This is a genomic window from Crocosphaera chwakensis CCY0110 (assembly GCF_000169335.1).
GTDB lineage: Bacteria > Cyanobacteriota > Cyanobacteriia > Cyanobacteriales > Microcystaceae > Crocosphaera > Crocosphaera chwakensis.
This window is the reverse complement of record NZ_AAXW01000001.1, coordinates 113499-170222: the sequence shown is the minus strand read 5'-3', so window position 1 is coordinate 170222 and position 56724 is coordinate 113499. Positions and strand designations below refer to the sequence as shown.

At 37.1% G+C, this 56724-nt stretch carries 57 protein-coding genes, 2 tRNA genes and 2 pseudogenes (2 of these 61 running past the window's edge); 35 read left to right on the top strand and 26 right to left on the bottom strand.

The features are described from left to right. A protein-coding gene (locus tag CY0110_RS00885) for a hypothetical protein (protein WP_008272637.1) crosses the window boundary here: on the bottom strand, positions 1 to 1197 show its 5' portion. Its footprint begins 468 nt before the window's first position; the window shows 1197 of its 1665 coding nt (coding positions 1–1197); its start codon is at positions 1195 to 1197; its stop codon lies beyond the left edge, outside the window. Positions 1198 to 1312: 115 nt separating this feature from the next. Here CY0110_RS00885 and CY0110_RS00880 point away from each other — a divergent pair, with 115 nt between their 5' ends. Together CY0110_RS00880 and CY0110_RS00875 are read left to right on the top strand one after the other, a co-directional pair. After that, positions 1313 to 2020 (top strand): Crp/Fnr family transcriptional regulator, encoded by a 708-nt coding sequence (locus tag CY0110_RS00880; RefSeq protein ID WP_008272636.1) that lies wholly within the window; start codon positions 1313 to 1315, stop codon positions 2018 to 2020. 3 nt (positions 2021 to 2023) lie between these two features. Then, positions 2024 to 2746 carry a DUF2232 domain-containing protein gene (locus CY0110_RS00875; RefSeq protein WP_008272635.1) on the top strand — a complete coding sequence of 241 codons (723 nt, stop codon included), beginning with the start codon at positions 2024 to 2026 and terminating at the stop codon, positions 2744 to 2746. Between the two features lie 175 nt (positions 2747 to 2921). On the opposite strand, the gene CY0110_RS00870 is transcribed toward CY0110_RS00875, so the two are convergent. Further along, positions 2922 to 4247, bottom strand: a complete 1326-nt coding sequence (locus tag CY0110_RS00870) for a hypothetical protein (protein WP_008272634.1) — start codon at positions 4245 to 4247, stop codon at positions 2922 to 2924. 208 nt (positions 4248 to 4455) lie between these two features. Between CY0110_RS00870 and CY0110_RS00865 the strand changes: the two genes are divergently transcribed. From CY0110_RS00865 to CY0110_RS00830, 8 genes are all read left to right on the top strand, one after another. Beyond that, a complete protein-coding gene (locus tag CY0110_RS00865) occupies positions 4456 to 5001 on the top strand; it encodes an alpha/beta hydrolase (protein ID WP_035797995.1) in 546 nt (181 codons plus the stop codon). Positions 5002 to 5211: 210 nt separating this feature from the next. Then, positions 5212 to 6999 carry a fatty acyl-AMP ligase gene (locus tag CY0110_RS00860; protein ID WP_008272632.1) on the top strand — a complete coding sequence of 596 codons (1788 nt, stop codon included), beginning with the start codon at positions 5212 to 5214 and terminating at the stop codon, positions 6997 to 6999. Positions 7000 to 7050: 51 nt separating this feature from the next. Further along, positions 7051 to 7123, top strand: a tRNA-Ile gene (locus tag CY0110_RS00855). Between the two features lie 112 nt (positions 7124 to 7235). Further along, positions 7236 to 7775 carry a pentapeptide repeat-containing protein gene (locus CY0110_RS27820; RefSeq protein ID WP_008272631.1) on the top strand — a complete coding sequence of 180 codons (540 nt, stop codon included), beginning with the start codon at positions 7236 to 7238 and terminating at the stop codon, positions 7773 to 7775. Between the two features lie 105 nt (positions 7776 to 7880). Next, positions 7881 to 8114 carry a type II toxin-antitoxin system HicA family toxin gene (locus tag CY0110_RS00845; protein WP_050779931.1) on the top strand — a complete coding sequence of 78 codons (234 nt, stop codon included), beginning with the start codon at positions 7881 to 7883 and terminating at the stop codon, positions 8112 to 8114. Continuing rightward, complete coding sequence (locus CY0110_RS00840) at positions 8101 to 8565, top strand: type II toxin-antitoxin system HicB family antitoxin (RefSeq protein WP_008272628.1); 465 nt, start codon at positions 8101 to 8103, stop codon at positions 8563 to 8565. The genes CY0110_RS00845 and CY0110_RS00840 overlap by 14 nt, the downstream gene beginning before the upstream one ends. A gap of 190 nt (positions 8566 to 8755) precedes the next feature. Continuing rightward, positions 8756 to 9193, top strand: coding sequence for a hypothetical protein (locus CY0110_RS00835; protein WP_008272627.1), 438 nt, complete (start codon positions 8756 to 8758; stop codon positions 9191 to 9193). Positions 9194 to 9399: 206 nt separating this feature from the next. Beyond that, positions 9400 to 10299 carry a F0F1 ATP synthase subunit gamma gene (locus tag CY0110_RS00830; RefSeq protein WP_008272626.1) on the top strand — a complete coding sequence of 300 codons (900 nt, stop codon included), beginning with the start codon at positions 9400 to 9402 and terminating at the stop codon, positions 10297 to 10299. Between the two features lie 12 nt (positions 10300 to 10311). Here the strand turns inward: CY0110_RS00830 and CY0110_RS00825 are convergent, their stop codons facing one another. Further along, positions 10312 to 11316, bottom strand: a complete 1005-nt coding sequence (locus CY0110_RS00825) for a metal ABC transporter solute-binding protein, Zn/Mn family (protein ID WP_008272625.1) — start codon at positions 11314 to 11316, stop codon at positions 10312 to 10314. A gap of 48 nt (positions 11317 to 11364) precedes the next feature. Between CY0110_RS00825 and CY0110_RS00820 the strand changes: the two genes are divergently transcribed. Together CY0110_RS00820 and CY0110_RS00815 are read left to right on the top strand one after the other, a co-directional pair. After that, positions 11365 to 12114 (top strand): metal ABC transporter ATP-binding protein, encoded by a 750-nt coding sequence (locus CY0110_RS00820; protein WP_008272624.1) that lies wholly within the window; start codon positions 11365 to 11367, stop codon positions 12112 to 12114. Positions 12115 to 12146: 32 nt separating this feature from the next. Next, positions 12147 to 13028, top strand: coding sequence for a metal ABC transporter permease (locus CY0110_RS00815; RefSeq protein ID WP_008272623.1), 882 nt, complete (start codon positions 12147 to 12149; stop codon positions 13026 to 13028). A 1-nt stretch (position 13029) separates the two neighbouring features. On the opposite strand, the gene CY0110_RS00810 is transcribed toward CY0110_RS00815, so the two are convergent. Both CY0110_RS00810 and CY0110_RS00805 read right to left on the bottom strand, forming a co-directional pair. Beyond that, the gene (locus CY0110_RS00810; protein WP_008272622.1) at positions 13030 to 14097 is read right to left on the bottom strand and encodes a WD40 repeat domain-containing protein; all 1068 of its coding nucleotides are present in this window, start codon (positions 14095 to 14097) and stop codon (positions 13030 to 13032) included. Then, a pseudogene (locus CY0110_RS00805) lies at positions 14085 to 14504 on the bottom strand (GTP-binding protein); the annotation flags it as partial. The pseudogene CY0110_RS00805 and the gene CY0110_RS00810, both read right to left, overlap by 13 nt. 63 nt (positions 14505 to 14567) lie before the next feature. Between CY0110_RS00805 and CY0110_RS00800 the strand changes: the two are divergent. Continuing rightward, a pseudogene (locus CY0110_RS00800) lies at positions 14568 to 14970 on the top strand (helix-turn-helix domain-containing protein); the annotation flags it as partial. Positions 14971 to 14984: 14 nt separating this feature from the next. Here CY0110_RS00800 and CY0110_RS00795 read toward each other — a convergent pair. Next, the gene (locus CY0110_RS00795; RefSeq protein ID WP_008272619.1) at positions 14985 to 16436 is read right to left on the bottom strand and encodes an IS66-like element ISCysp3 family transposase; all 1452 of its coding nucleotides are present in this window, start codon (positions 16434 to 16436) and stop codon (positions 14985 to 14987) included. A 402-nt stretch (positions 16437 to 16838) separates the two neighbouring features. On the opposite strand from CY0110_RS00795, the gene CY0110_RS00790 reads away from it, so the two are divergent. Together CY0110_RS00790 and CY0110_RS00785 are read left to right on the top strand one after the other, a co-directional pair. Next, positions 16839 to 17825, top strand: a complete 987-nt coding sequence (locus tag CY0110_RS00790) for a SidA/IucD/PvdA family monooxygenase (protein ID WP_008272618.1) — start codon at positions 16839 to 16841, stop codon at positions 17823 to 17825. A 110-nt stretch (positions 17826 to 17935) separates the two neighbouring features. Next, complete coding sequence (locus CY0110_RS00785) at positions 17936 to 18301, top strand: NirD/YgiW/YdeI family stress tolerance protein (RefSeq protein WP_008272617.1); 366 nt, start codon at positions 17936 to 17938, stop codon at positions 18299 to 18301. A gap of 30 nt (positions 18302 to 18331) precedes the next feature. Here the strand turns inward: CY0110_RS00785 and CY0110_RS00780 are convergent, their stop codons facing one another. After that, positions 18332 to 19228: an alpha/beta fold hydrolase gene (locus tag CY0110_RS00780; RefSeq protein WP_008272616.1), complete on the bottom strand. Its 897-nt coding sequence runs from the start codon at positions 19226 to 19228 to the stop codon at positions 18332 to 18334. Between the two features lie 321 nt (positions 19229 to 19549). Between CY0110_RS00780 and CY0110_RS00775 the strand changes: the two genes are divergently transcribed. After that, positions 19550 to 20941: an MBL fold metallo-hydrolase gene (locus CY0110_RS00775; protein ID WP_008272615.1), complete on the top strand. Its 1392-nt coding sequence runs from the start codon at positions 19550 to 19552 to the stop codon at positions 20939 to 20941. 250 nt (positions 20942 to 21191) lie between these two features. Here the strand turns inward: CY0110_RS00775 and CY0110_RS00770 are convergent, their stop codons facing one another. Both CY0110_RS00770 and folE read right to left on the bottom strand, forming a co-directional pair. Further along, a complete protein-coding gene (locus CY0110_RS00770) occupies positions 21192 to 22211 on the bottom strand; it encodes a CobW family GTP-binding protein (RefSeq protein WP_008272614.1) in 1020 nt (339 codons plus the stop codon). Between the two features lie 68 nt (positions 22212 to 22279). Further along, positions 22280 to 22930 (bottom strand): GTP cyclohydrolase I FolE, encoded by a 651-nt coding sequence (folE, locus tag CY0110_RS00765; RefSeq protein WP_008272613.1) that lies wholly within the window; start codon positions 22928 to 22930, stop codon positions 22280 to 22282. An 825-nt stretch (positions 22931 to 23755) separates the two neighbouring features. Here folE and CY0110_RS00760 point away from each other — a divergent pair. The 4 genes from CY0110_RS00760 (at position 23756) to CY0110_RS00745 (ending at position 27650) form a co-directional block, all read left to right on the top strand. Then, on the top strand, positions 23756 to 24337 hold the full coding sequence (locus tag CY0110_RS00760; protein WP_008272611.1) for a hypothetical protein: 582 nt from the start codon (positions 23756 to 23758) through the stop codon (positions 24335 to 24337). A 93-nt stretch (positions 24338 to 24430) separates the two neighbouring features. Continuing rightward, positions 24431 to 25018: an NADPH-dependent FMN reductase gene (locus CY0110_RS00755; protein ID WP_008272610.1), complete on the top strand. Its 588-nt coding sequence runs from the start codon at positions 24431 to 24433 to the stop codon at positions 25016 to 25018. 492 nt (positions 25019 to 25510) lie between these two features. Further along, the gene (locus CY0110_RS00750) at positions 25511 to 26287 is read left to right on the top strand and encodes an MBL fold metallo-hydrolase (RefSeq protein ID WP_008272609.1); all 777 of its coding nucleotides are present in this window, start codon (positions 25511 to 25513) and stop codon (positions 26285 to 26287) included. 91 nt (positions 26288 to 26378) lie between these two features. Beyond that, complete coding sequence (locus CY0110_RS00745) at positions 26379 to 27650, top strand: MFS transporter (RefSeq protein ID WP_008272608.1); 1272 nt, start codon at positions 26379 to 26381, stop codon at positions 27648 to 27650. A gap of 182 nt (positions 27651 to 27832) precedes the next feature. Here CY0110_RS00745 and CY0110_RS00740 read toward each other — a convergent pair. After that, positions 27833 to 27904, bottom strand: a tRNA-Asn gene (locus CY0110_RS00740). A 151-nt stretch (positions 27905 to 28055) separates the two neighbouring features. Here CY0110_RS00740 and CY0110_RS00735 point away from each other — a divergent pair. Continuing rightward, a complete protein-coding gene (locus tag CY0110_RS00735) occupies positions 28056 to 28535 on the top strand; it encodes a hypothetical protein (RefSeq protein WP_008272607.1) in 480 nt (159 codons plus the stop codon). A gap of 50 nt (positions 28536 to 28585) precedes the next feature. Here the strand turns inward: CY0110_RS00735 and CY0110_RS00730 are convergent, their stop codons facing one another. Further along, the gene (locus tag CY0110_RS00730; protein WP_008272606.1) at positions 28586 to 28918 is read right to left on the bottom strand and encodes an antibiotic biosynthesis monooxygenase; all 333 of its coding nucleotides are present in this window, start codon (positions 28916 to 28918) and stop codon (positions 28586 to 28588) included. A gap of 275 nt (positions 28919 to 29193) precedes the next feature. Here CY0110_RS00730 and CY0110_RS00725 point away from each other — a divergent pair, with 275 nt between their 5' ends. The 3 genes from CY0110_RS00725 (at position 29194) to CY0110_RS00715 (ending at position 31390) form a co-directional block, all read left to right on the top strand. Next, positions 29194 to 30666: an aldehyde dehydrogenase family protein gene (locus CY0110_RS00725; protein WP_008272605.1), complete on the top strand. Its 1473-nt coding sequence runs from the start codon at positions 29194 to 29196 to the stop codon at positions 30664 to 30666. A 111-nt stretch (positions 30667 to 30777) separates the two neighbouring features. Next, the gene (locus CY0110_RS00720) at positions 30778 to 31101 is read left to right on the top strand and encodes a hypothetical protein (protein WP_008272604.1); all 324 of its coding nucleotides are present in this window, start codon (positions 30778 to 30780) and stop codon (positions 31099 to 31101) included. Further along, positions 31076 to 31390, top strand: coding sequence for a hypothetical protein (locus CY0110_RS00715; protein WP_008272603.1), 315 nt, complete (start codon positions 31076 to 31078; stop codon positions 31388 to 31390). The genes CY0110_RS00720 and CY0110_RS00715 overlap by 26 nt, the downstream gene beginning before the upstream one ends. Positions 31391 to 31416: 26 nt before the next feature. Here CY0110_RS00715 and rsmH read toward each other — a convergent pair whose 3' ends face one another. Further along, positions 31417 to 32331: a 16S rRNA (cytosine(1402)-N(4))-methyltransferase RsmH gene (rsmH, locus tag CY0110_RS00710; protein WP_008272602.1), complete on the bottom strand. Its 915-nt coding sequence runs from the start codon at positions 32329 to 32331 to the stop codon at positions 31417 to 31419. A gap of 311 nt (positions 32332 to 32642) precedes the next feature. On the opposite strand from rsmH, the gene CY0110_RS00705 reads away from it, so the two are divergent. The 3 genes from CY0110_RS00705 (at position 32643) to CY0110_RS00695 (ending at position 34944) form a co-directional block, all read left to right on the top strand. Continuing rightward, entirely contained in the window at positions 32643 to 33050 is a 408-nt protein-coding gene (locus CY0110_RS00705) for a DUF4168 domain-containing protein (RefSeq protein WP_232285661.1), read from the top strand. A 386-nt stretch (positions 33051 to 33436) separates the two neighbouring features. Further along, positions 33437 to 34006, top strand: a complete 570-nt coding sequence (locus tag CY0110_RS00700) for a general stress protein (protein ID WP_008272600.1) — start codon at positions 33437 to 33439, stop codon at positions 34004 to 34006. A 332-nt stretch (positions 34007 to 34338) separates the two neighbouring features. After that, positions 34339 to 34944 carry a hypothetical protein gene (locus CY0110_RS00695; protein WP_008272599.1) on the top strand — a complete coding sequence of 202 codons (606 nt, stop codon included), beginning with the start codon at positions 34339 to 34341 and terminating at the stop codon, positions 34942 to 34944. Between the two features lie 23 nt (positions 34945 to 34967). Here CY0110_RS00695 and CY0110_RS00690 read toward each other — a convergent pair whose 3' ends face one another. Next, positions 34968 to 35996: an aldo/keto reductase gene (locus CY0110_RS00690; RefSeq protein ID WP_008272598.1), complete on the bottom strand. Its 1029-nt coding sequence runs from the start codon at positions 35994 to 35996 to the stop codon at positions 34968 to 34970. A gap of 164 nt (positions 35997 to 36160) precedes the next feature. On the opposite strand from CY0110_RS00690, the gene CY0110_RS00685 reads away from it, so the two are divergent. Next, positions 36161 to 36565: a hypothetical protein gene (locus CY0110_RS00685; protein WP_008272597.1), complete on the top strand. Its 405-nt coding sequence runs from the start codon at positions 36161 to 36163 to the stop codon at positions 36563 to 36565. A gap of 73 nt (positions 36566 to 36638) precedes the next feature. Here CY0110_RS00685 and CY0110_RS00680 read toward each other — a convergent pair whose 3' ends face one another. After that, positions 36639 to 36962 carry a hypothetical protein gene (locus CY0110_RS00680; RefSeq protein WP_008272596.1) on the bottom strand — a complete coding sequence of 108 codons (324 nt, stop codon included), beginning with the start codon at positions 36960 to 36962 and terminating at the stop codon, positions 36639 to 36641. Between the two features lie 627 nt (positions 36963 to 37589). On the opposite strand from CY0110_RS00680, the gene CY0110_RS31300 reads away from it, so the two are divergent. Further along, positions 37590 to 39587: an NACHT domain-containing protein gene (locus CY0110_RS31300; RefSeq protein ID WP_008272595.1), complete on the top strand. Its 1998-nt coding sequence runs from the start codon at positions 37590 to 37592 to the stop codon at positions 39585 to 39587. Positions 39588 to 39746: 159 nt separating this feature from the next. Continuing rightward, complete coding sequence (locus tag CY0110_RS00670) at positions 39747 to 41153, top strand: carotenoid oxygenase family protein (RefSeq protein WP_008272594.1); 1407 nt, start codon at positions 39747 to 39749, stop codon at positions 41151 to 41153. Here the strand turns inward: CY0110_RS00670 and CY0110_RS00665 are convergent, their stop codons facing one another. From CY0110_RS00665 to CY0110_RS00655, 3 genes are all read right to left on the bottom strand, one after another. After that, positions 41154 to 41750, bottom strand: coding sequence for a YdcF family protein (locus tag CY0110_RS00665; protein ID WP_008272592.1), 597 nt, complete (start codon positions 41748 to 41750; stop codon positions 41154 to 41156). It lies immediately after the preceding gene. 226 nt (positions 41751 to 41976) lie between these two features. Beyond that, the gene (locus CY0110_RS00660; protein ID WP_008272591.1) at positions 41977 to 42753 is read right to left on the bottom strand and encodes a ChaB family protein; all 777 of its coding nucleotides are present in this window, start codon (positions 42751 to 42753) and stop codon (positions 41977 to 41979) included. Positions 42754 to 42842: 89 nt separating this feature from the next. Beyond that, positions 42843 to 43382: a Dps family protein gene (locus tag CY0110_RS00655; protein WP_008272590.1), complete on the bottom strand. Its 540-nt coding sequence runs from the start codon at positions 43380 to 43382 to the stop codon at positions 42843 to 42845. 288 nt (positions 43383 to 43670) lie between these two features. On the opposite strand from CY0110_RS00655, the gene CY0110_RS00650 reads away from it, so the two are divergent. Genes CY0110_RS00650 through CY0110_RS00640 form a run of 3 tightly spaced genes read left to right on the top strand, consistent with a single transcriptional unit; the run spans position 43671 to position 45717 of the window. Further along, complete coding sequence (locus CY0110_RS00650; protein WP_008272589.1) at positions 43671 to 44240, top strand: DUF3611 family protein; 570 nt, start codon at positions 43671 to 43673, stop codon at positions 44238 to 44240. A 28-nt stretch (positions 44241 to 44268) separates the two neighbouring features. Continuing rightward, on the top strand, positions 44269 to 44601 hold the full coding sequence (locus CY0110_RS00645; protein WP_008272588.1) for a DUF565 domain-containing protein: 333 nt from the start codon (positions 44269 to 44271) through the stop codon (positions 44599 to 44601). 48 nt (positions 44602 to 44649) lie between these two features. Next, complete coding sequence (locus tag CY0110_RS00640) at positions 44650 to 45717, top strand: hypothetical protein (RefSeq protein ID WP_008272587.1); 1068 nt, start codon at positions 44650 to 44652, stop codon at positions 45715 to 45717. 20 nt (positions 45718 to 45737) lie between these two features. On the opposite strand, the gene CY0110_RS00635 is transcribed toward CY0110_RS00640, so the two are convergent. The 5 genes from CY0110_RS00635 to CY0110_RS00615 form a co-directional block, all read right to left on the bottom strand. Beyond that, entirely contained in the window at positions 45738 to 46022 is a 285-nt protein-coding gene (locus tag CY0110_RS00635) for a DUF2470 domain-containing protein (protein ID WP_008272586.1), read from the bottom strand. Beyond that, positions 46015 to 46800: a cobalt-precorrin-6A reductase gene (locus CY0110_RS00630; protein WP_008272585.1), complete on the bottom strand. Its 786-nt coding sequence runs from the start codon at positions 46798 to 46800 to the stop codon at positions 46015 to 46017. The genes CY0110_RS00635 and CY0110_RS00630 overlap by 8 nt, the downstream gene beginning before the upstream one ends. A gap of 10 nt (positions 46801 to 46810) precedes the next feature. Beyond that, complete coding sequence (locus CY0110_RS00625; RefSeq protein WP_008272584.1) at positions 46811 to 47008, bottom strand: hypothetical protein; 198 nt, start codon at positions 47006 to 47008, stop codon at positions 46811 to 46813. 65 nt (positions 47009 to 47073) lie between these two features. Continuing rightward, entirely contained in the window at positions 47074 to 48573 is a 1500-nt protein-coding gene (locus tag CY0110_RS00620) for an Ig-like domain-containing protein (RefSeq protein ID WP_008272583.1), read from the bottom strand. Between the two features lie 11 nt (positions 48574 to 48584). After that, the gene (locus CY0110_RS00615; RefSeq protein WP_008272582.1) at positions 48585 to 51485 is read right to left on the bottom strand and encodes a glycerol-3-phosphate acyltransferase; all 2901 of its coding nucleotides are present in this window, start codon (positions 51483 to 51485) and stop codon (positions 48585 to 48587) included. Between the two features lie 258 nt (positions 51486 to 51743). Between CY0110_RS00615 and CY0110_RS00610 the strand changes: the two genes are divergently transcribed. After that, positions 51744 to 52256 carry a hypothetical protein gene (locus tag CY0110_RS00610; RefSeq protein ID WP_008272581.1) on the top strand — a complete coding sequence of 171 codons (513 nt, stop codon included), beginning with the start codon at positions 51744 to 51746 and terminating at the stop codon, positions 52254 to 52256. Between the two features lie 388 nt (positions 52257 to 52644). Continuing rightward, on the top strand, positions 52645 to 53424 hold the full coding sequence (locus tag CY0110_RS00605; RefSeq protein WP_008272580.1) for a photosystem II S4 domain protein: 780 nt from the start codon (positions 52645 to 52647) through the stop codon (positions 53422 to 53424). Positions 53425 to 53488: 64 nt separating this feature from the next. On the opposite strand, the gene CY0110_RS00600 is transcribed toward CY0110_RS00605, so the two are convergent. The 4 genes from CY0110_RS00600 to trpE form a co-directional block, all read right to left on the bottom strand. Further along, a complete protein-coding gene (locus CY0110_RS00600; protein ID WP_008272579.1) occupies positions 53489 to 53899 on the bottom strand; it encodes an ATP-binding protein in 411 nt (136 codons plus the stop codon). A gap of 274 nt (positions 53900 to 54173) precedes the next feature. Then, positions 54174 to 55541 carry a 23S rRNA (uracil(1939)-C(5))-methyltransferase RlmD gene (gene rlmD / locus CY0110_RS00595; protein WP_008272578.1) on the bottom strand — a complete coding sequence of 456 codons (1368 nt, stop codon included), beginning with the start codon at positions 55539 to 55541 and terminating at the stop codon, positions 54174 to 54176. A 29-nt stretch (positions 55542 to 55570) separates the two neighbouring features. Next, positions 55571 to 55876: a hypothetical protein gene (locus tag CY0110_RS00590; protein ID WP_008272577.1), complete on the bottom strand. Its 306-nt coding sequence runs from the start codon at positions 55874 to 55876 to the stop codon at positions 55571 to 55573. Positions 55877 to 55917: 41 nt separating this feature from the next. Next, positions 55918 to 56724, bottom strand: the 3' portion of a protein-coding gene (trpE, locus tag CY0110_RS00585) for an anthranilate synthase component I (RefSeq protein ID WP_008272576.1). Its footprint extends 717 nt past the window's final position; 807 of the gene's 1524 nt are visible here — the last part of the coding sequence; its start codon lies beyond the right edge, outside the window; the stop codon is at positions 55918 to 55920.

Here is a 56724-nt window from a genome sequence, read left to right as displayed (position 1 = left end):
TATTTTTTCGTACCATTGAGGATAAATCAAGTGACAAAGAATATCTTGATCTATTTCTTGGGTTCCGTAAAATAATTGTTGAGTTATAATGCCCGAAAGTCCTTGAGACAGATCAACAATAGATAATTCTGTCATTGTCTCTGTTAAATTGATAACACAAGTCAATAAGCCTTGATCGGATGAATTTCGAGAAAATGAACTTAAAGTTAAAGCCATCGGCCTAGGAATCCAAATAAATTCTTTTGATTCACTAATATTTAGGGTCTTTAAAACAATCTCTTCAATTATATTTCGGTCTCTTTCATTCCATTTAGAAGGACAAATAAAAACAATACTTTTAATTCTTTCTATAAGACTTTTAATCGCTATTTTTTGATCTATTTTTACTGATGAGTTATTGAAAACACGATCTAAAGCTGTCAAATTTTCTTTGATATTTTCTAAAATATTGTCATGTTCAAATAAATTAAATCTACATAAGTCCACCAGTTCAGATAAAGAGTAATATTTTATTTGTTCTAAAGAATCATCCCTTGTTTGATAGGTAAATAAATAACCTTCAATTTGATTATTGGTTATATCAAATCCTAAATACCAATTATCAGACAGCATAGTTTTCTTGTTAGTCTCTTCTTCTTGTTGTAAAAATAATTCTAATTTTTCTTGTAAACGGTTTAAATAAGCTAAAAATTTTGTTTCACCCTGTTGCCCTAAACGATACATTCTTTCTATCCCTTCTTGCAAAGAATCAGAGTAAATATTTAACTCTTCTAATAAAGGTTGAAAAAAGGTGTCTACTGAGTTAGTTAAATGGTTAATATCAACGTTGTTCTCTGAAGGCGCAGATAGTTTTTTATCAGTTGATAATTCTTGAAATAAGTTGGACAGGATAGCTTGTTTTTGTTGTTTTAGGGTTGCAATATCTTGTAATAAAACCTCTTTTTGATCCTGTAGTTGCCGTAACTCCTTTTGTAAAATGCGATCACTAATTTCATCATCGACTCGATTTAAAATTATCTCACTGAGTCTCTCAGCATAAATATCATAATTATTTTCTAAAGTAGATTGACTTTTGAGCAAATGGTGTCGTATTCGTTCGAGTAAGAGTGACACCTCTGGATGCTCCTTGAGCTTATCTTGCCATAAAATCTGCTCAAGCTGGCTAATTAAGGATTGAACATTATCTTGAACCGTCACAATAACCTTTAAAAGAAACAAAAAATAAGCAACTTTGAGAAACTTTAATCATTAAGCCGATGATTTTTGATAGGCTTAGCATAGCAGATCAATTTATAATCTGCTTATGAAGCTTATGGAAGATATTAAAAACTATCGTAATCAATCTACTAACCTCCGAGACAGTCTACAAAAAGCACCCTTCTTTAATGAATTACCAGAAGAAAGTTTAGAACTGGTAATGAGTCATGCGGTGATTCGGAGTCATCCTGCCAATCGTGTTATTCTCCTCGAAAATGACTGGGGAGGCTCGGTTTACTTTATCCTAGATGGATGGGTAAAAATTCGCACCCACAATGTTGATGGGAAAGAAGTGACCCTAAATATTGTAGGGAAAGGGGAAGTCATTGGCGAAATGGCTGCTTTAGAAGAAGTTCCACGATCAACCGATGCCATTACCTTAACCCCTACCACTATTAGTAGCATTCCTTCACAAGATTTTGTTACCCTACTTCATAGCGATCCAGTGGCCGGTATTCGACTTGCTCAGGTTATGGCTAAGCGTCTACGTCAACTTAACCGACGATTAAGGTTACGCGAAGCTGATAGTCTCTCAAGGGTAGCTGATACCTTGTTATTCTTGGCTGAAGGCCAGGGAAAACAAACCACCCAAGGGGTTGAAATTCCTAATTTACCTCATCGAGAGTTGAGTAGTATTAGTGGGTTAGCCAGAGAAACGGTAACGCGATCGCTGACTAAATTAGAAAAAAAAGGTTTAATTAAACGGGAAGATGATATCCTCTGTATCTTCTCTCTGGACTCTCTAGAACAAATTATTTCCTAACTTATGGATGATGCCAACTGGGTAGATGAGAGGGACGAGTTAAGCAATGAACCTCAACCTACCCCTCTCAAAATGCCAACCCCTCCGTTAAACCCCAAATCTGCTAAAATTCGTCAAACCCTGGCGATGGTGGAAACTGCTTTTTTGGCCAGCGCCGGTAGCTTAATTTGGTTGATTAACTATTATTTTCCTGTTGGCCCCCTGTTACGGATATTTTTCCCTATTCCCATTGCTTTACTTTATCTGCGTTGGGGAAACCGTTCAGCTTGGATGGGTGCTTTAGTATCGGGGTTATTATTAACGGTATTAATGGGGCCTACTCGTAGTATTGTCTTTTTGATTCCCTATGGAGTGATGGGGGTTCAGTTAGGAGCATTTTGGCGTAGAGGTCTCCCCTGGGAGTTTTCCATGATTACAGGAGCGTTATTGGGGACGTTTGGGTTCTTTTTTCGCTTTTGGTTATTCTCTATTCTCTTAGGGGAAGATTTATGGCAATACATCATTAATCAGATGACTGGATTAGCTGAATGGATTTTTTTAAAATTAGGAATATTAACTCAACCTAGTGCTATTTTCATTCAACTACTAGCAGTTGTTCTAGTTTTTGTCAATAGTCTGATTTATTTATTTGCGGTACATTTGGTAGCTTTATTAGTGTTAGATAAATTAGGTAATCGTATTCCTCGTCCTCCGAAATGGGTACAGGTTATTTTAGATTATGAATAATCGAGAATTTAGAATTATAATCATGTAGGACTTATTATGACTCAAGAACCTATTACTGTTACTTACACCCTGGAAGATATGTTAAAAGGAATTACCTAAAAATTAGATACAGGGTTAGGCAAAATCGAGCAGAAAATGGATAAGCAATATACAGAGCTTAACCAGAAAATAAGCATTAATCATCAGAAGCATCAAGGCGTTTTTTCCATTCTTGATCAATTTTGTCCGCTTGTTCGATTTCTTGTTCTAAGATATCTTTTTCTGTCGTATAAGCAATATCAGATTGTTGCAGAATAGCTTGAGTGGCAAATTGAGAAGCATATTCTAATTTATGTTGTATAGTTTGATCTTTATTCTGTAATAGTTTAGTTCTTTCTTGTCTTTTAGCATTCCTTTCTTCAATTTTACTGTTTCTTGCTTGAACAACAAAATAACGAATAGCAGGAATTCCTAAAAAGGCGATCGCATACCCTAATAATAACCAATAAATTGAATTAACAAAGGCAATAAACCCACCAAATTGTGCCACAATAGCAGGATCTTTTAAAAATGATCCTAATACTAACGCTAGAATGAAATTAAATGCCCCTAAGCCAATAGCTAACATAATTTGACTGCTAGCAGCTTCACTAAATTTATATAATCTTTCTCGTAGATAACTAGAAATAGATTTTTGAGTTGATTCTTGAACCGTGACTTGTAACTCAGGAAAATAATAGATTAATTCACCATTAGGGGAGACTTCAGGACTTCCATTAAAACGAGTTAATACAGGTAAAATATAGTCTTCATTCTCTTGATTATATCGATCAATATTATCGAGATAGGGAGCCACTTGTTCAGCAATAATTGACCCCTTATTATTTTTAATAACTGTTCCGATCGCCTTCCAACGACGTTCTTCTAAATTGTAATTAGGATCGCCATCTCCGAATAAAAAGGAAAAAATAGCTTCTAAAAAATTCATCTCGTTAGAATTTCTATTGTTGGATCTTCTAGAAGAATTGTAACCATGACGACGGTAACCATAATCAGGATAAAAAATCCAAAAGAGATTATTAAAATTGGGAAAGAAAAAGAATCCTCCTCCTCGATAACTTCTGCTACGACTTCCAGAACTATTATCTCCTTCACGACTAGAATTAAGACCAATAACAATAACAGTGATAGCAACTAACATTAAAATAATTGAAGCAATTAAAATAATTCCAAAAGAGATACGAATAATATAAAATAGAACTTTCCAGATTTTTTCCCAAGTTTCTTTGAATTGTAATTTCCAGTATTTATTACGAAGAATTGTTCTAAAATTTTCAGGAAAAAGATAAATAATGTCTCCTGACTCTGCAACTTGTAGATGTCCCGAAACATCAGATGCTAAAGCCAGCAGTCCTTGTTGTGCTAAATTAATATTTAATCCTGATTTTGCTGCTACGTCTCCCACAGTGACACGGTAGCCCAATTGTTCAACAGATTGCATAATTTCAGGCTGAAGTGTCATATAATACCTTCCTTATTTTCCAAGCCACTCTATCTATTATATTCAAGGTAAAAGGCAACAGGCAATGCTGTATCCGAGAAGCGTGATAACTTGATGAGAATCTTGTCTGTGACACCTTAAGTTACTGTCTTGAAATTTGGGGCAAATCATTTTATCTTAGTTAGAATAATAGAGATAAAAATATTAATAGGTCAATAAATTAACAATGATGACACAGAAGAAAAAGCTATCTAAGAAAAATCATATTGTGTTGAGTCTCTTAGTTTCTATCTTAGGGATATTTTCAGCTAAAGTACCAGTTCAAGCTGCTGAAACTGTTATATTGAAATACAGTATTTTAAGAGAATCTGTCTCCGTTGAAGAGTTAAGTCAATTAGCAGAGACAGGAGAAGCATCAAGATCCCTCAGATCCTATTTAAAATTAGCTAATAAAGAACCAGAAGAATTAAGGGCATTATTAAATAATAACGTCGATGTTGATCCTGTTTTTTTATCAAAAGCTCTTAATAGTTTTGCAGGAGGAATCGTACTCGATCCCATTGGAGAAGTGATTCATACCCCATCAAAAAGAGCTAATAGAGAATCATTAAGAGGGGCCTTAGTTACCTCTGCGTTATCTGATAAAAATATAAGATTAATTGAAATATTTGAGAACTATCCCACCGAAGAAATTCATGTAGACGGCGATCGCTTAGCAGAAATTTATCAAAACATAGAAGGGTTTGTCAGTAAAGTTCCTCGTCTTCCGTTTTAACAGTGAACAGGAAATAAGGAAAAGGGAAGAGTAACTAATAACTTGCACTTGCCAAAGTGAAGATTTCCTTTAGAATTGATACAGTTTGTTGATATATTTAAACTCGCTATTCTGTATCCTTTTACCCTTAAACGTTTTATCGTCTTTTTGGGGTAAAAATTCAATGTTAACTATTATTCTGACTCGGTGACTCCTTCTTCAAAGATAACCATGACTCAAAGCTTAGAAAAATCTTTAACCACTCCCACCACCTTAATAGAATTATTGCGTCTAAGGGCTCAGCAAACCCCAGAAGGTCACGCCTATACTTTTTTAATAGACGGAAAAAAAGAAACCCCACCCTTAACTTACGCAGAATTAGATCGACAAGCTAAAGCGATCGCTACCTTACTACAAAAATATCAAGCTAGAGGAGAACGAGCATTACTTTTATATCCCCAAGGGTTAGAAGTCATTGCAGCTTTTTGTGGCTGTTTATATGCTGGGGTTATTGCCATTCCCGTCCCCCCACCGGAGTCAGGAAGACTGAAACGGACTTTACCCCGTCTGCGGTCTATTGTACAGGATGCTAACGCTACCTTTGCCCTCACCACAGAGGCTATTTTATCCCTGGTAGAAGACGTTAAAGAGGAATTCCCCGAATTTGAGCAAATGAAGTGGATCGACACCGCTAAGGTGGATTTATCGCTGGCTGAGGGGTGGAAAGATCCCCAGGTGGATAAAGATGAATTAGCTTACTTACAATATACCTCTGGCTCAACTTCTACTCCCAAAGGAGTCATGTTATCTCACTTCAATTTAATGCACCATGCCCACTATTTACAACGAGCCTGTGGCTACGATGAAAATAGTGTTACCCATACTTGGATGCCCTATTTTCATGATTATGGCTTAGTAGAAGGGATAACCGTTCCTTTGTACAACGGAACCCCTTGTTATTTAATGTCTCCTTTTTCCTTTATTAAGCGTCCTATTCAATGGTTGCGTAACATCACCAAGTACAAAGTCACCCATTCTCAAGGTCCTAACTTTGCCTATGACTTATGTTTGCGTCGCCTCAGAAGCAAAGATATGGCACAACTGGACTTAAGTAGTTGGCAAGCAGCCGGAAACGCGGCTGAACCCATTAACCCCAAGGTGATGATGAATTTTGTTGAAACCTTTTCCACTTGTGGGTTTCGCTGGGAAACTTTCGCCCCAGCTTACGGGTTAGCAGAATATACGTTACTGGTATCGACTAAACCCAAAGGAACCCATCCCGTGTTTGCTTGTTTAGATGCGTCAGCCTTAGAACAAGATAAAATTGTAGAAGCTGATCCCCAACAGGAAAAAGGAACCCGTATCATGGCGAGTTGCGGACAGTTAGTCTGTGAGACTAAAGTGGCGATCGTTAACCCCGATACCTTAACCCGTTGCGCTGATGATGAAGTAGGAGAAATTTGGGTATCTGACCCTAGTGTAGCTCAGGGTTACTGGCAAAGAAAAGACGCAACAGAAGAAACCTTCCAAGCTTATATCAAGGGTACGGAAGAAGGGCCTTTTTTAAGAACAGGAGATTTAGGGTTTTTAAAAGAGGGAGAACTCTATATTACGGGACGGATGAAAGACTTGATTATTATTCGAGGAACGAATCATTATCCCCAAGATATTGAGTGGAGTGTACAACATCTTAACCCTGTTTTTCGGTCTGACTATGGGGCTGCTTTTTCCGTTGAAGTGGAGGGAGAAGAACAATTAGTGATTGTGCAGGAGTTGGAAAGACGAAGCGGAGACTTGGACTTTGAGCAATTATTGGGAGATATTCGTCAAGAAATTGCTGAAGAACACGAAATACAAACTTATGCTATTGTTTTAGCTAAATCTGGAACTGTGTTAAAAACCGCCAGTGGTAAAATTCAGCGTCGCGCTTGTCGTCAAAACTTCTTGAATGGAACCATTAATATTGCTGCTGTTTGGAGCGATAATGCTGAAGTTATGAGCAAATTTGTTAACCAATAGGGTTCTTGAAACGTTATAATTGATAAGGACTAAAATTATTTAGCCTTATTTCCAGGGTTGGCCGAGCGGTTTAGGCAACGAACTCATAATTCGTGCTAGGCAGGTTCAACTCCTGCACCCTGGATTTTTTTCATTGCATCAATAAACGATAACAAAGATGCTATGAATTGGCTTTCGTTCCTCTACTCAACCTACATACTATTGTTGATATTAGAAACGAGGTTAAAGGTTGAATTATGGTTTGGGAAATTACTACTGATGAATTGTTGAAAAAGTACACCTTCGGTGAGCGAAATTTCGCTGGTGCTGTAGTAGTCAGAGAAAGCGGATGTGGACGGAACTGGATCGATCTTGAAGGTGCTGTTTTGCGGGACATTAACTTGCGGGGAGCCGATTTGAGTGAGGCCGACTTGAGAAAAGCCGACCTTACTGGAGCCGATCTTTTCAGTGCTTGCTTGATAGAAGCTCGGTTGGAAGGCGCAATTATTAGGAATGCCAATTTGGAATGTGCCAACTTGTATCTGTGTAATTTGACCAATGCCGATTTGACTGACACTGACTTGAATTTCATCAACGCTACCCAGGCTATCTTCTGCGGAGCTAAACTTACTCCCTTCAGTAACGCTACTTTGATTGAGGCTGATTTTAGAGATGCTACTCCCGCCCTCCACGACTTGATCTGTAGAGGTGCGAATTTTATCTGCGATACTATCATGTTTGATGGCACTATTGAAAAAGGACCCTACTTCGGAGACTGGAAATCTATCAGCAAGTAAAGGAGCAGTGCGCCGATCTCGTAGGTTGGGTAGAGGAACGAAACCCAACAAGATTAAGAATGATTCTCATAATTGAAAAAGTTATGGTTGACAAATAAGGCAAAAATGTCCGAAAATCAGTCAATGAAAGGGAATGAGTTTATTAAAAAAATTAAGAAGTTAGCAAAAAAGCAAGGAATTAAGGCTTATGTGGATAAAAAAAGGGGAAAAGGAAGCCATGTTACCCTATACTTCGGCGAAAGACTAACAATTGTTAGAAATCCGTCACAGGAACTCAAAACAGGTACAGTCAAAGCGATGTTAAAGCAGTTAGGTTTAGAAGAAGATGACATTATCTAGAGGTATGACAATGAGTCGGTTTTGCTACGGGGCTAAATTAACCCCTGATGACGTAGACGGTGGATGGATAGTTACGGTGAGAGATATACCAGAGGCAATTACTCAAGGTGATAATGTAGAATCAGCTTTAATCGAAGCCAGTGATTGTCTAGAAGAAGCGATCGCAGCCCGTATTGACGATCAACGGGAAATTCCTATTTCATCACCTTTAACTGAGGATGAATACAAGGTTTATCTTCCCATTCAAACTGCCCTTAAAGCTTCTGTTTATCTCGCCATGAAAGAATCTACCCTTTCTAAAGTACAATTAGCCTCTTTACTCAATGTTGATGAAAAAGAAGTTCGTAGAATTCTCGATCCTCATCATCGTACCAAGCTTCCTACCATAGAACGCGCTTTACAAGCTTTAGGTCAACATATTTCTCTTACTATTACTTCGACTCGTCCCTAATTTTTCAGAGGTTATGAGTTGGGTTTCGTCCCTCTACCCAACGTACCTACTCATCCTTAATTTTTCGCTTTGGTATTAATTAGTAATTTAGTATAGACACCTTAAAAATATAACACCTTAGTTAGATTTAATTATTGTCGTGTTGCGATACGATATTTATTAAATAAAATAGCAATTTTAAATATTTAGTATGGTTAAACATCAAGAAAATAAAACTTTTGAAGCAGATGGAACTCGTCCCATTGAAAGCCAAGAAGTAGAAATAGTAGAGACATTTGAGGAGGATGGAGTTCGTCCAGTCGTTAAAGGTTTTGATTATGTAACACGCAATCAAACAACTGAAAAGGATGATTCTAATAATCGCGAATCTAAAAGTTTTTCGACAAATAATAAGGATTCAGAAGTCAGAGAAGTTCTAAATATAGACAATAATGCTTTGACAGATTCTGATAATGTAGAAGCAGACAAGACGTTAGAAATAGATGGTGAACGTCCCGTAAATAATAGTGACACAAATGTTGTTGAAACTTTTGAAGCAGACGGAACTCGTCCCATTATGGCTAACAAATATCAGGTCGTAGATACATTAGATATCGACGGTGAACGACCAATTGCTTCACAACAATAGTTCAATAATAGTTTAATCCAATTAATCAGAAATCAAACAAAAAAGCTTATGCTAAATTAATAGGGCGAGTTAAATTAGCGATCGCTGATTTAGTAAGTCGGGTTTCGTTGCTGCACATATAGTTAGCTAAGAGTTAGGTTTCGCTGCTTTAACTAACCTACAGACTAAAATGTTTAAACTTTAGGAAATAGGTATCGGTTAACATCATGTCTCAAACCCCTGAATCTCTCAAAGCAACCCTTGATAGTGTTCAAGATTTATATTCGGTAGTAAAAACCATGAAGGCCCTTGCTGCTGTTAGTATTCGACAGTATGAGCAAGCAGTGGAATCTTTAGTGGAATATAATCATACTGTAGAGATGGGGTTTGAAATTCTGGCAAAAGAGCGTTATTTTGCAGGAAAATCTCTTGTTTTAACCATAAAAGAAAAAAATAATCTTCCTGACCCCAACATTGGAGCCATTATTTTAGGGTCGGATCAAGGCTTATGTGGTCAGTTTAATGAAAATATGGCTAAATATGCTAAAAATAAGCTTCAGTCCTTATCGAAGCCCAAAAATCTTTTTGTGGCAACGGTCGGCTCTCGCTTAATTCCTTATTTTAAAACCAGTTCCTATCAACTGGCCAATCAATTTATGTTACCTACTTCCGTAGAAGGCATCGGGGAAACGGTACAAGATATATTGTTAATGCTGGATGATTGGCAAGAAAAACATAAAATTAGCAAAATTTTACTGTTTTACAATCAACCCACTTCAGGATCTTCCTATCGTTCCTCTTATCAACAATTATTACCCCTTGATCGAGATTGGTTACGCTCTTTAGAACAAAAAGACTGGCCCACTGATACCCTTCCCACCTTTACCATGAACTGGCAAGACCTTTTTAAAGAACTGATTAGTCAATATCTCTTTGTGTCTCTCTATCGTGCGGTTGCTGCTTCCTTGGCCAGTGAAAACGCCAGTCGTCTTGCTGCTATGCAGTCGGCCCAGAAGAATATTGAAGAACATCTCGATGAACTCAATGGTCAATATCGTCGTCAACGTCAAAGTGCAATTACTTCAGAATTGTTAGATGTAGTGGCAGGTTTTGAAGCGTTAACTTGAAGCAATTTTAATTTATCGAGATTGAAAAGGCTGATAAGTTCCCCCTAATCCTATCACAATGGTTTGGGTATTAGAGATTAACATTTTTTGATAACTATCTCCGCTTGTTCCTGTTTCTCCTAACCCATCAGTGTAAAGTTGTTGTTGAGCAACTTTAACATTAGCTTCTTTTGCTACCGTTTCAATTAATTTAGGATTGATAGTATTTTCTGTAAAAATAGTAGGAACTTGGGTCTTTTTTACCTCTTTGACCAGTTCACTAACTCGTGAAGCTGTGGGAGACTCCTCTGTACTAAATCCCTCTAAGGCTCCCTCAAAGGTTAAATTATAAGCATTAACATAGTATCCTAATGCGTCGTGAGTCATCACTAATTTTCGTTGTCTGACAGGAATGGTGGCAATTTGTTCTTTAATCCAATTATCAATAGCGGTTAATTTTTCGGTCATTTTAACTTGATTATTTTGGTATTGTTCAGCCTGATCGGGTTGCAAAGTTTCTAATGTTTGGGTAATAACTTGCACTATTTTGATGCCATTATTCGCGTCATGCCAAATATGAGGATCGGGGAGATTTTCGGTTACTTGATCTCGGTTTTCTTCATGGTTATGATTATGATCATGATTATGTTCTTTTCCCATTAAAGGTTGAGAAACAGCTTGTTCATGAACTGCTATTTTAGGTGCAGAATTATTACTAGCTTCGATTAATTGGATTAAGCTGGCATCGAAATTATAACCCCCATACAAGATCAATTGAGCTTTATCAATGGCCTGTCGATCCTCTGGAGTGGGTTGATACAGATGAGGATCAACTCCTGGATCTAGTAAACATTGAAGATTGATAGTTTCTTGTGCCAGTTGTTCAGTCAGATCGCACAAAATACTGGTGGTTGCTACCACTAAGGGACGATTATCCGTAGGCGTTACAGCCTCTGGTTGGGACGTTGCACAGCCAACTAACCCCATTAATAGGGTGCAAGGAAGTAAGGAATAATTTAATTTGAAAAGACTTAACATAAGTTTTTTGATCCATTATGATAATGATAATCATTCTAGTTTAAAATCATGTTAGAAGTCCAGCATCTGGGAGTTAACTACCGAGGGGTGGTAGCTGTAGAAAATATCAGCTTTTGTTTACAACCTGGGGAAATTGTCGGGATTATCGGACCGAATGGAGCAGGAAAAAGCTCTTTAATCAAAGGTATCTTAGGATTAGTCCCTGTAGATCGAGGAAACGTCAAATTTCGTTTTCGTTCCTTATCGAAACAATTGGCACAAGTGGCTTACATTCCCCAAAGAAGCCAAATTGACTGGGATTATCCCATTACTGTGAAGAATGTGGTCATGATGGCCAGAATTCGCCATACAGGGTTATTTAAGTCTATTTCTCGCCAATCTAAAATGATCGTTCACCAAGCTTTGATGCGAGTGGGAATGTGGGAATTAAAAGATCGTCCCATTGGAGAGTTATCAGGGGGACAACAACAACGGGTATTTTTAGCCCAAGCATTAGCCCAAGAAGCAGAATTATTCTTATTTGATGAACCCTTTATTGGGGTTGATAAAAAAACTGAAGCGATGCTTTTTGAAGTATTTGATGAGTTAAAATCATCGGGAAAAATTTTATTAGTAGTCGGTCATGAATTGCGGGAAACAGCAAGAGAGTATGATCGATTTTTATTAATTAATAAAACTTTGATTGCTAATGGTTCTCGTTCTGAAGTTATTACGGCTGAGAATATTCAAGAAGCGTATGGAGATAATGTTATTTTCTTAAATGGTAGTCCTAATCATTTTCCCTCTGGAATCCGTTGATCTCCTTATTCTAATTTAAACTTAATTAAATAATGATTAATTTATTACTTGAACCCCTAACCTTTGAATTTATGAGAAATGCCCTAATAATTATTATTTTATTGGGAATTCTTTGTGCTGTCACTGGTAGTTATTTAATTGTCCAAAAAATGGGATTATTAGGAGATGTTATTGCCCATGCTGTGTTACCCGGATTAGCGATCGCGTTTTATTTAGGAATCGATATTTTTTTAGGAGCATTTATTTCGGGACTCTTAAGTACCTTAGTTATTTCTTGGATTCAATCTCAATCTAAAATTAAAGTTGATGTAGCGATGGCGTTAGTTTTTTCTGGGTTTTTAGCATTAGGAATCATATTGATTACTCTATTAAAAAGTAAAATTGATCTTCATAGTTTTTTATTTGGAGATATTCTTGGTGTGACCAAAAATGATTTTACTCGAACTTTGATGATTGTTATTTTCATCATTCTATTTGTCAAGCTTTTTTATAAAGAATTATTATTTTATACCTTTAATCCTTTGGGCGCACAAGCGATGGGATTACCTGTTAAATGGATTCATTTAGGGTTAATTTCTGCCATTACTTTAACTATTATTGCTAGTATGCAAGCGGTGGGAGTTGTGTTAGTGGTTTCTTTATTAGTCGGGCCAAGTATTACTGCTTATTTATTAGTTAAAGAACTCCATCAAATGATGATCCTTGGGGCTATTATTGGCAGTTTAAGTGGCATTATAGGAATTTACCTCAGTTACTACTTAAATGTGCCTTCAGGGGCAGCTATTGTGTTAGTGGTAACGAGTTTATTTTTATTAGCTTTATTGGTAAGTCCTTCTCAGGGCATTTTAACTCGTCCTGAAGTTATTTATCGAAGTAAACAGCTTTTAGATCAATTAACAAAATCAAGTAAATAATTTATCCAAATCCTCGACCTCGATAAGATTTTTTCAAAATAAATAATCCTCCCTTTTGCCCCCCGATAGCTAAATTTTCCCCCGAAGGATGCCATTCTAACCTAGAAAATTCTTCTAAAGTTTCTTGTGAACGTTGACCCAATTGTTTCGCTTTTTGCCATAATAATAATTCTCCATTTTCTCCGACTGATGCCAATAATAAACTATTCGGTTGAAACCCTATATCTGTAATCATATCTTCGTGGCCTATTAAACCCCATGATAACCAACCATCCTCGTCATTTTTTTCTTTTTTCCAAACAACAATTTCTTCTAAACAACTAACTGCTAATAAAGGGGCAATTTCTGATTTAATATTAGACCAAGTTACATGACGAATTTTTCCCCCAAACCCTGTCATACGCCAAGGAATTTCATCTTGCCAACGCCAAACTAAGACCGTATTATCTAAACAACTAGCAGCCAAATAGTCTCCATCCTTTGACCAAGCGATCGCAGTACAAGCTGCAGCCATTTCTACTACAATCGGGTCATCATTCCATTGATTAGCATTCCAAATTTTAACCCCACCATTACCAGCAACTGCTAAATTTTCACCCGATGGATGCCAACTCATTCCTAATACAGAAGAGGTTTCAAAGGGTAAAGTGGCGATAATTTCTTCAGCCACAACGTCCACTACTTGTACATAACGGCCTAAACTAAAGGCTAGTTGATTTTTAGTCGGATGCCAAGCTAAATGATCAATCCATTGGCCTTGTTTTCCCCAAGAATTAATTAACTCAATATGAGGCTTAATTGTCCAGATTTTTACCTTTCCTTCTTGTCCGGCTGCTGCCAAAAATTGCCCATCATGGGAAAATTCTAAGCAATCAATTGATGTTTCTTGGGGAGATAAAACTAACCTAGGTTCTTCAGTTTTAAGATTCCATAAGAATACCTCTCCTGACCCAGAACTGGCTGCTAAATAATCACTATTTGACCAAGCCAAATCAGTGACATAATCTGAGAGTTGCCCTGTCCATTGTAGTTCAAATAAAGGGGATAGATGTGTTTTTAAACCAGACACGCTTTTAACTCCTCTTTTAACTGCATTTCATCTAAATTGCGACCAATAAAAACTAATTCATTTCTGCGAATCTCTTCAGGTTTCCAAAGGCGATCGGGTTTAGCGTTTAACAACATATGAACCCCTTGTAAAACTAATCTTTCATTCATCCCTGCAATATTAAGAATTCCCTTCATTCTAAAGATATCTTGCCCTTGAGTTCTTAATAAATTACTGATCCAATTACTCACTTTCTCCATATCTAATTGTCCTGATTCTACAAAAGCAACAGAATAGACAGAATTATCATGTTCATGGGCATCTTCTGATAAAAAATTAGGATCAATTTCTAGGGCATAGTTTAAATTAAAAGCTTGAATACCTAACAAGTAATTCATGGCAATTTCAGTATTTTGGGTTTGATATATAGCATTTCCCTGACTCATGAGGTACATTATAGATTGTAATATCTATTACTGATGTACTAAAAAATGAAGCCTTATTCTATAGACTTTAGAGAAAAAATCATAGAAGTGTGGAAAAAAGAAAACCTCTCTATCAGGAATCTAGCTAAGCGTTTTGGAGTAGCGAAAAGCTTTATTCAAAAATTGCTTAAACAATATCAACAAACTGGAGATATTAGACCTTTACCGCAAGGAGGAAGCCCATCTCCTAAGCTTAATAGTGAGCAATTGGTTATTTTAGTGGAAATCATGGAAAAAAATAATGATGCAACTCTCGAAGAATTATGTGAGTTACTCTATAAAGAAACAGGAGTGCAAGTCAAAAAAACCACAATGGGAAGAATCAGCCAAAGATTGAATTATAGTGTCAAAAAAAACTTTATATGCACCTGAAAAAGACAATGAAAAAGTCCATCAAAAAAGAGTGAAGGTAAGGATTCAGGTCTAGAAGTTAGGAATTAGGGAAGGAAACAAACAATTCGGATGACCGACTTTGGCTATTAATGACTTCTCGAAAAAATCAATCACCGAACGTTCTTGACGACGACAAGTTTGAATAACCGTCAATAAGTTAGCTGTTTGTTTAAATCGTTCCATGCTTCTTGAACCCCCACTAACTTTCCGTTTCGTGATGGCTAATCTTAAGGATCTTTCAGCAAGATTATTATCAGGGGGGATCTCTGGATGCTCCAGAAAATACCACCATTGCTCTGCCTTTTGCCGAAGGTTTCGCAAAAGTTTTCCGGCTTCATAACCGGCTTTAGGCTTCCATTCTTCTGTGGCTATCTTTATCTTATCTTTGAATTGTCTTGCCCAAACTTGATAACCATGCCTATTCTTATCGTTTTGCCAAATACGATAATGACGGAAAGCTTCATCAATTAATTTGAGAAAAGTTTGACCGATGGTTTTGTTATATTGACCTGGAGTTTTTATTAATCGCTGAAAGTGACGGCGTAAATGTGCCAAACATTTCTGTTGAGCAACAACAGTATAACCATTGTAAACTCCCAAATCATCACTACTTAAAACACCACCATATTCATGGCCTAACTGATCTTCTAATTCCTTACGCCCCCTAGTATCAGCAGCCCGAAACAGGCAGAAAAGTTGATTGGTAAATACCCACAACCATTCTTTGACTCCCTTCACTGGCCAGGGTGTTTCATCAACATGAATTGGGGGTTGTTCTACTTTGACCCACTTGGATAATTGTTCAACCGACGGATTAATGGCTGTTTCTACTCGTTGATTGGTGGCTACGATGGTCCCCATACCTATCTCAATTTGCCCTAACTCCCACAACATCTCTTGTTGCTTTTCATAAGGTAGATGTCCATAATTCCCTAACCATCCCAGAAAAGCTTGTAACTTCACTCCTAAATCTTGTCCTGGGACGGTCTTGGGCGACCAATTCGCTTTGGTCACTTCACCACAATGCCCACAGCGACAATGATGACGATGATATTCTACTACCTCAATGGGTTTATCTACCAGTTGTGCTACCTGCTGAGAATCAACTTTCACTGGTTCTATTAATAATTCTGTTTGACCACAGTGACTACATATTGATGGTTGCAAGATTTGAATTCTGTCAATTCTCCCAAAGCCTTTCCTTGTTTTTCCCTTATGTCCAGGTTGTCCCCCTGGTTTTCTTTTCTTATCCTTATCGTCTTCAGTTGTTTTAGCCTTCTCAGACTTTTTCAATAAGTCTGTTGATGGGGGTTTTGATGAGGTTTGGCTATCTAAATTACGACTGAGCTTTAATTTTTCTATTTCTTTTTGTAGCTGCTCGATAAGTTTCTGTTGAGCCAAGATAATTTGTACCAACCCAGATTTTGACAGTTGGTTTAATTCGTCTGGATTTAACTGTACTCCTGGTTCAGTTTGACTCATACCGTTACTTTAGCGCAGTCAGCCTGTTTGTCAATATTTGCCACCTGAATCCTTACCTGTTTCTGTTAGAAGAACTTTAGTAGAATTAGCTGCTCATTGTCCTTTTCGTGAGGAAATACTCTGCATAATACAACGATTATCTTCGGGTAAACAATTGATTTTTTCCTAACATTCATCTCTCATAGGATTGGTGTATCCATCTAACGTTAAATTAGTCTTTTTTCTGTTCTTCCATTAATTTTCTGTGATTGAATTACGCCAATTCACTACTTTTTAAGAATCTATTTAATAAAAAATCGCTTTTGATGCTAATTTCTTATGTTTTTGGTTTTGTTTTTTCTTCATGAATAATGCAGGTTAAGATCCCCTGCGGTACATCATCCCCATCCTAACCCCTATCAGTTGAGAAAATTTGCAGAACATCGTCGTCAAGAATTATTTCCTCCCTATGACTTACCAGGGACAAATTTATTTAATGATTTTTGTGAGGATATTATTAAAAATTGGGACTTAGAAAATTTAGTTTATTCTGATAAAGTAACTCGAATTTTGCCGATCAAAGTTCCCTCTTCTCGTCGATTTCAGTTAATGTTAGAAAGTGGTAATCAATTCATTGCTCGTCGTGTGATTTTAGCGACAGGGGGTGGAATTCCTCAATTTCCTGATTGGGTCAATAACATTAAAAGTCCCTATCCTCAAGATAAATTATTACATTCTCAGCAGATAGATTTAAGAACGTTAAAAGTAAAAAATAAACGAATTTTAATCATTGGTGGAGGATTAACCTCTGGCCATTTAGCAGTAGGCGCAATTGAGCAAGGGGCTAAGGTTATTTTAATGGCAAGACGACAGTTAAAAGAAAAATTATTTGATGCTGATCCAGGTTGGTTAGGGCAGAAGTATTTAAAGGATTTTTATTTAGAATTAAACTGGGAAAAGCGATGGAAACTGATTCATCAGGCAAGAGATGGGGGATCAATGACTCCTGCCATGATGTTAAAATTAAGACGGATGACAAGGGATAAACCTTTAACCCTTGAAGAAAATTGTGAAGTCATTAAAGCTGATTGGAAAGATAATCAATGGGAAATAAAATGTAAAGATGAAAAACATTTTTTTTGTGATCAAATTTGGTTAGCCACAGGGACACAATTTAGGGTTAATGAGCATCCTTTGTTAACTGATATTCAGGAAAATTATCCGACTCAATTCGTTCAAGGATTACCTATTTTAGATCAATATTTACGTTGGCCATGCTTGGAATTATTTATTATGGGAGGTTTATCTGCTTTACAAGTTGGGCCGGTTGCTCGTAATTTAGCAGGGGCAATTAAAGGGAGCCAACGCATTGCTGAAGCCTTAATTAAGCCCAGTTTAGCTATGCTTTAATTATAACAAAAAAGCGAGGGTAGGTAAGACCTACTAAATATCGTAGATCAACAATAAATAATTTGTTAAACTATCAATAGTAGTTATTCTCAATCAACAATTTCAGTATCATGAAATCAGCAATTTTCTTGACGCTTATTTCTCTTGGAATAACCAGCCATTCTCTTGTTAATGCTCAAATTCCTATCCGAGAACTACAACAAAATACAGGGATCTCAATTTCTGGTGAAGTCAAAGATGTGGTAGGCAACGAATTTATTTTAGATGATGGAACAGGACAAATTATTGTGGATGTAGGTCCTCGTTGGTATCATCAAATTAATGTAACTTCTGGTGAAAAAATAACCGTTGTCGGTGAGTATGATGATGATGATTTTGATGCTTATACCATTAGGAAAAATAATGGTGAAGTGATTCAAATTCGTCAACCCGGTAGCCCTCCTCCTTGGGCTGGTGGTCGTCATAAAGTAAAATAAGAATTATCTGAGATTTTCATCATTTTCATATTAACTTTGTAGAAAATTTTGCATCGTTTCTGTTACTAATTCTGGAGATTCTTCATGAACTCCTAAAGTACCGGGTAAACGGACAATAGAAATCTTATCAATGGAGGTAATTGCCTCCATTTCTTGTTTAGAATAAGGGGGAGATTGTTCGGCAATAATAGTTAAAATAGGTTGAGATAAAGATTCAATTAAACTGAGAAAATCATTTCTACTTTCTATGGGGTCTAATGTTCCTGTGACAAAAGCAACAGGGGAAAATCTTGCGCCTTCTCGTTGGGTAATATTGCGTTTATTGGTAATAAACTCATCGGTTAATTTTGTGCTATCAGTATAAACATGACGGCGATACATGAACTTAAGAAAACCAGGGGTTGTATTTAGATAATAAAGAAACTGTCCAATGATAGGAGTTCTAACTAAATTTTTTACTAAATTTCTGATACTTTTGGGAACACCCATTACTCTTAAAGGTCCACGCCAAGTGGGAGCAACTAAAATCAGTTTACTAATAGTTTCAGAGGCAATTTTAGCTAATTCTAAAGCATAACCAACACTATGACCTGCAGCAATAATGATCACAGGTTCTTGAAAAGTATTGTTAACAAAATCTTTAAGTAATTGATGATAAAGTTGAGGATTATAATCTAAAGCAGGCCGTTGAGAGTCTCCAAATCCTAACCAGTCTAACAAATAAACTTGATATTCTTTGGCTAACAATTGAGCAATTCTTGCCATTTCTGTCCGACTCGAAACGGTACTAAAAGCAGGTAAGAGTAAAACAGGATTTCCTTGACCTAATGTTTCATAAATTACTTGAAATTGCTGATTTTGCCAATGCCAAGTATATTGATCGATAGTTGCTTGAGGGTTGATTTTTGATGCTTGAATCGTATTCATAAAAATCAATTATTGTCCAGCCTTTGTAACAAATATTAAAGAAAATTATCGATTATTGTTTCTCTGATGAGCTACTAACCAATGATGGCAATTATAACAAAGTTTATATCAATATAGAGTGAGTCCTGTTAATTTTTCTTGTCGAGATTTTGTTACGATCTTGTTAAGAAAGCAACCATAAGAAATTGTTGAAGAATGGTGGAGTAAATCTGTTGAAAGAAAGAGGATCGAGATTTTGAAGTGGGATAAGATTCCAAAAGAAGCACTCAACAAAACATTTCAAAGTGAAGAAAACTTGATAGCAATTTTTGAGGAAAAACAATGTATTTCCAGCAATTTTATTTAGAAAGTCTCGGTCATGCGTCCTATTTCATTGGCTCGGAAGAAACAGGTGAAGCCTTGGTCTTAGACGTAAGAAGAGATGTAGACATCTACTTTAAAGAAGCTAGTTCTCAGGGGATGCGAGTTAAATATGCTGCCGATACTCATCAACATAACGACTACCTGAGTGGAATTTGTGAGTTGCCTGAACGTGGAGAAGTACAGTTAATTGGGAGTGCGCGTGCCAATTTAGGTTATAATGTGCGTTCGATGGGAGATGGCGATCGCTTAGAAATGGGAGAAGTGGTCTTTGAAGTCTTGCATACGCCCGGTCACACCCCCGAACACATTAGTTTATTGGTTCGCGATCGCTCTCGTGGTGAAGAACCAGTCATGTTGCTTTCTGGAGGCGCATTGTTAGTCGATGATGTGGGTCGTCCTGACTTATTAGGTTCTGCTGAGGATATTCAAAGCCACGCCAGTCAACTGTGCCAGACACTACAAGCCAAAATACTCAATCTACCTGATTACGTGCAGGTTTATCCGACTCATGTGGCTGGTTCCCTTTGTGGCGGTAGTATTGGCAGTCGTCTGTCGACGACGATTGGTTACGAACGACGAATGAATCAGATGTTAGCGAGTATTGCGTCTAAAGACGAGTTTGTTGAGCAATGTATTAATTTAGACCAACTTCCTGCCGTTCCGCCCTATTGGTCACGAATGCGAAAACAGAATCAGCAAGGTCCACCGTTATTGGGAGTCCTCGCTAATCCTCCGGCCTTAGATGTCGAGCAATTTGATCGCTTGCGTTCTCAAGGGATGATTGTTTTAGATTGTCGCTCCCCAGAAGCTTTTGCCAGTCACATTCCTGGTGCGCTCAACGTTTACTATAGTTCTTCTTTTTCGACTTGGGCAGGTACCATTTTGCCTCCCGATGTGCCGATCATTTTAGTGCTGGAGAAAGCAACTGACCTCTGGGATATCTGTTGGCAGTTACTCCGTATTGGTTACGATTTGCCAAAAGGCTGGTTAGCAGGGGGTATGAAAGCCTGGCGGACTGCAGCCAAAGAACTAGAGTTTATGCCTTTAATGAGTGTGCGAGATTTGAGTCGACAGCGTGAGCAGCTATTTGTACTAGATGTCCGTCAAAAAACTGAATGGCGAACAGGACATATTAAAAGAGCAACCCATATTACAGGGGCAGAATTACCCGAAAGATATCAAGAAGTCCCCAGAGAAAAAACTGTGGCGGTTGTTTGCGGAAGTGGTTATCGTTCCTCCGTCAGTGCAAGTCTGCTCAAACACAAAGGATACAACGATGTTGTTAATGTCTTAGGGGGAATGACTGCCTGGAAAAATGCTGGCTTAGAAATGGTTAAGGAAGAAACTTAGAACTTAAAACGATAATAGGTAGAATATGAGGGAATTCTACTAAAGGACGCAAATACTTATGAACATGAGTTTGACCCGAACACATGGTTAATCCCTTGTTAACAAAAGCTATTATGGGCATTTTGTCGATAAATCCCCCATAAACCTCAGGTAGTGAGACTTTTTCCCTTTTTGGCAAGCTGCTATATAGGGTAGGCAGTGTGTTGTGATCAAGAAAAATCTACGAAAAAGATTGCCCACCTTAACCCCTTTATGCTAAACACTGATTAAGTTGATGTCTGAGCATTTTTCCATCTAAGTTACGTCCAATTAACACTAATTGATTTCGGGGAGTCCTTTGCCAGTCATCAGCATTCATAGTATAACGTTTTCCGCTAAGTTGAAAAATATGACGCAATTGACTTTCTTGAAACCATAATATCCCTTTGGCTCGGAAAACATTAGTGGTCAAATCATCCAGAAAAAAGGTTTGAAATTTCTCTACAATAAAAGGGCGATCGCTTTCAAAAGATATAGAAACAAATCCATCTATCGTTAAATGATCAGAATGGTGATGATCGTGATCATGTTCGTGATCATGGTGATGATGATGTTCAGTTGTGTCTTCTATCCTAAAATTCTGAGCATTATTAACATCAATATCGAGAATTAAAGGAAGAGGAACTTGTGTATATTGACTATGAATAATTCTCGCCCCTGACTTAATTTGATTAATATCTGTTTCTAATTGTTTAACTTTTTCATCTGATACTAAATCGGTTTTATTGAGCAGAATAATATCACCATAAGTAATCTGATGTAATGCAGCTTCACTTTGAAAATGTTCAGAGGTAAACGTTTCTGCATCAACAACAGTTAAAATAGAATCCAGTCGGGTCATGTCCCGTAATTCAGTATTCAGAAAGGTTAAAGCAATGGGTAAGGGATCAGCAACCCCTGTGGTTTCTAAAATTAAATAATCAATGTTATCCCCTTGCTCAAATACTTGATAAACTGCCGCCACTAAATCATCATTAATCGTGCAACAAATACAACCATTACTTAACGCCACCATGTTTTCATCAATGGAGACTAATAACTGACTATCAATATCAATATCACCAAATTCATTGACTAATACAGCAACTTTTAACTGTTGATTATTGGTCAAAATATGATTAACTAAGGTAGTTTTTCCACTCCCTAGAAACCCTGTAATAATAGTCACAGGCATTCCCTGTTTAGGAAGGGTTAAAGGAGATTTATTAGGAACGGATAATGTTTTAGTCATAATTGTATTAAGGGTGAGGAAAAGAAAGCAGAGGCGATAAAATTAACGCCCCTGTTAGCAGTCATGATTTAACCTTGAAAGGTGGCAGAATGACGAATTAAACTCATAAATTCTTGGCGAGTTTTGGCATCCTCTGCAAACATTCCACGAACAGCACTGGTAACAGTCCATGATCCGGGTTTTTGAACGCCACGCATAACCATGCACATATGGGTCGCTTCTACCACGACGGCCACCCCTTTCGGTTGTAATAATCCTTGTAGTGCATCTGCAATTTGTGCGGTGAGGCGTTCTTGTACCTGTAACCGTCGTCCGTACATTTCACAAATACGGGCAATTTTTGAGAGGCCAATGACTTTACCATCAGGAATATAAGCAACATGAGCGCGACCCAAAATAGGTAAAATATGATGCTCACAGGAACTAAAGAGATCAATATCCCTCACTAAAACCATTTCATCGGTATTTTCGTGAAAAACTGCCCCATTGAGCAGTTCATCAAGGGATTGATGATAGCCAGAGGTTAAAAATTTTAGAGCTTTGACTACCCGTTTTGGCGTGTCTCTGAGTCCTTCTCGATCAGGATCTTCCCCCAGTCCTAAAAGTAGGGTTCGGACGGCCTGATGCATTTCTTCCTCAGTGACAGGAGGATGAGATCGACTAATAAGTCTTGGTAAAGCAGGGTTGTAGTCCTTAGACTTGGGCTGAGATAAAGTCATTGATTAACTGGGGAGATAGAGATAAAATGATAATCATTTTCAACTTTAACACAAAGTGATATTCAGTTCTCAGAAATAGCTATAGAGATTGCTTCGGGGTATTTTCAGTAAAATTCAAAGCTTACTGCTTATATTACCCCTCGCAATGCGGTGCGACCCCGGCGAGGTTTCCCCGCCTAGGGAACGCGCACTAAGACGACTACAACTTCCATCATCACTTTAAGGCGGTTACGGCCATTAGTCCTTTACAGTTTCAAAAACAACTGCGACTCCAAGAAGCTCGCCGTCTGATACCAAATCCGGTTCTCAAACCTATCTTATCTTCTAGAAGAGGCAGAAGGCAGAGGGCAGGAGGCAGAAGGGTTTTAAAGCTTTAAGCTATTAATTTTAAAAGGGGGTATCTCAAGCGGATTTGGTCTGATGCTGGGGGAAAACCTCGATGCAACCACTACGGCTTACCGAGTGGGGTATGACGATGCGTCTCACTTTAATCGGGAATACAAGCGGTATTTTGGCAGTCCGCCGATGCGGGATGTAGATCAACTGCGCGAACAGACTAAGTAGTCGGACATCAATATAATCGACTATCTTAAGAAATGCAAACAAGCTAGAAGCTCTCTCACTGCTACCCTCAACTTATCATTTCTATTGTTAATAATGAGAATTGGTATTACAATCAAACTGTACAGTCTAGTATGATTATTGGAGTAGGAAAATAAACAACTCCCAAGATAAAGAAGTAGTAGTTCAAATCTGTGGATCATCAACAAACTGTTTTACAATCCTTCGTCCCGCGAATAAATAGATATAACTGGGAACTCAACTATGGCTAAGCAGTCGCTCGTAACTAAAGAGAAAAAAAAACCAACGTCTGGCATTAGACTGACAGGAGACCAAAAAAGCTGGCTGATATCACTCCATGTTATTTCAGGGGCAATTTGGTTTGGTACTGTCCTTTCTATGGTGGTTATGGTGGTTCATAATCTCAACACCACAAACGGAGATGAACTTTACGCGATTAACTCAGTTGTAAAATTATTAGATGATTGGGTTGTTATTCCAGCAGCTAATATAACTTTACTGACTGGATTATTAATTTGCTGGTTTACGATTTGGGGATTTTTTAAGTTTTACTGGGTAATTACGAAGTTGGTTATGACTGTCACCTTAATTACTTTTGGCACTTTTTGGTTAGGGCCTTGGACGAATGCTATGACGGCTATTTCTGATAGCGAAAGATTACAAGCATTAAATAATCCCCTATTTATGTTTGATACTAAAGCACTTATTATTGGTGGTTTAATTCAAATTACAACTCTGATTTTTATATTTATTATTTCTTTTTTGAAACCTTGGGGAAGGCGAGATATTAAAGCCAAAAATAAACCTAAGACTTCAGCTACTTAGAGTGTGCTATTAATTGTATTACTTGCCTGCTTAACTAAGCAGTTCTCTTGACTGAAACCTGGTTAATTTAGAGTTAATTTAGAAAAAATGACGATGACTAAACCTGTAAAGATTCTGGCTTTTGCTGGTAGCTCTCGGATCGATTCTTTTAATAAAAAGCTAGTTAAAGTTGCTATCGAAGGAGCGAAGGCTACAGGAGTTGAAGTGACCTACATTGACTTTTTAGACTATTCAATGCCCTTATTCAATGAAGATTTAGAATCTGAGGAAGGTCTGCCTGATACGGTACTTGAGTTTAAAGCATTACTGAAAAACCATCAAGGATTTCTGATCGCTTGCCCAGAATACAACGGCTCCATCACGCCTTTGCTGAAAAATGCGATTGATTGGGCTTCTCGCCCCGAACCTGGTGAACCCCCGATGTCTCTTAGTTGTTTTAAAGGCAAAGTGGCCGCATTGTTGGCCACCTCCCCTAGTGGTTTAGGGGGCTTACGGGGTTTAGGACATGTGCGAGCCATTTTGGAAGGCATTGGCGTAACCGTCATCCCAGAGCAGAAAGCCATTCCCAGTGCTTATCAAGCCTTTGATGAGCAAGGCCATCTCAATGATGAAAAGCAAATGCAAGAGGTGCAAGGAATTGCTAAAAAGCTTGCTGAGGTAACCGCTAAATTATCGCAGTGAACAAGGTTATAGTTCTAACTACAGAGAAAAAGAAGTCCGAGATGCTTTTAAAACGGCAGTTATAAAACTTAGGAAAAGAATATGAAAAACAACAGTTCAAGTCGACCTAAATTGGTTAATAACTTAAGGAAATGTTTTGGCAAAAAATAGGATACAATCCTAAGAAAATTCGGGAGTAATGGGTTGGCAACCGAGATAAAAAAATGTCAAAAATTTAGCGTATTAAGTCAAACTTATTAAAGTCTTACAAGGAAGCTAAAGCCTGGTTAAAATATTAAGAATAAGTAGTTTAAATTAAACTTTTGAATTATCAACATGGGATGTTTCTTAAGCCTTAAGATAGACGTTAAAATGCAGAAAATTAGTTAAATTAAATAGAAATATGTTTGTTATAAGTGTACTAAACAAAATAATAAGTTGCTGAAATCACAACAGCAAATTTTAGTAACACAATACAACTAAACCTTAAAGATAAACCTCAATAGGAGTTTTATGATGAGTCTACAAAACTTTACACGAGAGAATTCTGAAACCTCTGCTCCAGCAAGCAATAGCTCCATTGCAGCAGACCATAAGCAATGGGTTTGCATCACTTGTGGCTACAATATGATTGATGAAATGCCTGATGTTTGCCCGTTCTGCGGAGCAAGTCATGATAAATTCGTCGCTTGGGATGAAGCAGAGCGAATCTACCAAGTCACACCCCACCGCGTCAATGATTATGTCGTACAGTTGCTATCTGTGCCTCGTCTGGGGATAGAACACGCTGCTTATCTTATTGAAACGGATGATGGAGCAGTGTTGATTGATTGTCCATCCGCATTCAATCGAGATTTGGAACCAGTAAAGGCAATCTACTTCACCCATAAGGATTTCTTAGGTGCATCCAATCAGTATCGCGAATTGTGGGGAGCAAAAGTCTATCTGCACGCTCTTGATACCGAGATTCCAATCGCTAAACCATTTCCAGTTGATCGTCCATTTGATGGCGATTTTACCGAGCATGGCATTGAAGCGTTCCATATTGGCGGACACTCACCAGGGTTTACCATGTATATCTACAAAAAAGTGTTGTTTATCTGCGACTATGCGTTCCCACCAGGGGATAAAATGCGATTTAACCCTTTCGGCCCCCAACAAGAGACACGCGATCGCGCAACACGGATACTCGAAATTATTTCTGAGCGATCGCTTGAGACTGTCTGTGGCTACAATTTCATCGCAGAATTTAATAGCTGGCGTGAGGATTTCAAGAATCTATTTGATTAATAATGAAACAAACTCAAACTTTCAACGACCGATAGATAGGCGATCGCCTTTATTAAAGTTATGCTTTAATGCTCATTAATTAAATTTTTAGATGAAACAAATTCGGCGACAGCCATTCGATCTACCGCCTATATTTTGGCTTGTTACCGCAATTGCCTTTATCAACTCCGTTAGCTTTACCATAGTCATCCCTTTACTCTATCCTTACGCCAAACAATTTGGGTTGAGCGATTTTCAAGCAAGTTTGTTAACCACAGCATTTGCTTTATCTCAGTTTCTGGGAACGCCAATTTTAGGGAGTCTTTCAGACCGTTTGGGACGTAAATCCATACTAATTGTGAGTCTGGCCGGAACGGTAGTAGCGAATATGGTTGCCAGCTTTGCGACAGTAGCTTGGTTGCTTTATGCTGCCAGAGTTTTAGACGGTTTGACTGGTGGTAATACTTCGGTGGCGAGGGCTGTTATTAGCGACATTACTGATGCTTCCCAACGCACCAAAGCCTTTGGAATTTTTAGTGCTACCTTTCGTTTGGGTTTTGTCGTCGGCCCGTTTTTAAGTTATTTAGCCCAACAGTTACCTACCTTTGCGGGAATTTCATCGTTGGGAATGAGCTTTGTTGTTAGTGCAGCGATCGCTAGTATTGCTTTACTACTAACAATCGTATTTTTACCAGAAAAGCGATCTCGAAGAGATCCCCATAGCGGTACGCAAAAAGAAAAGTTTCGTTTAAGCTGGCATGATTTTGCCTTGGGCAAGATTGCTAAATCGGCCACAATTCCCAAATTAGGACAATTGTTTATTTTGACGTTTTTAAGCGGTAGCACTTTTACTATTTTTACTTTTGCTTTTCAGCCATTTTTTCTCAACGTACTCAACCAAAATACAAAAAGACTGGCAATTATGTTTGCTATCGTCGGTATGCTAGGGTTTATTTCTCAAGTATTTGCTTTAGAACCTTTGAGCAAAAGATTTAATCTGATCAATATTATTGCTGTAACCCTGGCAATAAGAGGGCTAACTTTTATACTCATGCCAGCTTTTCCTACTTTTACCGCGTTTGTCATAATTTTGAGTATTTTTGCCTTGGTTAATTCTTTTCCCATGCCTTTGATCGATACGGTACTATCACTCAATACCAGTCCTCAAAAACAGGGAGAAGTATTGGGCATTAATGCTGCTTATTTAAGCATTGCTAATGCGATTGGACCGATGATTTCTGGTTTACTGGTTAGTTTTGATTATCAAACTCCCTTATGGATTACAGGAGGCTTGACTTTATTAGTCGCTGGTTTTGCTACTCATTTAAAAACGAAGTTTGATTGCAGATCAAAAGGTAACAATTCAGGTGAACAGACTTTTTAAAGACCCTAAATCAATACTGTTATCAATCACTGTGCAGATAGAGTATTACTAAAAGTTTCGATTTAAGCTTTTCAAGAAATGCCTGACTTTCGTCCTCAATAATTCCCCTTGGTTAACTAGCGAACAAACTTAGTTATGTTTGTAGTATGCACTAAGAAATTATAAAAGTTTTCAATCTTAAACTCCCCAGGTAGGATTCGAACCTACGACCAATCGGTTAACAGCCGACCGCTCTACCACTGAGCTACTGAGGATTGCTCACACAATTACTAACTATAGCAACAAGCTCTATTGTTTGGCAAGCCCTTGCTTTACTTTTCTTAAAAAAAATCATTCACCCAGACGTTGTTAATTTTGACCTTTCGGCTTTATTGTATAAGTATGGTTCTCGCCGTGTAACTCCTCATGCCTATTAATCACCATCGTCCTGTATCATTATCTTTAATGTCGACGGACTTAGCCATTGACTCTACTTTAGAAACCTCTGGGACTTTATACCAAAAAGATCGTTTTCGGTTCGATTTACTCCTCAGTCAACCTGATAACTCCCAAGCAGCCAATCAAGAGGAAGCCACTTCAGCAGTGGAAACGGCTAAACATATGTTGTGGCTAGAAATTTCTCCTGCAAGGGTTATTATGAGCTTACAGGGAAATGGTAAATTCTGTTATCGCCATTTTTGGGAGCCAGGAATTTACGGGTTAAGCCGTTATTGGTTAAATGACAACAGTGGGGACATCGCCAATGCTTTCCGTCTAAGAAATTATACTCGTCGCTTACAGTTAGACGGGGAAATATTGCCAGAATATTTAAGAATTGAATATGAGTTATGGTCAGGAAAAGTTCAATTAGGTAATTATATTCTCAATTTGGAAGTTTATCATTAACTTTTGCCTCAGAATTCCCTGAGAAACTTGTTCAATTATTAAGCTAAAAGTTAAGTTTCAGAAAAACCATCAATCTCACTACAAACTTCGTAAAAATCTGTTTTTGGAGGTTTTACAAATAAAGGACTCATTTCTTCAATAATTTTTTCATAAACCTCACTTTGATTGGCTTCCATGTCTTCAATTTTTTCCCACATAATCACGGCTATGCCTTCATCTGTTCCAGGTTTTTGTAATAAAAATGCTCCTTGGAACCCTTGCTTGTAAGTCGATACTGCTTTTTCATAAAGTTTTTGGGCTTCAGAAAATTGGCCGGGTTTAAATTCTCCTACAGCAACATAAGCATACTTATGCTTAAGAAAATCGAGAAATTCTCCTGACATTATTAAACTCCAAAATCTTTAGACGTTGCGGAAACATTAAATGATTGAGAAAATATAGACAATTAATTATCAATTATTTTCAATCTCTTCTATTAACTATATATCTTATTTTGCTTCTTTTTATAACATCTTTTAACCTTTTCTTAAGTAATGGTAAAAACATCAATACTTAATTAAAAAATAAAATGTTAATTTTTGAAAAAAATAGGATCTAAATCAATCAGAATGTTTCACCCTAAAAATAAAGTTGATATAAAAAATGGAGACTTAATAAGATGGTCACAGCAACACGACCAGAAAGCAAAGCTAAAATAGGTCCAACCCAACTATTAATTAATAATGAATGGATAGAAAGTGCTTCAGGAAAACGCTTTGAAACCATTAATCCCACCACAGGGGAAGTCATTTGTGACGTAGCTGAAGCTGACGCAGAGGATGTCGATAAAGCCGTCAAAGCTGCTAGAAATGCCTTTAACCAAGGAGACTGGCCAAACCTATCTGCTAGTCAACGGGGAAAACTTCTCTATAAATTAGCTGATTTGATCGAAGCCAATATCGAAGAATTAGCTCGTTTAGAAACATTAGATAACGGAAAACCTTATCAAGACTCCTTAAACGCTGATTTGCAACTTGTGATTGCTTGTTATCGTTATTATGCAGGTTGGGCAGATAAAATACAAGGCAAAACCATTCCTATCAACGGCCCCTATTTTTGTTACACTCGTCATGAACCCGTCGGGGTAGTAGGGCAGATCATACCTTGGAATTTTCCTTTATTAATGCAAGCATGGAAACTCGGCCCCGCTTTGGCCACAGGAAACACAGTGGTAATGAAAACCGCCGAACAAACTCCCTTATCCGCGTTAAGGGTTGGAGAATTAATTATAGAAGCAGGGTTTCCTCCAGGAGTCGTTAACTTACTCTCAGGATATGGCCCAACGGCAGGACAAGCGATCGCCCGTCATTATGATATAGATAAAGTAGCCTTTACTGGATCGACAGAAGTTGGCCACTTAATCTTAGAAGCGTCAGCCCAAACCAACTTAAAGCGCGTTACTCTAGAATTAGGTGGAAAAAGCCCGAATATTGTCTTTGCTGATGCTAATCTCGATCAGGCCATAGAAGGGGCGCATTTTGGATTATTCTTCAATCAAGGTCAATGTTGTTGTGCTGGATCGCGTCTATTTGTAGAAGAAAAATGTTATGACGAGTTTGTGGCGAAAAGCGTCGAACGGGCTAAACAGCGTATTGTCGGCGATCCGTTTGATGATAACACTACCCAAGGGCCCCAAGTAGATCAGACTCAATTTGATAAGGTAATGGAGTATATTGAGTCAGGACAACGGGAAGGCGCAAAACTACTGTGTGGTGGTGGCCGTGTGGGCGATCGCGGTTACTTCATCGAACCCACGGTCTTTGCTGATGTACAAGATAACATGAAAATTGCCCAAGAAGAGATTTTCGGCCCTGTGATGAGTATTATCAAGTTCAAAGACATGGATGAAGTGATCCAACGGGCGAATGATACCATGTATGGTTTAGCTGCTGCTGTCTGGACTCAGGATATTAGTAAAGGTCATCTGATTTCTAATGCTTTACGTGCCGGGACTGTCTGGGTTAACTGTTACGATGTGTTTGATGCGGCTGCGCCTTTTGGTGGTTTTAAACAGTCTGGTATGGGTCGAGAATTAGGAGAATATGGCCTACAACAATACACAGAAATTAAAACAGTAACCGTTAAGCTTTAAATAGTTTTGAAACGGTTGTGGGAGTATTATTAACTCCCACATTTAATGCGAGGAATATTGTCGAAACTAATTAAAATCCTTAGAAGTTCATAGTTAGAAATTTTAGTAACCATGCCCAAAGATATTTTAAAGATAATTGATGTTGTTTTAAATAAAGGAATTCTAGTTGCTATTCCTATTGTTATTGGAATAGTTGGTAATAATATATCTCAATCTTTAGACAGAGCAAAATTAATAGATGCTTTACTTGACGATCTTACTAATACTGAAACTAGACGAGATATTGCCCTTATGGCTTTACATATGGGGATTCCTGTAAAAAAATCTATCTTATTAAAGATAGATGAAGATCAAAGTGACGAAGTTGTTGAAATAGCTGAAATATTATTAAGGGACTCAATTATTGTCGATGACAGTTATCTCTATCAATTTTAGAGGAAGTATAAAAAGAGAACTGATCAACAATATGAGAGGAACATTTCAACAACAAGATTGGATAGCTCCTCCCGCTTTAAGAGTAGATGGAAATTACGAAAATAATTTGAAATATTTTAATGAATCTGATCAAAGTATAGCTCAGGAAATTAAGCAAAAAACTGAGCAATTTTTAGCTAAGAAAAAATGTAATAAAAACACTATTAATCTAGACAAAAAGACAAATTCTAATAGAGAGGAAGGACAAATAGAAATTTGGATTCATAGTAGCTGTGAATTGAAAGAATAAACTTTGACATTGTTTTACTTTCATAACTATTTGTATGATGAGTGATCACTAAGTTTCCGTTGTGCAAACCGTAATTTTGCCGATCGCGATCGCGGATTTTTTTCTCGTTCTTCAGGTTGGGCAATCATCGGTTTTTTCGTCACAACATCCAACAATAAAGAGTCTCGAAAACTATATTTAACCCGACGATCTTCTAAACTATGAAAACTAATAATTCCTATACGTCCCCCAGGTTTCAACCAATGAGGGGCTTTTTCTAAGAACCTTTCTAACGAACCTAACTCATCATTAACCGCAATGCGTAACGCCTGAAAAACGCGCGTAGCAGGGTGTATGCGTCCATACCGTTGTTTTGGGGGGAAACATTTAGCGATCGCCTCTGCTAACTCTGTGGTGGTCTCAAAGGGACGTTGTTGTACAATACGACGGGCAATGGGACGCGATCGCCGTTCTTCACCATATTGATAAAATAAATCCGCTAAACTGGTTTGATCCCAATGATTAATAATTTCTGCTGCGGTTAAAGACTGTTCCCGGTTCATCCGCATATCTAAAACCGCTTCATGGCGAAAACTAAAGCCTCTTTCAGGGACATCAAACTGAGGCGAACTTACCCCTAAATCAGCTAAAATACCGTTAAATTGTGCTGTTTCTCCTGGATAGTCTGCAAAATTGCCCTGCCAGACTTGAAAGCGATTTTCGGCGATCTCGGATAAATTATCTTGAGTTGTAGCGATCGCTTCCCCATCGAGATCAATTCCTGTTACCCTAACATCAGGAAAAGCCTCTAAAATAAGACGACTATGGCCACCCCGTCCCAAAGTCGCATCCAAATAATGACCATTAGGTTCGATGGCTAAACCTTCTATCACCTCTTGACATAAAACAGGAGTGTGAAGGTTAGGGGAAACAGACTGGTTAGAGTGATCGATGTTAGTCATAAACATTAGGTTAACAGAGGAAACAGAGGCGTTAGAGAAAACCGAGTAAAAATCTTAACTCATTTTGTCTTTTTACTATCTTGCCTCATGACACACCCAAACCCAGTCTAATCCTTAATCCTACTGTCATTCCATTAACTCACAATTTCACTTAGTGTGGTAATGGTAAGGAACTTATAATGCTCAAAATAATTCAAAAAAAAAGAAACCCAGGCGGGGATTCAGTTATTATTATGAATTTGGCGGCTCAACGCATGGTGTTTATTCACTGTTCCCTTTTAAATTTGAACAGAATCTTCACTCGTTCTCTTATGTCTAGTTTAGTAGTATTTTTTGGTATTCTTCATGGGTGTAGTTTGCTCCCAAATGTCTCTCCTACCCCATCGCCGCCACCTTCTAATTTTAGTGATGAAGAAGTCACAAATTATGCTCAGACGGTGTTAAAAATTGAAGATCAACGTCGTATCGCCTATGATCAAATCGAAGCAGTTATAGACGATCAACCTCCAGAAATTGCTTGTGATCAACCGCAAACCATCAAACAACTACCAGATAAAGCTCAAAAGATTGCCGTTGAATTTTGTAATGAATCGAAGCAAATAGCCCAAGATAGTGGCTTATCCTCAAACCAGTTTAATGCCATCACTGAAAACGCCCAAAAAGATGCCAGTCTCAAAACAAGAATTCAAAATGCAATGATTCGTATTAGAAAGCCCTAATCTATATCTATCAGTCAGAATCATCCTTATTATTTGCTCTATATTCTAAATTTCTAGTTTTAATCTTATTTCCTAACCCTTATTGGGTTTCTCTCCAGTCAATTTAACTGCTATGGGAAAATCTAATATGAGTAAACTTTATTCTAATTTACTAACGAATAAACTTAAATATAAACAATTTAAACTTAATAATCAAGTATTTGTCATCTTCCTTTTACAATAAAAACAAACTAACATTTTAATAGTATATTTATCTCTTTAGACAGATGTAAATTCTTGAAAAAATGAAGATTATAGTAATAGTAAAGTCGGTAAAAATATAGATACTAAGAATAGTAAATCGACTTGAAAAGTAGAATTTTACTGAAAGAATTAGGTTAAACAATATGAATAATACAACAATTAAACACGCGATCGGCACATTTGAACATAGAAGTAACGCTGAATCTGCACTACAGAAATTAAGAGATCAGGGTTTTAATATGGATAAAGTATCCATCATCACTCGTCATGAAGATGCTGATGGTAATTTTGCTGGCGCAGAAGTTAAATCCTCTGGAGAACAAGCTAAAGGAGGAGCTAAAGCCGGTGCAACTGCTGGTGCGGCCACTGGTGGTGTTCTTGGTCTTATTGGTGGTTTAGGTGTATTAGCCATTCCCGGCGTTGGCCCAATAGCTGAACTTGGTGTTGTTTTAGCCAACACCCTATTAGGCGGAGGTATTGGTGCCGTTGGAGGCGGTTTAATCGGTGCATTAATCGGTTGGGGTGTTCCCGAAGACCAAGCAAAATACTATAACGAGCGAGTGTCTGAAGGTGAGTATCTCTTACTGCTAGAAGGAACCGTCGAAGAAGTAAATATGGCCGAATCCATCTTACGTAATAACCATATTCGCAATTGGAATCTATATAATGCTCCCACGGGTCATGGTAGTCCTGTTACTGGTCGCATGGTTTAGAATATAGACCATCTCCTCATGCTGAAATAGGGGATATAAATAAACCCCCTGTCATAGATCGTTTCTTCTCTTGCTTAAATCCTCCACAATCTGTGGAGGTTTCATTTTTTTTCGAGTTCCGATTAATCTATCTAAAGATAGACATTTTTATTGATAATTTTACTGCAATCATTAATATCCCGAAAGGTAGATGTTTTTTTCTTAAAAAAAAGTCATTAATTAAGTATATTGCATATCTATTATGTATCTTTATACTTCTTTTGTCCTTACTGACCTGAGAAGTGACTAAGGATTTTAGAAGCTATTCCGTTGTCACTCAAATTAGAATAATTATGAAATTACAATATTCAACTCTAAAAAAAATCTTTCCCTTATCTCTGATGTTACTAACTTTTTCTTTAGTATCATGTCAGGTCGAACAGGAGCAACAAGGGCAATTACCCGATGTTAATGTAGAGCCTGGACAGTTGCCAGAGTATGATATTCAAGGACCAGATGTCAATGTTGGGTTAACGGAGAAAACCGTTGTTGTTCCTAAAGTGGTCGTCGTACAGGACAAAGAGACTGTTCAAGTTCCCTATGTCGATGTTAATGTCCCCGGAGCCGAAAATGAAGAACGCACTATAACCACTGAAGTAGAAGTACCTTCCGGAGGTTACGATATCGAAATTCAAGGTGTATACGCTGTTGACAATGAATTATGGGTGATCTCTCAACTCACTGAAGAAAATCCCAATGCACCAGAAGCTGAAGTAAGAATATCTGATCGCATTGTCATGAATGCTCCTAGTATGCCTGTACGACAGTTTGTTATCGGCAACTCTCCTAGTAATTCCTATAACGAACAATATACATTTATTGATAGTCGCGAAGAAATTGCCTCTCAACTCAATTCTGGAAAAGAGCTATATGGCAATCAACAGAAAGCAAGTCGATAAATACTTTTAATTCAGATCAAGTATTACTTGGTCTGAAACGGATTTTGTACCATTTCTTTATCAACTTTTTGGGTTAATTTATCTAATTCCATGACTTCTCCTTCACTCAGTCGCCAACCCATTGCGCCTAAATTTTGCTCCATCTGTTGATAATTTTTTGCTCCAGGAATAGGAATAAACCCTTTACAAATACACCAATTAATGGCTACTTGTGCCATTGTTTTTTGTCTCTGAGTAGCAATTTCTTCTAAACCTTGGATTAAAGGACGAATTTTCGGCAACATTTGTCTAAAAAATAGACCGCGAAAACCACCAGGAAGCTTACCCTTTTCTCGATATTTTCCGGTTAATAATCCTAAAGCTAAAGGACTATAAGCAATCAATTGTACACCCAACTCATCACACACTTCTTTAACTCCTAACTCTCTCACAGGATAAGTAGATAGTAAAGAATATTGTATTTGTAAGGTAACGATAGGGATGTCTCTTTCGGAAAACCTTTTAACAATTTGTTTGAGTCTTTTTGGCCCGTAATTCGATAAACCCACTCCTTTAACTAACCCTTGTTGATGCAAGTCCCCTAACCCATCTAATAAAGGCCATTCTTGCCAAGGAAAATAATTAGCAGTTGGCCAGTGCATTTGAACTAAATCAATATTTATTCCTAACCGTTTTGCTGAGGCTTTTCCTGCTTCTACCATTGAGTGACGAGTCCATCGCCAAGGATAAGCAGCTAATTTTGTGGCGATACAAATCTTATCCTTGTTCAGTCCGTCATACTCGTGGCTAAACTTTCCTAATAAAGTTTCACTGCGTCCCTTGAGGGTTCCTGTTCCGTAAGAGTCTCCTGTATCAAATAAGATAACACCACGACTCACAGCTAGGTTAAACACCTGTTGTAAGTCCTTATCCATCGTTTGATCATAATCCCATAAAAAGCGATTTCCCCAGGCCCAGGTACCACATCCCATCCGAGATAATAAGAGGGAAGAATTAACAGAAATAAGGGTTTCTTGGGTCTTATTTAAGTTTTGGGAGGGTTGTGTGGCCATGAGTTATCAGTTAATTCAGTTATTTCTCATCAATTAAATAATAGCAATTTATTATTCATTGGTGATCAAACTCACATTTTATGGTTAACACGCTCACTGACTGAATGACAAGAAACAGTCATAATCTTTAAAGATTATGATAAAAATTAAAGGAGATAATTTGAATGATCAAGCTATCTGATAGAGAGGTGAGACAGAAATTTTTACAGTGCAATTATTCTATTTTATCCAGTTGTTTCTGGCATTTCCGTCAACAAAAAGGCGAAGGATTATTAGTCATTATCCTTGATGAGTACGAAGACACACTTCAATTAGAATATGAAACCAACTTATCTGAGTTGTTCTCTGAAAAAACATTAAATAAAAAAGTTTATCCCAAGATCAACACTTATAATTGTAACGAAGAGTTATTAGTAGCATTTCAGCTAAAGTCAGAACGAAAGATGAATGCTGATAACTGTATTTTACATTCTATTGGTTCTAGTAATTTTCCTGTTAAGGTAGCTGCCGAAGTCGCTCGTATTTTATTTCAAAATCTTCAATCTGAAAAAGAATTATGCACTGCTTAAGTAATCAATAAAAAGTATTTAATAGCGTTTTTACTTAATATTGATTACTAATTTAATCTTATTATAACTTCAATTAACGGTGGGGTTGAGAAGCTTCTATAAGAAAATGTTCTCCATTTTGTTGATAAACTAAAACTTGTTCCCCTCTGGCTAAAGAATTACTAGGATGATGAAATCTCAGTTTCGTTTTATCAGATAATTCAATAAATAAAATACTACCATAGGGTCCCGATACTATCCCCGTAATGGTACCAACTTCATAGGGAGATTTTGTAGCGACACTTTCAGAATTAGAATTTTGCTGTGAAGAAGGTTGTTTAATGGGTTCTGCGGGGGTAATTTTGGCAACAGAAACTAAGGCAATAATTGAAATTACGCCAACTAAAAATCCATTCATTTAATTGTCCTCAATGATGCAATGAGTAAGTTTATTTAAGAGATTGATAACCTCGTTTGTAACTATTTTCTTCCTTTCTTTCACTGTAGAAGTCATAGTTAACCTAAGCTATAAAAAGAAAATTAAATTTATTTGTATTTTGTAGATTTAATGATAAATTTAGTTTTGTTTATCTAAACTAGAGTATAATTTTACTGGAAGTTTTGAAAAATCTAAGAAAAATCTTTTTGAAATTATTGGCTTAAATTGGATCTCTTCCAAAAGTTATTTAAACTGAAACTTAGAGAATGGTAATTCATAATTATAAACATCTATAAAAATCAATTTTTGTAAGTTTTTGCGTCTTTTAAATTGATGAGAGCGCAAGTTATCAAGAGTAGCTTAAGCTTAATAGATAACCCCAGCTTGCCCATATTTCTACTTTTAGCTACTTTTTTTTATGCGACCGCATTTCTTTAAATTTCATTATTGCTATTACGGGGGAGACAAAACCTTATCAGAGTTACTCTGCAATATGTCCTAAATTTAGCTGATTCGGTCACATTGGTTAACTATACTAGAAAAAGAGAAAATAGCTAGAATTTCTTTTAAAACCCTAGCTAAGCGTCCTATATAAGTTTATTGATAATGGCAGTTCTAGACCCTTTAGTGTGGACTTTGGCCTGGACAGTTACTTTAGTCCAATCGGAATCAGCTACAGAGACAGATAATTCTTGTTCTTATACTATTCTCAACCTTTCTTTAAATTGGTTGTGTCACTTAAATCTTCAAAACATGGCTGCTTTTGCCACCATAATAGCAGCTATTCCTGTGATTATAGCTGGATTTAAGTTCATTCAAAGGCGAAGGGGATTGGAATCTAGAAGTGAAATATCAGATTCCAAAATTCGTCAGTTATTAATATCTCAACTGGACGAAGATTATTCAGAACGCCGTCATGATTCCCTTCATAACTTAATTAAAATTGATCTCGAAATCGAAGAACAGGCTCAACGAGTAGGTAATCGTAAACCAGAGTTAATCCCAGAAGATACGCCTCAGTTTAACAAATTAAATATCCTTAACCGATTCTTTAAACGTCTTCGAGTCCCTGACAAAGCCACACCACTCAGTCCAGTGCAAAAGACCATTGAATTCTATGAACGGGATGATGTGGCAGAGAAATTACTAATCTTAGGAGAACCAGGAGCAGGAAAAACAACTGAACTGCTAAATTTGGCTGATGATTTGCTCGAAAGAGCTAAAAAGGATGAGAAGATACCTATTCCTGTTATTCTTGAGCTATCTGCATGGAAGACTAATCAACCTTTGACTGATTGGTTAGTAGGTCAAATGTTTGAGACTTATGGACTAGGAAAAGCAATAGGAAAACGTTGGCTTGATAGTAGTCGTCTAATTTTCCTACTGGATGGGTTGGATGAACTAGGATTAGTTAATCAGGCTAAGTGTATAGAAGGGATTAATCAATTTTTAGCGGAGAAAAAATGGCAACCAGGGTTAGTGGTATGCTGTCGTCGAGAAGAATATGAACAGGCGGAAATACAGCTTGATGAGTTAAATGGAGCAATTTACCTGCAAAAGCTGACAGATCAACAGATTTACAAATATCTTGATAATTTAAAGCGTTCTAGTCTTTGGGAAAACCTACAACAAGACTCTGATTTATTAGAATTAGCTCGTTCGCCCCTATTCTTAAGTATGTTAGTTGTTGCTTATCAAGGTAATGCCATTAGAAATCCTCAAGAACTTTTTAATGCTTACATCAAGAAACAGATTCAAGACCCTAAATGCCAAGGAACCTATCCACCACGGAAAACTCCCTCTCCAGAGACAACCTTACATTATTTGGTTTGGCTGGCAAAGAAACTTGAAACAGTAAGAGAAACCGAATTTTTAATTGAGAAGATGCAGCCAACTTGGTTGGAGTCTTCCAACCAAAAGCTTTTGTATAGGCTAAGTGTTGGGCTAATTATTGGGCTGATTTTGGGGCTGAGTGTCGGGCTGATTGGATGGCTGAGTGTCGGGCTGATTGGATGGCTAATTTTCGGACTAATGGGAGGGCGGATTTTCGGACGCGTTTCCATTTATGTCGCTGAAAAAGTGGAGTTTTCTTTAAAGAAATTTTTAAGTAGAGGGCTGATTTCGGGGCTGAGTGTCGGGCTGATTTTCGGGCTGAGTTTCGGGCTGATTGGAGGGCTGAGTTTGGGGCTGATTTTCGGGCTGAATACGTCGGAAATTCCAACAAAAAAGGATGTCAATCAAGGCATTTGGTTGTCTTGTAAAAATGGTTTATTATTTATGTTGAGTTTGGGGCTGATTTTCGGGCTGATTTGGGGACTGATTTGGGGGCTGATTTCGGGGCTGAGTGTCGGGCTGAGTTTCGGGCTGATTTTCGGGCTATGTTTCGGACTAGATACTTTTATTCAACACTTTATATTACGTCTTGTTCTTTACAGAAATGGTTACATCCCTTGGAACTACTCACGATTTCTTGGCCATGCAGCTAAGCATCGATTTATACAACGAGTTGGGGGACGTTACAGATTTATGCACGATTTACTAAGAAAACACTTTGCTTCTATGTCCCTAGATGAAGCTAAGTTGCAACAATTCCTTAACAGCTAATCACAATAACATTGCCTGTTGCTTGGCACAATAAGCGATTTAGATGAGAGTAAGGTGGGCAATGCCCACCCTACTACGAGGTTTTGCTTCTGCCTCCTGCCTCCCTTGAAGGATTGTTAAACTGATAAAGATAAAAAATAAAATTTAGATATAAGAAGTATGCCTAATTGGTCACAAGCGATCGCAAAACCAGCAGAAGAATTTCCTTTAAAACCCTTACCCATATTATCAGGAGAAATTCCTGATGGACTGAGAGGAACGTTATACCGAAATGGGCCAGGAAGACTCGAAAGAGGAGATCAAAAAGTTGGTCATTGGTTTGATGGCGATGGGGCAATTTTAGCCATTCATTTAACCGAAGAAGGTGCAACAGCAACCTATCGTTATGTACAAACAGAAGGGTATCAAAAAGAAGCAGAAGCTAACCGCTATTTATATCCTAATTATGGAATGACTGTTCCTGGCCCCTTCTGGAAAACTTGGGGAAAAGACGTAAAAAATGTTGCTAATACATCGGTTTTAGCTTTACCAGAAAAATTACTCGCGTTGTGGGAAGGGGGAAATCCTTATGCTTTAAATTTACACAATTTAGAAACAAAAACCTTAGATAATCTTGACAACTTAAATGAAAAACAACCCTTTTCAGCACACCCAAAAATTGATCCTGAAACTGGTATTATCTATAATTTTGGTATCAGTTTAGGTGCAAAAGTTACATTAAACTTATACAAAAGCGATCGCACAGGAAAGGTAGTCCAAAAATCAGATTATTCTTTAGAAGGGTTACGTCTTATTCATGATTTTGTTTTAGCTGGATCTTATATTATCTTTTTTGTTCCGCCAGTTCGAGTGAAATTATTACCTGCTGCATTAGGGTTCTCTAGTTTAAGTGATGCAATGGAATGGAAACCAGAATTAGGAACAGAAATTTTAATTTTTGATCGGGATAGTTTATCCTTTGTTACTAAAGGAAAAGCTGCTCCTTGGTTTCAATGGCATTATAGTAATGGGTATGTTGATGAACAAGGAAATATTATTGTGGAATTTGTTCGTTATCCTGACTTTTCCACCAATCAAAACTTAAAAGAAATACCGACAGGAAAGATAAAAACGCCTGCAAAGGGTACTCTTTGGGAAGTTGAAATAGATCCAAAAACAGCTAAAGTAATTCGTCAAGAGCAATTATTAGATAGGGGATCAGATTTTCCTATTATTCCCCCTCATCAAACCGGACAAAATTGGCGTTATACTTACTTATCAGTTCATCGAGAAAATGCAGATTTATCCGAGGAAATTTTAGGAATCATTGCTCGTTATGATCGACAATTAAATAAGCTAACTGTAGCGAATATGGAAGAAAATTTATATGCTTCAGAACCGATTTTTGTGCCTAATATTCCCAACTCCGAAATAGGATGGGTGTTAACCGTTGTTTATGATGGTAACGAACATCGTTCGGAACTAAGAATTTATGATAGTGAAGAATTAGATAAGCCTCCTTTATGTCGTTTAGGGTTACCGAATGTGATTCCGATGGGATTTCATGGGACTTGGAAAGCAGGATAATTAACTAGGTGGGAGTAAGGTTTCTCCTGTTTTTCCAGTTAGTAACCAAAGAAAAGATCGTCCTCCGTCCCTAATAATTTTCTCAATGGGTTCGGGGGAATCATCAGAAGGAACAGAGAGCGGTTTAAGAGTAATTCCTTGAGTCCCAAAAACAATTTCTCCGATAATTCTTGCTCGGTTCATGTGATTATCAGAAGTGATTAAATAAACACTATCAATCCCTTGGTCTTTCAATTCCTTAACCAAGGTAGTAAAATTAGTTACTGTATCCTTTGCTTGATAATCGAGATGAAGGCGATCGCCACTAATTCCTGCATTGGTAAATATTTTAGTAACATAGTTTTCAGGACTTCCTGAAGACACCCAAATGGGTAAGTTAGGATGTTCGAGAGCAAGTTTAGCTGCAAACCGTTCTCGATCTTCGTGTCCCCCTAAAACAAAAATAGCTTCGGGTTGTGCAAAATAACTTTGTAATTGCTTATAACCCAACCATAACCCTAAAGTGGCTAGACAAAGGAGTGGAAAAAAGCGTTTTTTATATTTCCGACGAGTAATAACTTTAACTTCTGGTTTGGAAGAGCGAATTTTGAGAAACATAAATTATAATACTCATACCAACATCTTGATGAGTCTGTGCTAAAAAGTTATCATCAAGTTCAATGATTTTAGAGTGACATTGATTGCTTAAGGTTTAGCACATATCATTTATAAGTGACGTGGTTGAGATAATTATGCTCCCTTAATTAAAAATTTAACTGTGTCGCGCCTTCTTCCTGATAAAAAAAAGAGAGGGGAGTTAACTCCCCTCTAAGCATTTAGTCCCTTAGACCATTGCTACTTCTTTTTCTTCTTTTCTCCAGACACCGTTTTCATCCTCTGTATAGGATTCTTTTACTGCTTCCCAAGCAGCTTGTTCGGCCTTCATTTCGTCGTTAGTTTCATCAAATACGGCGTTATAGCGTTCGATGAAGGTTGCTTGTGCGTCTTCGGATAAATGGGCCTTTACTTCGATCGCTAAATCTTCGGGACTATCGCAACGTCCAGGACAGGGGTGTGGTAAAGTGGCATCCGTAACGTGGATTTCTTGACCTCCTGCACTTTCCATTAACAATATATACTCTCCAGAGCGATCATCTGGAACCTCAGCCATAACGATAAATTCCCCTGCTTTGAGGCGAGTTTCGTAGATAGTTGCCTTATCTTCAGGCATTCCCCAAGTAGATAACACTGAGGCTAAACCGCCACCCGCACTACCGGCGATCGCACCTGTGGCTGCACCAAGTAATAAGGAACTCAATGGACCAGCAGCAACGACGGAACCGACGAAAGGAATAAAGAGAACTCCCACACCAGTTAATAAACTCAGGAGAGAACCAAACAGAGAGCCAAAAATTGCCCCGCTACGCAGTCCACCAATAATTACGTCTTTTTTGGTGACAAAGCCACTAATACGGGTCTGAGATTGGAAATCTTTACCCATAACAGACAAATGATCTTGGGGTACATCCCTATCTAAAAATCGGTTGATGACTGTGTCGACTTGCTTTTCGTTTTGGAAAATTCCGGTGATGGTTTTTTGTGCTTGATATTCGTTAGTCATAAATAATATTTTTTGTAACAGCAAATAAAATAATTAAGGAAATTGATAGAAAACAGACAAGGGGTTAACCTTGTCGATATCAATCCCATCTAGGCATTAATGGTGGGTTTAGTTTCGCTATTGGGACGATTACCACTACTATCTAATCGTTCGCCTTCAACGAAGGAGCGTAACATCCACGCCATTTCCTCGTGTTGTTCCATAATTCCAGTTAGAAAATCTGCGGTTCCTTCGTCTTTAAATTCTTCAGAAGAACGGCTAATATCTGTTCTTAAATTACGGATTACTTGTTCATGATCACTGGCGAGTCTAGCTACCATTTCAGTGGCTGAAGGTAAGTCATTAGGATGTTCTTTGATGGTAGCTAATTCTAGGAATCCTTTTGCGGTTCCTACAGGATAGCCTCCTAATGCACGAATTCTTTCGGCAGTTTCATCAATGTTTAATGATAGGGCATTATAGTGTTCTTCCCAAAGTTCGTGGAGAGTTCTAAACTGAGGACCCACTACATCCCAGTGATATTTTTTAGTTTTGACATTTAAAAGATAGAAGTCAGATAAGTGACGGTTTAAAAGTTCAATTACCCCATATCTTTGTTCTTCTGTCAATCCAATGTTTAAAGTAGCCATAAATTATTTATTTGTATCGTATCTTCATTTACTATTAGACCAATTTGTTTAAGGTTTTTCCATCTACTCTCTGATAGATATTAAAGTTTTGTAAATTAGTCGTTCTATCTTTAGGTATAGTTCAAGAGTGATATACGGTTTAATAATTTAATGAGTAATTTCTTGTGAGACTAGAAAGTGGGTCATAATCAACCCTGAAGCCTTGACTACAAACTTTTATCTCGTATCTGTGTCATCATAAAGAGGAGTCTACTAAGTCATAACTGTCATAGTTTTCACCATCCGATTATGAGTCAAAACTACCAAATTTCTCGACCCCTTCCGCCTAATGTTAAACGAGCAGCCAATATTCTACAATGGTCAGGGAATATAGGCTTCTGGGGACAGTTAGTATTAGGGGTATTAGCTGCTGCGCTGTTATTCTTGTCTTTAGCAGGTTTAGTCGCTCAGCAAAAATCCACTGAAGGGACTTCTTTTAGTGTTTTTTGTTCGATTGCTGGAGTAATTTCCCTCGTCATCAGTATTTTAATTTGTTTTCGCTATAAAAAAATTGCTCAACTGATGCGAAATCCCGACGCAAAACTGCGACCTAAAAAATCATCGACTTTACGATTAATCCGAGCCGGTTTATTGTCGAATTTGGTGGGTATTTTCCTATCAATTATTGGGGCCGAAGGATTTGTCGGTATTTTATGGAGAAAACTATCTAATATTCCTCAAGGTGCAGCCGTTTATGATACGAGTAAGTTACCTACCCCTAGCGAAATTTTACTGCTTCTGGCGAATACTCACACCATTTTATGTCACTTTGCTGGTATTGTAGTGGGTCTTTATTTATTAGATCGTTTGGATCGATAATTGGATAAATAATGAGGAAGTGTAAGTTATGCAAAGAACAAGATTAAATACTTTAGTGGAAGTTACTCAAACTAAGTTTAATCAAACCTTTAGTAATCCTTGGCGACGTATTTCTTTAAGTTTAATTAGTCTTCTTCTTGGATTTTTTGTCGGTCAATCGGTTTCTATTACGGCCGGACAGGAAGCCTATTGGGATATTACTGTAGGCATTTTTCTACTAATTTTTACAGAAGGAATTAGTCGGATAGCCTATAGTCGAAGTAGTAAAAAAGCGCGATCGCTTAGTCTCGATATTCTTAATCTTTTTAAAATTGGCATAACTTATAGTTTATATGTTGAAGCTCTTAAATTGGGATCTTAGGTAAGTTTTATTAATTAATCAATTAATAATTATTTTTGCTTAAAACCGATGCAATCTATCTACTTATTAGAAAAATTTAACCAAGGTTTGTCTTTATCTTCTACTGAAATAGAAAGTTTATTACAGGAGGACTTGCAAAATAACTATTTCTGTAATATTTTTAATCTAACCCCAGAAAATAGCATCGAAAAAATCAAACATCGTCTTAATTTATGGGAAAAAACTTATAGTTTAGTTAACCAATACTGTCAAAAACTAGGCTTCGATTCTTTTGATATACTATCATTTTTATGGAAACTTTGGCTACCATTAGCGATTGAATTAAGCGAAGAAAAAAATAAACAAAAATCAACCTTAATTCAAGGAATTTTAGGGGGACAAGGAACAGGAAAAACCACCCTATCACATATTCTCTGTTTAATTTTAAAACAATTAGACTATCAAACGATTACTATTTCTATTGATGACTTCTATAAAACCTACCATGAACGTCAAAAACTAAAAAAAATTGATCCTCGTTTTATTTGGCGAGGTCCCCCAGGAACTCATGATGTAGAGTTAGCTATTAATGTTTTAAATCAACTAAAAAATCCCAATAATTCTGACTCGATTTTAATTCCTCGTTTTGATAAATCTTTATGGAATGGTCAGGGTGATAGAATAGAACCAGAAACCATGGCTCACCCTGATATTGTTTTATTTGAAGGTTGGTTTTTAGGGGTTCGTCCTATTGATAAAACTCACTTCAATGATGCACCTTTACCCATTAAAACAGAAGAAGATAAGCAATTTGCTAAAGATATTAATGAACAATTAAAAGCTTATTTACCCTTATGGGAAAAACTAGATCGCTTGATTATTCTCTATCCTCAAGATTATCATTTTAGTAAACAATGGCGGAAACAAGCAGAAGCAAAAATGAGAGCATCAGGAAAAACGGGAATGAATGAGCAAGAAGTAGACAAGTTTGTTGACTATTTTTGGAAAGCTTTACATCCTCAATTATTTATAACCCCTTTAGCTAAAGATCCTCACCTCATTGATTTAGTGATCACCATTGATAAAAATCATCGTCCTCAAAAAATCGAGAAGTATTTAACAATGAAAAGTAACTAATAAATTTAACTAATAACTACTTAGCTGTGAGAAGTTCTAGCTTGTTTTACCATATCAATTAACGTATGATGAGCATCTTCTGAGTCTTTTAAAACGTGATCAAATTTAACACGAAGGGGAACCGTTTCGCCTTTAATAGTTGCTAATAAATTCATTCCTTCAGGATCAATTGATTCCATTTTAGCCGTTTCGGTTTCTGATAAATTTCCAAAAACTTTGGCGTATAAAACAATAGCATTACTATGATCTTCATTCATATGTTTACAAATGCGATCGCTAATAGCAGGGGTAATAGGATCAGACATGATTGACTCCTTGAAAACATTGATAACAAAATTCAATAATATCAGACATTTGCTCGGTTTGTTTTGGATACTGTATTAAAGGTCGTTTAATAACAATTAGAGGAATACCCAACTCCTTAGCCACTGTTAGTTTAATATCTTCTCCTCCTTGTTTTCCTGATGCTTTGGTTACCACTAAATCAATTTGCCATTGTTGCCATAATGACCGTTCTAACTCTAGTGTAATAGGAGGCCGTAAAGCAATTATTTTACTTTCTGAGAATCCTGCATTTAAAGCCATCTTGAGAGACTCTAATTTAGGTAAAATACGAGCATATAAAACTAACTTTTCATGGCATGATTTAAACCTAGATAAAGCTTGACAGCCAACCGTTAATAAAACTCGCTTATTTTCTAAATAATTACCTTCAAGTAAGTGTTCAAAACTATCTAAGTAAATAGCTTGAGAATTTATCTTTAAACTAGGTCTTTCATAACGTAAATAAGGTATATTCTCAGTTTGAGCAAATTCTATCACTTGTTGAGAAATATTAATTGCGAAAGGATGGGACGCATCAATAATTCCTTTAACAGTTTCTTGAGTACATAATTGTTGAATTTCTTTCTTATCTAATTTACCAATCTGAATGCTAAGATTTGAAAGAGTTGGGTAAAGATCAGAAGCAGTTGGAGTTGTTACAGTGACAATACAAGGAAAAGAATGCTTAACAATATGTTTAACAGCATCAACACTGTCCCCCGTTCCTCCAATGACCCACAGTTTACCCGTCTTTTTCATTTGATGGTTACTATCTTCTTCCTTTTAACGCTTTAGTAAAGTTTTGACGATAAGATGTATTAACTGTTAACAATACCGGCCAGAGTAAGGCTAACATCAATTTTGTCGGTAACTGACGATTGAAATTAGTCCGATTATATCCTGAAACAAATTTCCAGATTCCTAGTAGATAAATTCCTAAGACAATGACAGCAATTAGTTGACTCATGTTAACCCTCTTGATGCTTGTTGCTTATATCTATATTCAATTTTAACTCATAGTAGAGATAGTTATTAAGGCAACCATTGAGGTTTAAAGCCAAAAATGAGTTCTTGCGGTTTAATATTGACAGACTTGTTTGCTTCTTTTAAGTCGGGTAAAGGAAGTAACCAAACCTGTCCATCTGCGATCGCCTCCTGTTCAGTTGTCAATAAATCTGAAGGAGACTGAGGGACTGTAGTGACCACTTGATCAAACAATAAAGCAACTCCATCAGGAGACATACTCAAAGCCACATCTCGATAGTTCGGTAAAGCTAATAAAGGTAAATCTGTTTCTTTTTCTAGATTCATCACCGATAAAAATGGTTCTTCTCGATACTGTCCATTTTCTCCTTGAATGACATCTGTTTTCAAACAATATATATCTTTTTGATCCCTTGGTTCAAATTTACAATCTAAAATGGGATAAGGGGTACGAAATAGTTCTTGATTTTTCCCATCTTGATTAATCACAACTAAAGAACGGGTAGAATCAATATTATCTTTAATAAGCAAAAGTTTTTCACCACTTTCAGAAAAACCAAGGGGTTTTTGATAATTTTGAAAAATGCGAGACGTTCCCCCATTAGATCCCAGGGGAACCATACGAATTCCCCCTTGTTGAGCAACGGCTAAGCGTTTTCCGTCGGGAGAAATTACAAATTCAGATCCAGGAATACCTAAAGATATGGGTTGATTATCTTTAGTAATAATCCACAAACTACTATCATCACTATTTCTATGACTAACTCGTTCGACGATAATAACTTCTCCATTTCTTGAGAGATCAAAACTAATATTTTGATATTCATTAGCGTCTAGAATTCGTTTTAGTTTTCCTGCACGTTGAGAGGGGGTTTTTGATGGATCAACATTAAATCCTGTGGTAACAGTATAAAGTTCTTGTTTCGCTAATCCTTGACCACGAATATTAGGTTCAAACGCGCTAAAAATGATTTTTTCACTATCTGGATAAATCTGAAAGTTAGTAACCACTAAATCTCCAGGAGTTAGAATGGTTTTTTGCGGTTTATTCAGGTCGGTAATATTATATAAAATTAAGCGTCCTTTTTCCTCTCCTTCAATACCAATATAGGCAAAAACTCGGTCACGGGTACTAAATAAACTGACAAAAGGTTGAATATCTTCTTCTTTGTAACTAGGTTGAAGATTGTCTAATTTTATTTGATAATTGGTTCCATAAATAGGTGGATCATTTAAGGTATAAATCAACTTTCTTCCTTGCCAAGCTATCTTACCAGGAAGGGGAGGTTCAATCATTAAATTTTTTTCTACACTATTAGTATCAACGGAACGATTAAAACTCAACGTAAATGTTTTATCTTTTACTCCTACTTTTTTGCCTTCCCAACTAAAGTGTCTAACTTTAAAAGGAACTTGATCCCCTATAATTAACAAGGCGACTATTCCTATGGTTAGAGATAAAATACAACTGAAAACTATCCAGTCAAATTGGTTTGATTTTTTAAATAATTCTTTAAAGTTTATTGTTTTTTTGAATATTTTAACCATAATTGTTCAAATTAATCTTCTAATAGTTCAATAATACCTTGTTGTCCGTCTATTTTTACTTTTTGACCTTCTCTAAAAATTTCAGTTGCATGGTCAATATTCATTACAGCAGGAATTCCATATTCACGGGCAATAATTGCCCCATGAGATAAGGCTCCCCCTACTTCTGCTATGATACCATCTGCATTAGCAAGTAAGGGACTCCATCCTGAGTCCGCATAGGGAATGACTAAAATTGTATTAGCTTTTATTTCTTCTATTTGTTGAAAGTTACGGCAAATTTTAATATATCCTTCTGCTTGTCCAAAACTTGCGCCTATTCCTTGAAATTTTCTAGAAGAATTTGATGATAACTTGGTTTTATTGTCTGGTATTGGTGTAATATTACCATAAACAATATAAGGAATCCTTTTTAAGTTTTGATGGATATTAAATTGCTCTTTTCTTTTACTAATTTTCTTGTTTAATTCTGTATAATTATTTTTATTTTCGTCTTGGATTATATCTAAAATTTCAGCATAGGTTAATTCAAAAATATCGTGATATTCTTGAATAACTTGGGTTTCAATTAGATAATGACTCAATGCTAAAAAGTGCCACCGTAACTGAGCTAACAATTGAGAATAAATCTCGGTTACTTTTCCTTTTAAATTTAATCTTTTCTGTACTTGTTTAATTCTCCAATTACTATTATTTTTTCTAGAAATATTATTACGCTGACCAGAATTTTTAGTTAATTGAGTCAATAAGATTTTAACGATATTAGGATTATCTCGCCAACAAGGAATAGAAATATCAGTAGCTACATCACTTAAATAACCATAATCTTCTATAATTTGATAAAATTCTTGAATTAAATTTTTTCCTTTTTGGCTTTTTTCTAAGATTGAAAACAAATCTTCTCTATTATCTATATTCTCTTCATTAGTCAATAAATTAATTTCATTTGCTAAATTTTCTAAGGATTGTAAAGCAGCGATTTCTGGTGTTACACTATTATTTAGTTTTTCTGGTGATACCTTCAATATTGTCTGTCTTAATGCTAAACTTAAAGGGGCTAGAATACTATAATAAGTTGCAGGTTTTAATAAAGATAATATTTTATCGATATTCTGTAGTAATTCTTGAGGGGATAATTGATTAATGTCTTGATGCTGTAATTTTTCCAATTGAGGTTTAAATTGTTGTTGATAATCTTCCCAAAAGTCCTTTTTTAGCGTCCATTCCCTTTTTAATAAACGGAATAAACCTGGTAAATTACTGATAGTTGAACTGATAGACGGTTTAGTCATTTTCGTCCCTCTAGTCAGAAATTCTAAACTTTCTGGAGGCAGTCCCATTCGTCGAAAAATTTGACCTAATAAAGTAGCATTAAAATAAGCTTGTTGATAGTGTAGGGTAGCAGTTTGACTAAAGTCTAAATCTGTTGCTCTGTCTTTTAAAACCAGGGTAAAAATATCACCCCATACGCCACAAGTTAAAGGTTTATTAATTGACCAGGTTAACGGATGTATAACCCCTGGAATTACTTCTGATGCAATTTTTCTTGTCCAAATAGGTTGTAAATTAGTAATACTTCTTGTTTGTAATATCCATAAAGTTTCCCCGTCATAAGTCCACTCGATATCTTGAGGAACTCCATGATATAAAGTTTCAATATCTCTGGCTAAAATAGCAACCTTTTCTATAATAAAATTAGGAACATTTCTCGATTTTATTTGTTCAGTATTTTTAATGTTAATAACATCATTTTCTAGTTCATTGTAAACTTCCACCTTATATTGTTCAGGAGTTATTTTACCTGAAACAATTTGATTTGCTCCTCCTGGTAAGGCTTCAACTATAACACAATTATTCAAAGGATTAACGGGATCTCGACTAAAAGCAACACCTGAAAAAGTTCCTTTAATTTGCTTTTGAATTAATAAAGCAATCCCTTCATCAGATTGTCCTTTATCCCGACGGTATTTAACAGCATGAGGATGATTATAAGCAGTAAGACAATCTAAAATTGCCCTTTGTAATTCTCCTTTGTTAGTGACATTTAAAATAGTTAAATATTGTCCAGCTGCTGAAGCGGTTTCCGTGTCTTCTCCCATGGCAGAAGAACGAACAGCAAAAGGATTTTCTATACTGGGATCAATATAATCTAATAGGATTTGTGAATCATCCCCTGGCAGTAAAATCCAACCATTAGGAACCCCATACCCTAAACTTCTTAAATAAGCTAAATTGGCAGCTTTTGAACCGACTTTATTAGACTCTAATTTATCGTTTAAAGACAAAATAGATTTTTCGCCTCGAAAAAAAGTAAACATATTTTTAGAAGAAGATTTTATACCAGTTTCTGGTAAAGACAAATCATCAGGAATTTTAGAAAAAATCCAAGCCATTAATCCTGATAAACTCCAGGCTAAGACAATATAACCTAAATCATGAGAATGTCTAACTGTTAAAATAAATGCTAATAATAATAAAGCCACTAAACGTCCAGTTACTCTATCTCGAAAAATAGTAAAACTACTCAAACCAATTAACGCAGTTAAAAAAGTTGCAGCCCAGTCATGAACCATCATTCCCCAAAATAAATTGGTCGTTCCTGCTCCTTTTCCCCTCCAATATCTTCCTATAATAAGTGCTATTAAGGCCATCAATTCCCAAAAAGGTTCAAATGGGAAAAAATAACGAGCTAGTAAAACAACAATAATGCCTTTTCCTGCTTCTGACAAAACAGCCAAAACACCAACCAAAGTTCCCCCGTGATAAAAAGCAGCAGAAACCGAGACATTACCGGTTCCTAATTGAGATAATTTCTTTCCCTTGATAGCATAAGTTAACCAATTAATTAAAGGAAGACCCCCTAATAAAGGGCAAACAATAAAAATAATTAAAGCACCGATCAAAAATGTCATAGATGAATTCATTAAGATATAATTTTCAACCTAAGAAACTAACCATAGATTGACGATTCTAATTTCTTTGATCATAATCATTCTTATCCCTGTCGAAAACTAATTTATGTTATCTTAATATCTGGCTATCGTGCTAAGTTCATAATAAAGTCGTAACGGACATAACAGGGAAAGTGAGCGACTCAATTTTCTGCTGGTTGGTGGTCAATAAAGCAAAAAGATTTTAAACTAGATTAGATAAGTATTTAAACTCTTTCTATGGATTATCTGATAGCTGTTGTTAGCGATCGCATTAAAGCAGAAGAAGCTTATACCGCCCTAGAAAAAGGAGGTATCCCCACCAGTCAAATGAGTATATTAGGCAAAGGGTACAAAAGTGCTGATGAATTTGGCTTAATTGACCCAGCACAACAGGCTAAAAGACGTGCTATGCTCATGGCTATATGGCTTGTTCCCTTTGGCTTCGTTGCTGGTTATACCTTTGATTTAATCACTGGGGTCAATAGTTTCAACTGGGCAGGAGAACCCTGGAATCATATCTTAGGAGGGGTTGCTGGTGCCATTGCCGGAGGGATGGGTAGCTTTTTTGTGGGTGGAGGTGTCGGTCTATCTGTAGGTAGTGGGGATGCGTTACCCTATCGAAATCGTCTCAACGCAGGAAAATATATTGTTATTGTACAAGGAGCGACTAGCCTGAAAAATAAAGCAACATCCATACTTCGTCCCTTAAACCCCGAAAATCTTCAAGGTTACACAGATTCTGATGGGTGATATTTTAACCATTTTTCGCTCGCTCATAAAAAATAGATGAAAGCATTTCTTCATATAGGAATACAGGAACGGAAAAAACAGGAACAACCACCTTACAAAATTTTTTAGCTAAGAATCGTCAGAAATTGCTGAATCATAGTTATTTATATCCTGAGACTCCAGGAAGAACTAATCATATTAGGTTGGTTATATTTGCTTTAAATCCTAGCAAAATGCAAGATATTCATCAATCTTTAAAATTAAATACAATCGAAATGGCAAACTATTTAATAATGACTTTACAGGGTTACGTCAGCAAGAAATCTCTTCTATTACTATGAATCTGAAATTATTAGAAATTACTGCTTTTTTAGTCAAAGATAAACTAATTAATCGTTACTAAACCCTTATGCTACCTAGAGAAACACTCCTGAAAGGGATCGAAAATCGTGAAGAAATGACCCGAATTATTGATCAAGCAGAGATGGCGATCAAAACCTGGGAGGTAGTCGTGAGTGACTTTTTCTCCCCTCCTGTTGTTGCAGAAGTCGAAAATGCGTTTAGTCAGTTAACGGAAGTAGAAATAATGGTATGGGGAGGGTATCCTCAAGCAGAAAGGCGAAGAATTGGGATAACCCGTCCCGAAATCCCCTTAGAACAGTCGCAAATTCCCCTAGCAGCCTTGGATATTGCAGGAAACTTCCTTTTTGATCCTGCCAGTCATCGAGACTTTCTAGGGGCAATTTTAGCCACAGGTATTGTACGGGACAAAATAGGGGATATTATCGTTTTGGGAGAAAGAGGTGGTCAGGTGATCATCGTTCCTGAATTGGTGGAATTCCTAGAAACAAGCTTAACCCAAGTCCGATCAGTTCCTGTTAAAACGCAAAGCATTGAACTGAGTGAGTTAAAAATACGACCCCCCAAAACTAAAGAGATGACTACCGTAGAAGCATCCATGCGTTTAGATGCGATCGCCTCTGCAGGGTTTGGGATGTCTCGCAGTAAGATGGTTGATGCTATTAATAAAGGGGATGTACGGGTTAATTGGAAGGAAATTACCCAAGCGAGTCATAATATAGAATCAGGAGATTTGATTGCAGTAAGAGGAAAAGGACGCTTAGAAGTCGGAGAAGTAGGTATTACTAAAAAACAACGCTATCGTATCCACCTCACTCGATTTCAATAATTGGGATAAAAAAACTGGGTCATTAGCTAAAATTGAACCCAGTTAAATAATCAATAATTGTTTATTAATTATTAATTGATAATAGCTGTCTTTTCCCTTTTTTCACTTGCTTACATAATCTCAACTCTGTTTTTTGCTGATTCCAATGAACTTGATCAAAAATTTCGTGTAGCAAACAAAACCCCCTGCCGTTTTCTGATTCGTCGGGGGGTAATGCTTCTAAAGAATGGTCTGGACAACTATGATAAGAGGAAAAACCTTTTCCTTGGTCTGATATGACCCAAGAATAACCTTCTGGTGTAACGGAAAATTGAACAACAATAGACTTGGTAGGGTCGAGTTTATTGCCATGTTTGGCCGCATTGACCAAGGCTTCTTGTAGTCCTAGTCTGATTTCTGGCTGTAAATCATCAGGAATCTTAGCTAATAATAAGTCAAGAACAGGACATAAATAGAGCGTTGATGTGAAGCTCATTGTACAACCATATCGCTTGGTTGGCGGTAGGGAAATAGCAAGCACGTGCTGTCACCTCTAAGTTGAATTTTTTTACAGATATTCTATGGTTTTGGTTTTAGAGAACTGTTGTCTAGATATTTAGACGACAGAATGATGGAATTAAAACACTTAGTTTTAGCTATAACATGGCTTAAGGAAATGTAATTTTTAGATTAAGAGAATTGGTTAAGTGAAAATTTCTAAAACAAATAATTAACATGATTAGTCTAATAACTAACCTTATTATAGCATATTAGCCAACATTATGTCTAATCAAAGCCATTGATTCGATGTGAGCAGTTTGTGGAAAGAAATCAATGGGTTGTATCCACTGTAATGTATAAAGGTCTTGTTGACATAACTTTTGTAAGTCACGAGCTAAAGTCGAAGGCTGACAACTAATATAAATTATGACAGGAGAACCCATTTCTTTTAAGGTATCTATAACCCTGCGATCGCAGCCTTTACGGGGAGGATCAAGAACAACAATGTCAGGAGAAAAATCAAGGAATGGTAACATGGTTTCAACGGTTCCTTGATAAAATTGCACATTATTAACGCCATTAATTTTTGAATTATTTATTGCTTGTTCGACGGCCTTTTTATTACTTTCAATACCGATAGCTTGAGTGACTTGTTGGGCTAAAGGTAAGGTAAAAGTCCCCACACCACAATAAGCATCAATTAAGTTTTCTTCCCCTGTCAAAGACAATTTTTCTAACAGCACCTTCAAGAGTAGTTCTGCTCCGTCAGTGTTAACTTGAAAGAAGGTATCAGAACTTAATTGAAAGTTGAGTTCACCAAAGATTTCTAGTAGGTAAGGACGACCCACATAATTAAAAGTTTCTTCGCCAAAAATCTTGTTACCTTCATGGGGATTATAGTTAATAGACACTCCCACTAAATTAGGATAGCGTTGTAGCCAGGTTTCAGCTTGCTGTTGAAAATTAGTGAGATTTTTACTCGTACTAACAAGGGTTAATAATATTTCTCCTGTTCTTCTGCCAATACGTAACCCTAAATGTCTCAGTTTACCTGTCCCGGTTGTTTCATTGTAAATACTCCAACCCTGTGCTTGTATATCTTGTTTAACCTCGGCCAAAATCGGATTAAGACGAGCATCTTGAATGGGACATTGATTAAGATTAATGAGTTGGTGAGTATTCCGTTGATAATAGCCAGCTTGTACAGTCCCTGTGGTTGAACGTCTCAGGGGATAAGTGGCTTTATTGCGATACCCCAAAATTTCTGGGGAGGATAAAATAGGCAAAACTGGGGGATTCTCGAAACCACCGAGCCGTTTTAAAGCTTGAATGACTTGGTTTTCTTTGGCTGTGAGTTGATAGTCAGGGGAAATATGTTGCCACTGACAACCCCCACATTTATCGGCTACGATGCAATTCGGTCGAATACGATGAGTAGACGGTGAGATAATTTCTTGTAATTTCCCATAGGCGTATTGTTTTTTTACGTGGGTTAAACGAGCTAAAATGCGATCGCCGGTAACCGTATCAGCAACAAAAACCGCTTTTCCCTCTAACTTACCAACCCCGTCACCACTATGACTCAGATCGATAATATCTAATTCAACCAGATTGCCTTGTTGATAATCTTGATTCATAATTTTTCTCTTTGCTCCCTGCTCTCTTGCTAATCTAAGGGAATCTCTCGCCAGTCTGCACAAAAATTATCCCAACAGAGAATACCTTCTTTCTCAGGGAACCAGTCTGTTAAATTTACAGGAGTCCATTGTTGAGTTAGATGACTCCACAGTTCAATCCCTACTCCTAAATTGCGGTAATGATATACTTCTCCACTGAGGGTCATAATTTCCCAGTCTAGTCCATTTTCGGGGTGTTCATATTCTAAAGTAACAGTGCAACTTTGAGCGTTAACCAATTCATTTCCTTGACGCTGATAACAAGTCGTTTGGTAGACATTTTCTGCGGTTAACATTTTTAGCTATAACCCCTAGACCGGCTGATTATTACTCTATTTTAACTTAAACAACGAATTGCCTCTAATAACCCTTTAGCTTTATTCATCGTTTCCTCATATTCCGTTTCTGGGTCAGAGTCTGCTACTAAACCGGCTCCTGCTTGGACACAGACAAGATGTTGACCACTCCCCAAAGGACGCACCACCATGGTGCGGATAGCGATCGCTGTATTTAATTGGCCTTCAAAGTCATAATATCCATACACTCCTGAATAGGGGCCTCTGCGTTCAGGTTCTAATTCATTAATAATTTCCATAGCGCGAATTTTTGGCGCACCGCTAACGGTTCCGGCGGGAAAACAGGCTTTAAATAAGTCCCAAGGGGTTTTATGGTCTGCTAATTTGCCAATAACATTACTAACAATGTGCATTACATGGGAATAACGCTCGATGACCATTAACTCGTTAACGGTGACACTGCCTTCACAACAGGCCCGGCCCAGATCGTTGCGTCCCAAGTCCACTAACATCACGTGTTCTGCGATCTCCTTGGGGTCTTGTAATAAATCTTCGGCTAAAGCTTGATCTTCGGTTGGCGTTTTACCCCGTTTTCTGGTTCCAGCAATGGGTCGTAACGTAGCGGTTAAAGACTCATCTTCCGTTCTTTCGGCTTTAACCATGACTTCAGGACTCGATCCAATAATCTGCCAATCCCCGAAATTATAATAGGCCATGTAAGGGGAAGGATTGATCAACCGTAGAGAGCGATAGAGATTAAACGGATCATCTTCATAATGGGCTTGTAAGCGTTGGGAAAGCACCACTTGAAAAATATCCCCTGCACGGATGTATTCTTTTGCCTGACG

What these genes read in the sequence shown, in the direction of transcription:
- CY0110_RS00880 (WP_008272636.1), top strand. Translation starts at nt 1,313, where the DNA reads ATGGAAGATATTAAAAACTATCGTAATCAATCTACTAACCTCCGAGAC.
- CY0110_RS00875 (WP_008272635.1), top strand. Translation starts at nt 2,024, where the DNA reads ATGGATGATGCCAACTGGGTAGATGAGAGGGACGAGTTAAGCAATGAA.
- CY0110_RS00870 (WP_008272634.1), bottom strand. Translation starts at nt 4,247, where the DNA reads ATGACACTTCAGCCTGAAATTATGCAATCTGTTGAACAATTGGGCTAC.
- CY0110_RS00865 (WP_035797995.1), top strand. Translation starts at nt 4,456, where the DNA reads ATGACACAGAAGAAAAAGCTATCTAAGAAAAATCATATTGTGTTGAGT.
- CY0110_RS00860 (WP_008272632.1), top strand. Translation starts at nt 5,212, where the DNA reads ATGACTCAAAGCTTAGAAAAATCTTTAACCACTCCCACCACCTTAATA.
- CY0110_RS27820 (WP_008272631.1), top strand. Translation starts at nt 7,236, where the DNA reads ATGGTTTGGGAAATTACTACTGATGAATTGTTGAAAAAGTACACCTTC.
- CY0110_RS00845 (WP_050779931.1), top strand. Translation starts at nt 7,881, where the DNA reads ATGTCCGAAAATCAGTCAATGAAAGGGAATGAGTTTATTAAAAAAATT.
- CY0110_RS00840 (WP_008272628.1), top strand. Translation starts at nt 8,101, where the DNA reads ATGACATTATCTAGAGGTATGACAATGAGTCGGTTTTGCTACGGGGCT.
- CY0110_RS00835 (WP_008272627.1), top strand. Translation starts at nt 8,756, where the DNA reads ATGGTTAAACATCAAGAAAATAAAACTTTTGAAGCAGATGGAACTCGT.
- CY0110_RS00830 (WP_008272626.1), top strand. Translation starts at nt 9,400, where the DNA reads ATGTCTCAAACCCCTGAATCTCTCAAAGCAACCCTTGATAGTGTTCAA.
- CY0110_RS00825 (WP_008272625.1), bottom strand. Translation starts at nt 11,316, where the DNA reads ATGTTAAGTCTTTTCAAATTAAATTATTCCTTACTTCCTTGCACCCTA.
- CY0110_RS00820 (WP_008272624.1), top strand. Translation starts at nt 11,365, where the DNA reads ATGTTAGAAGTCCAGCATCTGGGAGTTAACTACCGAGGGGTGGTAGCT.
- CY0110_RS00815 (WP_008272623.1), top strand. Translation starts at nt 12,147, where the DNA reads ATGATTAATTTATTACTTGAACCCCTAACCTTTGAATTTATGAGAAAT.
- CY0110_RS00795 (WP_008272619.1), bottom strand. Translation starts at nt 16,436, where the DNA reads ATGAGTCAAACTGAACCAGGAGTACAGTTAAATCCAGACGAATTAAAC.
- CY0110_RS00785 (WP_008272617.1), top strand. Translation starts at nt 17,936, where the DNA reads ATGAAATCAGCAATTTTCTTGACGCTTATTTCTCTTGGAATAACCAGC.
- CY0110_RS00780 (WP_008272616.1), bottom strand. Translation starts at nt 19,228, where the DNA reads ATGAATACGATTCAAGCATCAAAAATCAACCCTCAAGCAACTATCGAT.
- CY0110_RS00775 (WP_008272615.1), top strand. Translation starts at nt 19,550, where the DNA reads ATGTATTTCCAGCAATTTTATTTAGAAAGTCTCGGTCATGCGTCCTAT.
- CY0110_RS00770 (WP_008272614.1), bottom strand. Translation starts at nt 22,211, where the DNA reads ATGACTAAAACATTATCCGTTCCTAATAAATCTCCTTTAACCCTTCCT.
- folE (WP_008272613.1), bottom strand. Translation starts at nt 22,930, where the DNA reads ATGACTTTATCTCAGCCCAAGTCTAAGGACTACAACCCTGCTTTACCA.
- CY0110_RS00760 (WP_008272611.1), top strand. Translation starts at nt 23,756, where the DNA reads ATGGCTAAGCAGTCGCTCGTAACTAAAGAGAAAAAAAAACCAACGTCT.
- CY0110_RS00755 (WP_008272610.1), top strand. Translation starts at nt 24,431, where the DNA reads ATGACTAAACCTGTAAAGATTCTGGCTTTTGCTGGTAGCTCTCGGATC.
- CY0110_RS00750 (WP_008272609.1), top strand. Translation starts at nt 25,511, where the DNA reads ATGATGAGTCTACAAAACTTTACACGAGAGAATTCTGAAACCTCTGCT.
- CY0110_RS00745 (WP_008272608.1), top strand. Translation starts at nt 26,379, where the DNA reads ATGAAACAAATTCGGCGACAGCCATTCGATCTACCGCCTATATTTTGG.
- CY0110_RS00735 (WP_008272607.1), top strand. Translation starts at nt 28,056, where the DNA reads ATGCCTATTAATCACCATCGTCCTGTATCATTATCTTTAATGTCGACG.
- CY0110_RS00730 (WP_008272606.1), bottom strand. Translation starts at nt 28,918, where the DNA reads ATGTCAGGAGAATTTCTCGATTTTCTTAAGCATAAGTATGCTTATGTT.
- CY0110_RS00725 (WP_008272605.1), top strand. Translation starts at nt 29,194, where the DNA reads ATGGTCACAGCAACACGACCAGAAAGCAAAGCTAAAATAGGTCCAACC.
- CY0110_RS00720 (WP_008272604.1), top strand. Translation starts at nt 30,778, where the DNA reads ATGCCCAAAGATATTTTAAAGATAATTGATGTTGTTTTAAATAAAGGA.
- CY0110_RS00715 (WP_008272603.1), top strand. Translation starts at nt 31,076, where the DNA reads ATGACAGTTATCTCTATCAATTTTAGAGGAAGTATAAAAAGAGAACTG.
- rsmH (WP_008272602.1), bottom strand. Translation starts at nt 32,331, where the DNA reads ATGACTAACATCGATCACTCTAACCAGTCTGTTTCCCCTAACCTTCAC.
- CY0110_RS00705 (WP_232285661.1), top strand. Translation starts at nt 32,643, where the DNA reads ATGTCTAGTTTAGTAGTATTTTTTGGTATTCTTCATGGGTGTAGTTTG.
- CY0110_RS00700 (WP_008272600.1), top strand. Translation starts at nt 33,437, where the DNA reads ATGAATAATACAACAATTAAACACGCGATCGGCACATTTGAACATAGA.
- CY0110_RS00695 (WP_008272599.1), top strand. Translation starts at nt 34,339, where the DNA reads ATGAAATTACAATATTCAACTCTAAAAAAAATCTTTCCCTTATCTCTG.
- CY0110_RS00690 (WP_008272598.1), bottom strand. Translation starts at nt 35,996, where the DNA reads ATGGCCACACAACCCTCCCAAAACTTAAATAAGACCCAAGAAACCCTT.
- CY0110_RS00685 (WP_008272597.1), top strand. Translation starts at nt 36,161, where the DNA reads ATGATCAAGCTATCTGATAGAGAGGTGAGACAGAAATTTTTACAGTGC.
- CY0110_RS00680 (WP_008272596.1), bottom strand. Translation starts at nt 36,962, where the DNA reads ATGAATGGATTTTTAGTTGGCGTAATTTCAATTATTGCCTTAGTTTCT.
- CY0110_RS31300 (WP_008272595.1), top strand. Translation starts at nt 37,590, where the DNA reads ATGGCAGTTCTAGACCCTTTAGTGTGGACTTTGGCCTGGACAGTTACT.
- CY0110_RS00670 (WP_008272594.1), top strand. Translation starts at nt 39,747, where the DNA reads ATGCCTAATTGGTCACAAGCGATCGCAAAACCAGCAGAAGAATTTCCT.
- CY0110_RS00665 (WP_008272592.1), bottom strand. Translation starts at nt 41,750, where the DNA reads ATGTTTCTCAAAATTCGCTCTTCCAAACCAGAAGTTAAAGTTATTACT.
- CY0110_RS00660 (WP_008272591.1), bottom strand. Translation starts at nt 42,753, where the DNA reads ATGACTAACGAATATCAAGCACAAAAAACCATCACCGGAATTTTCCAA.
- CY0110_RS00655 (WP_008272590.1), bottom strand. Translation starts at nt 43,382, where the DNA reads ATGGCTACTTTAAACATTGGATTGACAGAAGAACAAAGATATGGGGTA.
- CY0110_RS00650 (WP_008272589.1), top strand. Translation starts at nt 43,671, where the DNA reads ATGAGTCAAAACTACCAAATTTCTCGACCCCTTCCGCCTAATGTTAAA.
- CY0110_RS00645 (WP_008272588.1), top strand. Translation starts at nt 44,269, where the DNA reads ATGCAAAGAACAAGATTAAATACTTTAGTGGAAGTTACTCAAACTAAG.
- CY0110_RS00640 (WP_008272587.1), top strand. Translation starts at nt 44,650, where the DNA reads ATGCAATCTATCTACTTATTAGAAAAATTTAACCAAGGTTTGTCTTTA.
- CY0110_RS00635 (WP_008272586.1), bottom strand. Translation starts at nt 46,022, where the DNA reads ATGTCTGATCCTATTACCCCTGCTATTAGCGATCGCATTTGTAAACAT.
- CY0110_RS00630 (WP_008272585.1), bottom strand. Translation starts at nt 46,800, where the DNA reads ATGAAAAAGACGGGTAAACTGTGGGTCATTGGAGGAACGGGGGACAGT.
- CY0110_RS00625 (WP_008272584.1), bottom strand. Translation starts at nt 47,008, where the DNA reads ATGAGTCAACTAATTGCTGTCATTGTCTTAGGAATTTATCTACTAGGA.
- CY0110_RS00620 (WP_008272583.1), bottom strand. Translation starts at nt 48,573, where the DNA reads ATGGTTAAAATATTCAAAAAAACAATAAACTTTAAAGAATTATTTAAA.
- CY0110_RS00615 (WP_008272582.1), bottom strand. Translation starts at nt 51,485, where the DNA reads ATGACATTTTTGATCGGTGCTTTAATTATTTTTATTGTTTGCCCTTTA.
- CY0110_RS00610 (WP_008272581.1), top strand. Translation starts at nt 51,744, where the DNA reads ATGGATTATCTGATAGCTGTTGTTAGCGATCGCATTAAAGCAGAAGAA.
- CY0110_RS00605 (WP_008272580.1), top strand. Translation starts at nt 52,645, where the DNA reads ATGCTACCTAGAGAAACACTCCTGAAAGGGATCGAAAATCGTGAAGAA.
- CY0110_RS00600 (WP_008272579.1), bottom strand. Translation starts at nt 53,899, where the DNA reads ATGAGCTTCACATCAACGCTCTATTTATGTCCTGTTCTTGACTTATTA.
- rlmD (WP_008272578.1), bottom strand. Translation starts at nt 55,541, where the DNA reads ATGAATCAAGATTATCAACAAGGCAATCTGGTTGAATTAGATATTATC.
- CY0110_RS00590 (WP_008272577.1), bottom strand. Translation starts at nt 55,876, where the DNA reads ATGTTAACCGCAGAAAATGTCTACCAAACGACTTGTTATCAGCGTCAA.